At 64.8% G+C, this 55040-nt stretch carries 58 protein-coding genes and 2 pseudogenes (1 of these 60 running past the window's edge); 26 read left to right on the top strand and 34 right to left on the bottom strand.

Going from position 1 to position 55040, the window contains the following annotated elements:
• On the top strand, positions 1–728 hold the 3' portion of the coding sequence (locus EGH23_RS15195) for an AI-2E family transporter (RefSeq protein ID WP_220580839.1). 400 nt of this gene lie to the left of the window's left edge; 728 of the gene's 1128 nt are visible here — the last part of the coding sequence; its start codon lies off the left edge, out of view; the stop codon is at positions 726–728.
• Positions 729–960: 232 nt separating this feature from the next.
• Complete coding sequence (locus EGH23_RS15190; RefSeq protein WP_220580838.1) at positions 961–1512, top strand: hypothetical protein; 552 nt, start codon at positions 961–963, stop codon at positions 1510–1512.
• 67 nt (positions 1513–1579) lie between these two features.
• Here the strand turns inward: EGH23_RS15190 and EGH23_RS15185 are convergent, their stop codons facing one another.
• The 3 genes from EGH23_RS15185 to EGH23_RS15175 form a co-directional block, all read right to left on the bottom strand.
• A complete protein-coding gene (locus EGH23_RS15185) occupies positions 1580–2656 on the bottom strand; it encodes a DUF7972 family membrane protein (RefSeq protein WP_220580837.1) in 1077 nt (358 codons plus the stop codon).
• Positions 2653–2868, bottom strand: coding sequence for a Sp36 family protein (gene sp36 / locus EGH23_RS15180; protein ID WP_220580836.1), 216 nt, complete (start codon positions 2866–2868; stop codon positions 2653–2655). Before sp36 ends, EGH23_RS15185 begins: the two co-directional genes overlap by 4 nt.
• A 341-nt stretch (positions 2869–3209) precedes the next feature.
• Entirely contained in the window at positions 3210–3845 is a 636-nt protein-coding gene (locus EGH23_RS15175; protein WP_220580835.1) for a helix-turn-helix domain-containing protein, read from the bottom strand.
• Between the two features lie 378 nt (positions 3846–4223).
• Here EGH23_RS15175 and EGH23_RS15170 point away from each other — a divergent pair, with 378 nt between their 5' ends.
• The gene (locus EGH23_RS15170) at positions 4224–4424 is read left to right on the top strand and encodes a hypothetical protein (RefSeq protein WP_135305010.1); all 201 of its coding nucleotides are present in this window, start codon (positions 4224–4226) and stop codon (positions 4422–4424) included.
• Positions 4425–4476: 52 nt separating this feature from the next.
• On the opposite strand, the gene EGH23_RS15165 is transcribed toward EGH23_RS15170, so the two are convergent.
• From EGH23_RS15165 to gvpA, 3 genes are all read right to left on the bottom strand, one after another.
• Positions 4477–5139 carry a helix-turn-helix domain-containing protein gene (locus EGH23_RS15165; protein WP_220580834.1) on the bottom strand — a complete coding sequence of 221 codons (663 nt, stop codon included), beginning with the start codon at positions 5137–5139 and terminating at the stop codon, positions 4477–4479.
• Between the two features lie 117 nt (positions 5140–5256).
• Positions 5257–5880, bottom strand: coding sequence for a gas vesicle protein GvpO, halophile-type (gene gvpO / locus EGH23_RS27045; RefSeq protein WP_220580833.1), 624 nt, complete (start codon positions 5878–5880; stop codon positions 5257–5259).
• 23 nt (positions 5881–5903) lie between these two features.
• The gene (gene gvpA / locus EGH23_RS15155) at positions 5904–6185 is read right to left on the bottom strand and encodes a gas vesicle protein GvpA (protein WP_220580832.1); all 282 of its coding nucleotides are present in this window, start codon (positions 6183–6185) and stop codon (positions 5904–5906) included.
• 224 nt (positions 6186–6409) lie between these two features.
• Here gvpA and EGH23_RS15150 point away from each other — a divergent pair, with 224 nt between their 5' ends.
• The 8 genes from EGH23_RS15150 (at position 6410) to EGH23_RS15115 (ending at position 10784) form a co-directional block, all read left to right on the top strand.
• Positions 6410–7039 (top strand): GvpL/GvpF family gas vesicle protein, encoded by a 630-nt coding sequence (locus tag EGH23_RS15150; protein ID WP_220580831.1) that lies wholly within the window; start codon positions 6410–6412, stop codon positions 7037–7039.
• Between the two features lies 1 nt (position 7040).
• Positions 7041–7292, top strand: coding sequence for a gas vesicle protein GvpG (gene gvpG, locus EGH23_RS15145; RefSeq protein ID WP_135305015.1), 252 nt, complete (start codon positions 7041–7043; stop codon positions 7290–7292).
• 106 nt (positions 7293–7398) lie between these two features.
• A complete protein-coding gene (locus tag EGH23_RS15140) occupies positions 7399–8289 on the top strand; it encodes a hypothetical protein (RefSeq protein ID WP_220580830.1) in 891 nt (296 codons plus the stop codon).
• The gene (gene gvpJ / locus EGH23_RS27040; RefSeq protein ID WP_220580829.1) at positions 8282–8809 is read left to right on the top strand and encodes a gas vesicle protein GvpJ; all 528 of its coding nucleotides are present in this window, start codon (positions 8282–8284) and stop codon (positions 8807–8809) included. The genes EGH23_RS15140 and gvpJ overlap by 8 nt, the downstream gene beginning before the upstream one ends.
• A complete protein-coding gene (gene gvpK / locus EGH23_RS15130; RefSeq protein WP_220580828.1) occupies positions 8796–9158 on the top strand; it encodes a gas vesicle protein GvpK in 363 nt (120 codons plus the stop codon). Before gvpJ ends, gvpK begins: the two co-directional genes overlap by 14 nt.
• Positions 9155–10021 carry a gas vesicle protein GvpL gene (gvpL, locus tag EGH23_RS15125; RefSeq protein ID WP_220580827.1) on the top strand — a complete coding sequence of 289 codons (867 nt, stop codon included), beginning with the start codon at positions 9155–9157 and terminating at the stop codon, positions 10019–10021. Before gvpK ends, gvpL begins: the two co-directional genes overlap by 4 nt.
• A gap of 30 nt (positions 10022–10051) precedes the next feature.
• Positions 10052–10330: a gas vesicle protein GvpM gene (gene gvpM / locus EGH23_RS15120; RefSeq protein ID WP_220580826.1), complete on the top strand. Its 279-nt coding sequence runs from the start codon at positions 10052–10054 to the stop codon at positions 10328–10330.
• 130 nt (positions 10331–10460) lie between these two features.
• Positions 10461–10784, top strand: a complete 324-nt coding sequence (locus EGH23_RS15115) for a DUF7130 family rubredoxin-like protein (RefSeq protein WP_220580825.1) — start codon at positions 10461–10463, stop codon at positions 10782–10784.
• A 56-nt stretch (positions 10785–10840) separates the two neighbouring features.
• Here the strand turns inward: EGH23_RS15115 and EGH23_RS15110 are convergent, their stop codons facing one another.
• The gene (locus EGH23_RS15110; RefSeq protein WP_220580824.1) at positions 10841–11407 is read right to left on the bottom strand and encodes a metal-dependent hydrolase; all 567 of its coding nucleotides are present in this window, start codon (positions 11405–11407) and stop codon (positions 10841–10843) included.
• Between the two features lie 272 nt (positions 11408–11679).
• Between EGH23_RS15110 and EGH23_RS15105 the strand changes: the two genes are divergently transcribed.
• Positions 11680–12219, top strand: coding sequence for a hypothetical protein (locus EGH23_RS15105; protein ID WP_220580823.1), 540 nt, complete (start codon positions 11680–11682; stop codon positions 12217–12219).
• 92 nt (positions 12220–12311) lie between these two features.
• Here EGH23_RS15105 and EGH23_RS15100 read toward each other — a convergent pair whose 3' ends face one another.
• Positions 12312–12788 (bottom strand): hypothetical protein, encoded by a 477-nt coding sequence (locus EGH23_RS15100; RefSeq protein WP_220580822.1) that lies wholly within the window; start codon positions 12786–12788, stop codon positions 12312–12314.
• A gap of 189 nt (positions 12789–12977) precedes the next feature.
• Between EGH23_RS15100 and EGH23_RS15095 the strand changes: the two genes are divergently transcribed.
• Positions 12978–13757, top strand: a complete 780-nt coding sequence (locus EGH23_RS15095) for a GNAT family N-acetyltransferase (RefSeq protein WP_220580821.1) — start codon at positions 12978–12980, stop codon at positions 13755–13757.
• Positions 13758–13857: 100 nt separating this feature from the next.
• Positions 13858–14811, top strand: coding sequence for a TIGR03557 family F420-dependent LLM class oxidoreductase (locus EGH23_RS15090; protein ID WP_220580820.1), 954 nt, complete (start codon positions 13858–13860; stop codon positions 14809–14811).
• 39 nt (positions 14812–14850) lie between these two features.
• On the opposite strand, the gene EGH23_RS15085 is transcribed toward EGH23_RS15090, so the two are convergent.
• The 4 genes from EGH23_RS15085 to EGH23_RS15070 all read right to left on the bottom strand — a co-directional run bounded on the left by EGH23_RS15085 (position 14851) and on the right by EGH23_RS15070 (position 18742).
• Complete coding sequence (locus EGH23_RS15085) at positions 14851–15504, bottom strand: CehA/McbA family metallohydrolase (RefSeq protein WP_220580819.1); 654 nt, start codon at positions 15502–15504, stop codon at positions 14851–14853.
• An 11-nt stretch (positions 15505–15515) separates the two neighbouring features.
• Positions 15516–16457: a diacylglycerol/lipid kinase family protein gene (locus EGH23_RS15080; RefSeq protein WP_220580818.1), complete on the bottom strand. Its 942-nt coding sequence runs from the start codon at positions 16455–16457 to the stop codon at positions 15516–15518.
• A gap of 72 nt (positions 16458–16529) precedes the next feature.
• Entirely contained in the window at positions 16530–17666 is a 1137-nt protein-coding gene (locus EGH23_RS15075; RefSeq protein WP_220580817.1) for a CBS domain-containing protein, read from the bottom strand.
• Between the two features lie 251 nt (positions 17667–17917).
• Positions 17918–18742, bottom strand: a complete 825-nt coding sequence (locus EGH23_RS15070) for a YihY/virulence factor BrkB family protein (protein WP_220580816.1) — start codon at positions 18740–18742, stop codon at positions 17918–17920.
• A 211-nt stretch (positions 18743–18953) separates the two neighbouring features.
• On the opposite strand from EGH23_RS15070, the gene EGH23_RS15065 reads away from it, so the two are divergent.
• Positions 18954–19622 carry an AIM24 family protein gene (locus tag EGH23_RS15065; protein ID WP_220580815.1) on the top strand — a complete coding sequence of 223 codons (669 nt, stop codon included), beginning with the start codon at positions 18954–18956 and terminating at the stop codon, positions 19620–19622.
• A 140-nt stretch (positions 19623–19762) separates the two neighbouring features.
• Here EGH23_RS15065 and EGH23_RS15060 read toward each other — a convergent pair whose 3' ends face one another.
• Positions 19763–19906, bottom strand: coding sequence for a hypothetical protein (locus tag EGH23_RS15060; RefSeq protein ID WP_220580814.1), 144 nt, complete (start codon positions 19904–19906; stop codon positions 19763–19765).
• A 131-nt stretch (positions 19907–20037) separates the two neighbouring features.
• On the opposite strand from EGH23_RS15060, the gene EGH23_RS15055 reads away from it, so the two are divergent.
• The 3 genes from EGH23_RS15055 (at position 20038) to EGH23_RS15045 (ending at position 22163) form a co-directional block, all read left to right on the top strand.
• On the top strand, positions 20038–20352 hold the full coding sequence (locus EGH23_RS15055) for a hypothetical protein (protein ID WP_220580813.1): 315 nt from the start codon (positions 20038–20040) through the stop codon (positions 20350–20352).
• 95 nt (positions 20353–20447) lie between these two features.
• Positions 20448–21455, top strand: a complete 1008-nt coding sequence (locus EGH23_RS15050) for a DUF7544 domain-containing protein (protein ID WP_220580812.1) — start codon at positions 20448–20450, stop codon at positions 21453–21455.
• A gap of 90 nt (positions 21456–21545) precedes the next feature.
• Entirely contained in the window at positions 21546–22163 is a 618-nt protein-coding gene (locus tag EGH23_RS15045) for a class I SAM-dependent methyltransferase (protein ID WP_220580811.1), read from the top strand.
• A gap of 90 nt (positions 22164–22253) precedes the next feature.
• Here the strand turns inward: EGH23_RS15045 and EGH23_RS15040 are convergent, their stop codons facing one another.
• Positions 22254–22460 carry a hypothetical protein gene (locus EGH23_RS15040; protein WP_220580810.1) on the bottom strand — a complete coding sequence of 69 codons (207 nt, stop codon included), beginning with the start codon at positions 22458–22460 and terminating at the stop codon, positions 22254–22256.
• A gap of 156 nt (positions 22461–22616) precedes the next feature.
• Between EGH23_RS15040 and EGH23_RS15035 the strand changes: the two genes are divergently transcribed.
• Positions 22617–23027, top strand: coding sequence for a TRAM domain-containing protein (locus tag EGH23_RS15035; RefSeq protein WP_220580809.1), 411 nt, complete (start codon positions 22617–22619; stop codon positions 23025–23027).
• Positions 23028–23411: 384 nt separating this feature from the next.
• Here the strand turns inward: EGH23_RS15035 and rhcF are convergent, their stop codons facing one another.
• The 4 genes and pseudogenes from rhcF to EGH23_RS15020 all read right to left on the bottom strand — a co-directional run bounded on the left by rhcF (position 23412) and on the right by EGH23_RS15020 (position 26387).
• Positions 23412–24260, bottom strand: coding sequence for a 2,4-diketo-3-deoxy-L-rhamnonate hydrolase (rhcF, locus tag EGH23_RS15030; protein ID WP_220580808.1), 849 nt, complete (start codon positions 24258–24260; stop codon positions 23412–23414).
• Positions 24261–24311: 51 nt separating this feature from the next.
• Complete coding sequence (locus EGH23_RS15025; RefSeq protein WP_220580807.1) at positions 24312–25070, bottom strand: IclR family transcriptional regulator; 759 nt, start codon at positions 25068–25070, stop codon at positions 24312–24314.
• A 140-nt stretch (positions 25071–25210) separates the two neighbouring features.
• Positions 25211–25327: pseudogene (locus tag EGH23_RS27215) on the bottom strand (F420-dependent oxidoreductase); the annotation flags it as partial.
• 28 nt (positions 25328–25355) lie between these two features.
• A complete protein-coding gene (locus EGH23_RS15020; RefSeq protein ID WP_220580806.1) occupies positions 25356–26387 on the bottom strand; it encodes a zinc-dependent alcohol dehydrogenase in 1032 nt (343 codons plus the stop codon).
• Between the two features lie 209 nt (positions 26388–26596).
• On the opposite strand from EGH23_RS15020, the gene EGH23_RS15015 reads away from it, so the two are divergent.
• Entirely contained in the window at positions 26597–27118 is a 522-nt protein-coding gene (locus EGH23_RS15015) for an LUD domain-containing protein (RefSeq protein ID WP_220580805.1), read from the top strand.
• A 2-nt stretch (positions 27119–27120) separates the two neighbouring features.
• Positions 27121–29301: an LUD domain-containing protein gene (locus tag EGH23_RS15010; protein ID WP_220580804.1), complete on the top strand. Its 2181-nt coding sequence runs from the start codon at positions 27121–27123 to the stop codon at positions 29299–29301.
• Between the two features lie 24 nt (positions 29302–29325).
• On the opposite strand, the gene rhcC is transcribed toward EGH23_RS15010, so the two are convergent.
• Positions 29326–30195 (bottom strand): L-rhamnono-1,4-lactonase, encoded by an 870-nt coding sequence (gene rhcC / locus EGH23_RS15005; protein ID WP_220580803.1) that lies wholly within the window; start codon positions 30193–30195, stop codon positions 29326–29328.
• A 75-nt stretch (positions 30196–30270) separates the two neighbouring features.
• On the opposite strand from rhcC, the gene EGH23_RS15000 reads away from it, so the two are divergent.
• Positions 30271–30573: an L-rhamnose mutarotase gene (locus tag EGH23_RS15000; RefSeq protein ID WP_220580802.1), complete on the top strand. Its 303-nt coding sequence runs from the start codon at positions 30271–30273 to the stop codon at positions 30571–30573.
• 1 nt (position 30574) lies between these two features.
• Here the strand turns inward: EGH23_RS15000 and EGH23_RS14995 are convergent.
• The 5 genes and pseudogenes from EGH23_RS14995 to EGH23_RS14975 all read right to left on the bottom strand — a co-directional run bounded on the left by EGH23_RS14995 (position 30575) and on the right by EGH23_RS14975 (position 35981).
• Positions 30575–31139 (bottom strand): annotated as a pseudogene (locus EGH23_RS14995) (SDR family NAD(P)-dependent oxidoreductase).
• Positions 31140–32625: 1486 nt separating this feature from the next.
• On the bottom strand, positions 32626–33135 hold the full coding sequence (locus EGH23_RS14990; RefSeq protein ID WP_425433234.1) for an IclR family transcriptional regulator: 510 nt from the start codon (positions 33133–33135) through the stop codon (positions 32626–32628).
• 179 nt (positions 33136–33314) lie between these two features.
• A complete protein-coding gene (locus EGH23_RS14985; RefSeq protein ID WP_220580862.1) occupies positions 33315–33455 on the bottom strand; it encodes a hypothetical protein in 141 nt (46 codons plus the stop codon).
• A 38-nt stretch (positions 33456–33493) separates the two neighbouring features.
• The gene (locus tag EGH23_RS14980; protein ID WP_220580801.1) at positions 33494–34828 is read right to left on the bottom strand and encodes a glycerate kinase type-2 family protein; all 1335 of its coding nucleotides are present in this window, start codon (positions 34826–34828) and stop codon (positions 33494–33496) included.
• Positions 34829–34910: 82 nt separating this feature from the next.
• On the bottom strand, positions 34911–35981 hold the full coding sequence (locus EGH23_RS14975; protein ID WP_220580800.1) for a glycoside hydrolase family 88 protein: 1071 nt from the start codon (positions 35979–35981) through the stop codon (positions 34911–34913).
• A 1267-nt stretch (positions 35982–37248) separates the two neighbouring features.
• Between EGH23_RS14975 and EGH23_RS14970 the strand changes: the two genes are divergently transcribed.
• Positions 37249–40086, top strand: coding sequence for a S8 family serine peptidase (locus tag EGH23_RS14970; RefSeq protein ID WP_220580799.1), 2838 nt, complete (start codon positions 37249–37251; stop codon positions 40084–40086).
• Between the two features lie 298 nt (positions 40087–40384).
• On the opposite strand, the gene EGH23_RS14965 is transcribed toward EGH23_RS14970, so the two are convergent.
• On the bottom strand, positions 40385–40543 hold the full coding sequence (locus EGH23_RS14965; protein WP_220580798.1) for a hypothetical protein: 159 nt from the start codon (positions 40541–40543) through the stop codon (positions 40385–40387).
• Positions 40544–40853: 310 nt separating this feature from the next.
• Between EGH23_RS14965 and EGH23_RS14960 the strand changes: the two genes are divergently transcribed.
• Positions 40854–41678, top strand: coding sequence for a sugar phosphate isomerase/epimerase family protein (locus tag EGH23_RS14960; RefSeq protein WP_220580797.1), 825 nt, complete (start codon positions 40854–40856; stop codon positions 41676–41678).
• Positions 41679–41768: 90 nt separating this feature from the next.
• On the opposite strand, the gene EGH23_RS27035 is transcribed toward EGH23_RS14960, so the two are convergent.
• Positions 41769–42698 carry an EamA family transporter gene (locus EGH23_RS27035; protein ID WP_220580796.1) on the bottom strand — a complete coding sequence of 310 codons (930 nt, stop codon included), beginning with the start codon at positions 42696–42698 and terminating at the stop codon, positions 41769–41771.
• 251 nt (positions 42699–42949) lie between these two features.
• Between EGH23_RS27035 and EGH23_RS14950 the strand changes: the two genes are divergently transcribed.
• The gene (locus EGH23_RS14950) at positions 42950–44032 is read left to right on the top strand and encodes a Gfo/Idh/MocA family protein (RefSeq protein ID WP_220580795.1); all 1083 of its coding nucleotides are present in this window, start codon (positions 42950–42952) and stop codon (positions 44030–44032) included.
• A 74-nt stretch (positions 44033–44106) separates the two neighbouring features.
• Here EGH23_RS14950 and EGH23_RS14945 read toward each other — a convergent pair whose 3' ends face one another.
• From EGH23_RS14945 to EGH23_RS14920, 6 genes are all read right to left on the bottom strand, one after another.
• Positions 44107–45342, bottom strand: a complete 1236-nt coding sequence (locus EGH23_RS14945) for a mandelate racemase/muconate lactonizing enzyme family protein (protein ID WP_220580794.1) — start codon at positions 45340–45342, stop codon at positions 44107–44109.
• A gap of 263 nt (positions 45343–45605) precedes the next feature.
• A complete protein-coding gene (locus tag EGH23_RS14940; protein WP_220580793.1) occupies positions 45606–46406 on the bottom strand; it encodes a sugar phosphate isomerase/epimerase family protein in 801 nt (266 codons plus the stop codon).
• Positions 46407–46498: 92 nt separating this feature from the next.
• On the bottom strand, positions 46499–47650 hold the full coding sequence (locus tag EGH23_RS14935) for an ABC transporter ATP-binding protein (RefSeq protein WP_220580792.1): 1152 nt from the start codon (positions 47648–47650) through the stop codon (positions 46499–46501).
• Between the two features lie 82 nt (positions 47651–47732).
• Entirely contained in the window at positions 47733–48650 is a 918-nt protein-coding gene (locus tag EGH23_RS14930; RefSeq protein WP_220580791.1) for a carbohydrate ABC transporter permease, read from the bottom strand.
• The gene (locus EGH23_RS14925) at positions 48647–49597 is read right to left on the bottom strand and encodes a carbohydrate ABC transporter permease (RefSeq protein ID WP_220580790.1); all 951 of its coding nucleotides are present in this window, start codon (positions 49595–49597) and stop codon (positions 48647–48649) included. The genes EGH23_RS14930 and EGH23_RS14925 overlap by 4 nt, the downstream gene beginning before the upstream one ends.
• A 94-nt stretch (positions 49598–49691) precedes the next feature.
• The gene (locus EGH23_RS14920) at positions 49692–51116 is read right to left on the bottom strand and encodes an extracellular solute-binding protein (RefSeq protein ID WP_220580789.1); all 1425 of its coding nucleotides are present in this window, start codon (positions 51114–51116) and stop codon (positions 49692–49694) included.
• 281 nt (positions 51117–51397) lie between these two features.
• Between EGH23_RS14920 and EGH23_RS14915 the strand changes: the two genes are divergently transcribed.
• Entirely contained in the window at positions 51398–52189 is a 792-nt protein-coding gene (locus tag EGH23_RS14915) for an HpcH/HpaI aldolase family protein (protein ID WP_220580788.1), read from the top strand.
• A 63-nt stretch (positions 52190–52252) separates the two neighbouring features.
• On the opposite strand, the gene EGH23_RS14910 is transcribed toward EGH23_RS14915, so the two are convergent.
• A complete protein-coding gene (locus EGH23_RS14910) occupies positions 52253–53308 on the bottom strand; it encodes an alcohol dehydrogenase catalytic domain-containing protein (RefSeq protein WP_220580787.1) in 1056 nt (351 codons plus the stop codon).
• 165 nt (positions 53309–53473) lie between these two features.
• Complete coding sequence (locus EGH23_RS14905; protein WP_220580786.1) at positions 53474–54976, bottom strand: CoA-acylating methylmalonate-semialdehyde dehydrogenase; 1503 nt, start codon at positions 54974–54976, stop codon at positions 53474–53476.
• Positions 54977–55040 lie beyond the last annotated feature (64 nt).

Below are 55040 nucleotides of genomic sequence, written 5' to 3'. Positions count from 1 at the left end.
TCCAGCGTGGTGCGGGCATCCTCTCGACGCTCGCCGGAGGAACGATGCACCTATTCCTCGCCGTGACGGCCGCGTTCTACCTCCTGCGGGACGACGCCCGTCTCGCGTCGTGGTTCCGCTCGACGGTCGGCGGAAGCGGAACGACGGCCCACGCCTACGTGACCGCTGTCGACGACGACCTCGCCACCATCTACTTCGGAAACGTCCTCCTCGTCGGTATCGTCGCCGTCCTCGCCGCGGTGGTCTACAACGTCTACAACCTGCTTGCTCCCGCCGCGGTCTCGATGCCGGCACCGACGGCGCTGGCGTTGCTCACTGGACTGGCCAGTCTCGTTCCCGTCGTCGTCGGCAAACTCGTCTACGTCCCGCTCGTCGCCTTCCTCGGCGTTCGCGCCGCTCGGGGCGACCCGTCGCTGTTGATCTATCCTGCGGCGCTGTTCGTCGTCTCACTGGTCCTCTTGGATCTCCTCCCCATGACGTTCCTGCTGCCGAAAGTCGCCGGACAGGCGACGCATACGGGACTAGTCCTGTTCGCGTACATCCTCGGCCCGATGCTCTTCGGCTGGTACGGCCTGTTTCTGGGACCGTTCCTCCTCGTCGTCGGGATTCAGGCGGTCAGAATCGTCCTCGAAGAACTCCTGGAGGGCGATCCGGTGTCGCCGGCGGTCACGTCCGCCGAGTCGCTGGGGTCGGACCCGGAGGAAGCGGACTCGACCGAAGACGGCTAGACCGGTCCGCCTCGCGACTCGGTACCGGCGCTAGACAGATATTCCGCTTCGTGGGTCCCCTCGGAAACCGTTTGTGCTTGCAAATGCCGGCTGTGGGGGAACCAGACGTCACCCTCCGCACTTCGATCCGGTCCTCCCGTGGATATAGTTTACACGCCGCGAGACGCGGCCGAGAGTGGTTGCATTCGAAGGCCGCAGCGGTATCAGAGTAGCACGCCTTCGTCGTCCCGTAATGAGTGACTCTACCGGCGACGAACAGCTGGACCGCATCGAACAGGGGTTAGACGCGCTGTTCGCGACCGAGGTCGCGAAAGAGGTCATCGAAGCGGTCGATTTCGAGGCGATACTGGCCGACGAACCGGCACAGGACCCGGTCGACGTCGACCGCCTCGCACAGGCGATCGGCCGCCCCGTCGGTCGCATTCTCGCCTCCCGGGTCATCGGGGGAAGCGGGGCGTCGGGTCTCGCAAAGCAGACGCTCGGGGGCGAGGTCGGCAGCCGCGTCGCCTCGAAGACGTTCCGCGTCGCCGTCGAGAACGTCGACACGCAGCGGGTCACCGAGACGCTCGTCGAACTCGACGAGGAGACGCTGCCCGGGCCGACGCTGCAGGAGATGATCGGTCCGGCCATCGAGGACAGCGACGTCTTCGCCTTCGATCAGGAGGACCTGCCGGAAGACGTCGACGCGGGTTCGGACGCCAGCGGCGTCAACGACGCGGGCGGTGCCGACCACACGGGGCCGCTCGACGGCACCGACGTCGGCGACGGAACGCCCGAAGAGTAGGTCGTCGTCCTTCTCAACCCCGACGCGGGCCGCGAGGGGACCTCTTTCGCGCCGGTATTCCGCGCGGTCAGCGCTGTGAGTCCCGGAGGATGAGCGGGCCGATCGCGAGGGTCCGCTTCGCCACCGTCGCGACTCTGGCGATGTAGGAGACCAGTAGGAGGTGTGGCAGCAGCGTTATCGTGAACGCCGCAGTGACGACCAGCGTCATGTGGGCGAAGCCGAACGTGGACCCCGGGAACGACGACTCGCCGATGAACGCCAGCATCGCGCCGGCGATGATGAGCGCCGGAACCGAGATGTAGAGGATGAGTTGCGAGAGGTTGATGAGCGCCCACTCGAAGTAGAGCGTCTTGATGTGCTCTCGGCCCGGGCCAAACATCGCCAGCGTGCTCCGCAGATCCTCGAGCAGGCTTCTGTCGTCGTCGGTGAGGCTCTCCTCGTACTCGTACTCGATGCGCTCGACGTGGAATATCTTCCACCCGTAGTTGTAGTTGAGCGCGGCGAACAGGACGCCGAAGGAACCGAAGTTCGCGCCGTCGAGCTGCTTTCGGACCTGCTTCGCGTTCCCGATGATGCTGGTCGTGAACTCGTTGACCTCCGCTTTCAGCTCCTCGTCGTCCTTGCCGGCCACCGCCTCGCGAAGCTTGCGGGCGCGGGTCTCGGAGGCGTTGACGATGTGGCGGAGGAACGCGGACGGGTCGGCCGGAACCGGGCGGTCGACGAGTTCGCGCGTGTAGTCCCGGACGTTCATCGTACTGCTCATCCGCTCGTGCTGGTCGCCGAGCGGCCCGTTCTCCTGTGAGATGACGAGCTGGCTGATGGTCACCACGAGGGTCGTCCCGGTGATTATCGCGCCGATCATCGTCGAGAATATCGTCTCGATGGTGTCTTCCTGCTGCAGATCGGCGTGAAACGCCGGGTAGAACTCCGCCCCGACCAGCGTGACGGTGACGAACACGATGAGCGCCAACAGCCCGGTCACGACCAGACGGTTCGCGGCGAGCATTATCCAGATCTTGATGCGGCTCTCGTCCGCGCGCTGCCGCATCGTGTTGGCCGTTCCGATGTCCGCGTCGGCGTCGGGATCGAGTTCCGTCTCGAACTCGATGTCAGTCTCCTCGTCGGGGTCGACGGCCGAGTTCATTGCTCCGCGTCGTCGTCCGACTCCGCCGGACGCTTGAAGAGGAGAAACTTCGTGCCGCCGCCGCCGGTGTATGCGACGGTCCCCGCGAGTTCCCACCCCTCGCGCCCGAGCTCGTTGAGTTGGCTCTTCGGGTCGACTGATTCCTTCTGGGTCACGCCTTTGGGGACCTGTAGCGTCTCGTACTCCCAGCGGGTGCGTTCCCTATCGGTCATACGTCTCACGAACTGGGTCGGCGAGCCGCGCCGCTGTTAGCGTTCTTCCGTCTCGACAACGAGGGCCATCGGAGAGTCCAGAGCGTGAAAGCGTCGTCATAACCGAATCACGAGACAGTACGTGGTTGGCCCGTATGCACTGACCGCTTTCAGTTGCAGGCACGCGCTCTCGCGACGTACGGCGTCGCCTCGCGGCGATCGGCGGACGGGACCTGTCGCTCCCGGCCGATAGCCGACTCTACCTGTTCCGGAAGCGAGGTCCGGACCGGCGAAGGAGACGACGGGCGACGCGGCGAGCCCGGAGAACCGCCGAGAAAATCGAGTGATGAAGACCGGGCTGGTTACAGCGCCTCTTCGACGAGCGTGCCGGTGGCTCGACGGAGGCTCTCCGAGAGCGCCTGGTGTGAGATGCCGAGCTTCTCGGCGAGTTCGGCCTGCGTGATCTGCCGCGGGACATCGAAGTACCCCTCCGATTCGGCCATCGACAGCACCTCGTGCTGTGAGGTCGTCAGGCCGTAGCGCCCGGCCATCTCGCCCTCCATCTCTCTGACGCTCTCGACCTCGAAGTCGAGCCCGTGCTCGTCACAGAAGTCGTGGGCCTTCGAGACCATCGAGCGCTCGGGGTAGAGCATCCGGATGTTCCACTCCGTGCCCGCGCCCGTCACGTCCAGAATCGTCGCCTCCGAGTGAGTCAGCATGTCGATGACGAGCTTGACGTTGCCGTGCCAGTCCATCTGGAAGAGACATTCGTCTTCGAGCTCGCGCAGGTGCGTGACCGATTCGACCGTGGGATCCTCTCGGAAGGTCTCCGCGATGCCGTCGCGTTCGCTCCCGCGGACCCACAGCATCGGCATAAGCGACCCGTCACCTGAACAGACGATCTGCTCGACCGAGAAGGTCAGGTCCGGGTACGTTTGTAGCGTGTGATCGAGCACTAAGTCTTCCGAGGGGACGTTCCCCGATACGAGAGTCGACATATCCAACGGATTACGGGGGACGTAGATAAACGGGGTTCACACTCCTATGGATTCCGCGAATTTCAGCCCTTGTTAGACGGTTTTACCCGTGAAACAGTATCGGAACGGTTCGTTAAGCATCGTAAAAGATACCGCATCGTTCGAGGAACCGGGGTAACACGACCGAACTTCGACGGTACGTCGACGCTACTTTCCTGACCGGATAGCGGACAGTTTCAACCGTCGCGGCGCGGTCCGTTCGGCCTCTCCGAGAAAGGGGACGTTAGTGGTGCGACCGATCACGCGATACGAGAAGCGAACGGAACCGACGAACGGCCTGATAAACTGCAAGCAGGCTCAAGCGTGCCACTTTGGTGGGTGGAACGCTTCGAAACGGACATGCAGAACGCAAAGGCAGGCGGTTCGATGTGGAACAACCTCTCGATCATCTCGACGCTCATCGACGCCGCGCGTGCGTTCACCCGCGGCGACCGGTGGGCCGCGGCGTTCCTCGTCGGCGCGGCGGCGCTCTCGTCTCGCGTCCCCGGCGTCGGCACGCTCGCCTCGGTGCTGGTCCGCATCGTTCGATACCTCCGCTAACGGCGAGCGGCCGAGAAAGCGGACGATCGTCGACCCAGAAAGAGACTCGTTTTCACATCAGGTCGGGGTCGGACCCGACCAGAAGCGTATCTTCGATGAGCGATTCGGTCCCCCGGCGGAGCCGTTCGGAGAGGGCCTGATGGGAGATGTCGAGTTCGTTGGCAAGTTCTTCGAGCGTCTTCTCCTGCGGGACGTTGTAGTACCCCTCTTGGGCGGCGAGGACGAGCGCCTGATACTGGCCCTCGGTGAGTCCGAAGCGACCGGCGGGTTCGCCGTCCATGTCCCGGATCGACTCGACGTCGTAGGTGAGCCCGTGCTCGTTACAGAACTCGTAGGTCGCGGAGAACTTATCGCGGGTCGGGAACATCACGCGGAGCCGCCACTCCTCTCTCTTGCCGTAGGCGTCGAGGATCGTGGCCTCGGAGTTCGTGAGCATCCCCAGCAGGAGTTCGACCTGGTCGATCCAGTCCATCCGGTAGAGGTACTCGTCCTCGAAATCGGCGAGCAGCCGGACGTTGTCGACGCTCGGGTCCTCCTCGAACGCCGCGTCGAGCTCCTCCTTATCGACGTTTCGCGCCCACATCAGGGGCATGACGGCGTCCTCGCCGCTCTTGATGATGCGCTCGCACTCGAATTTCACGTCCGGGAGTACGTCGAGCGTGTGCTTCAGCGCGAACTCTTCCGCGGGCACTGAGCCGATGACGATCGTAGCCATAGTTTCATTTTGAACCTCAAAGGCAAAACAGGTACTCATTTTGTGCGTATCGTATCTACTAAGTGAGGGATTCGGTGGGCGGATCGCTCAGCGTTCTCACGCCCGGTCGGCGGACGGTCATTCGAGCCGCTCGCTCTGGTCGGTATCCATACGACGGTATCGGGAGAGCCGTCGGTAACCGGTCACCGTCTCCGAGTCCTCGAGCGTGATCTCGTAGTAGCCGATGATGTCCTGCGTGTCGGGAACCGCGCGGCGTTCGACTACTTCGACGGTCGCCAACCAGCCGCCGTCGCCGTCTCTGTTTATCTCGACGACGCCGTCGAGCGGATGCTCTATCAGTTGCGCCGTGACCGCCTCGACGGTGCGTCGAACCTCGATGAGCGACCCCGCGCCGCCGATAGAGACGGTGTCATCCTCGCTTCCGGCGTCGGCCGTCTCCTCGTCGCCGCCGGACGCGCCGCTCTCGGAGCCGTCGTCCGAGTCGGTAGCTGACGCATCACCGCCGTCGCTCGACGAGTCGCGCCCGGTGTCCTGTTCGGCCTCGCTCCCGGCGTCGGAGCCGTCACTGTCCGGCGATTCCCCGCTCTCGTCTCCGTCGGCCGACGATTCGCCGTCGACGGTCGAGTCGGACTCGTCGTGCTGGTGACAGAACCCGTCTTCGACCGCCGAGTTCTGACATCTGTTACCGTCGCCCGTGAGCGCACGGCACTGTTCGTTCGACTCAGCATCTGACTGTGACATGGTTGTGAGTTATGCCGCAGTCTCTACTGGGACGGGGCCTGCTGGTAGTTGTCCGGGCGAGCGGGCTTCTCGATGTTGAGCTCTTTCATCTCCTCTAGCTCACCGGACTGACTGGCCTGTTCTATCTTCGTTATGTTCTCCGCGTAGTGGAGGAACGTGTCGACGGACGCGGCCACGACACGGGCCTCCACGGTGAGGATCTCGATCCCGACGACTGAGACGCGCGCCCAGATGTCGACCACGAGCCCCTTGTCGAGGATGCGGTCGAGCACTGCTGCCAGGCTACTGGAATCCGGTTGTGCCATACTGTCGTTTGACGGGTTACCTACCTGTGCGTGGTGCTTGCAGTCGAAAGGTTTCTCGCGGACGCGTCCGTTCGTTCGCCGGACGGCGGGCGGTTTGGCGGTCCGCTTCTCGATACCGTGGCCCGCTTCTACCGTCGTCGAATCCCTCGGATTCGGCGGGCTTGCGTATGCTGGCAACAGGGCTTGGTCGGGTGACGGCGAACCGCCGTACACGAGCACAGGTAATGTCTGGTGATAAAATCTACGCGTACGGCGTCATCGAGGCCGACTCGATCGACGTCTCTACCGACGGCGTCGAGGGTGAGAGCGACATATACACTGTCTCACACCGCACACACGCCGCCGTCGTGAGCGACATCGACACGCTCGACCCCGAGGAGAGCGACGAGAACGCTCGGGCGCACGACGACGTGCTCCGAGCGGTGATGACGGAGGGCGACGGCCGAGCGGTCGTTCCGATGCGGTTCGGCATGGTCTTCGAGTCCGAGCGGGCGCTGAAGAACGTCCTCCGGAACAGTCGGGCCGAACTCACCGGATCGCTGCGCCGCGCCGCGGGTCACGAGGAGGTCGGTATCAAAGTCCTCCTCCCGGAGGACGGCGTCGAGGACGCCGACTCGGTTCGGGAGTCCATCGAGACCGAACTCGCCGACCACGCGGCCGACGTCGCCGACGGAGACCTGTTCAGCGACCGCCTGCTGTTGAACAACTCCTATCTCGTCGAGCGCGACGACCGCGAGTCGTTCGACGACGCGGTCGACGCCGTCCGCGAGGCCCACCCGGACCTGACCGTGCAGTACTCCGGTCCGTGGGCTCCGTACAGCTTCGTGGACTTCCACATCAAAGCGGAGGCCTGAGATGTTCCTCCTCGACGACCTGTTCCTCAAGCCGTTCGTCTCGCTGCTGACGATCATCCACGATATGGCGTTAGAGGAGCAGTACGACGTCGAGGCGATTCGGGACGAACTCAAGGAGAACCGCCTGCTGTACGAGGTCGGCGAACTGGACCAGACGGAGTACGAGCGACGGAAAGACGAACTCGAAGCGGAACTCGAAGTCGCACAGAAAGCCCGTGAGCGACTCAGCGGGAGAGTCGAGGTGAAGGGATGACGACGGACGGCACGACCCGATACGCTCTCTCGTCGCCCACGCCACCGATCACCTCGCAGACGGCGAGGTCTCGCGGCCGCGCGGTTGCCACCCGGAACGGAGTACCATGACAGACTCAAACGAAAGCGAACTGACCGTAGACGACCTCGTAACGGCCATCGACGAGCTCAGCGAGAAGGTCGACGACGCGTCCGAGCACGAATCGGCCGAGGAGGCCGCGGAGACGTTAGACGACATCCACGACGTGGCCGACGAAGTCGAGGACATGCTCGGGACGGTCGATCTGGCCGATCTCCTGAGCGAGATCGAGTGGGAGAACCTCCCCGAAGCCATCGAACTCGAGGACGTCCCCGAAGCCATCGAGGACCGCAACCCCGCCACCGCCGTCAAGTTGCGCAAACTCCTCTCGGTGGCGGACATGTCCGAGGTCTGGGACAACGTCAACGCCAGGGAGTTCTGGCGACAGTCCCGAGAACTCGACGACGAACTCGACGATCTCTCAGACGAAGAGGACGAGGAGGGGTTCTTCTCGGACGACGACGCCGACGAAGGACTCCTCGACGACTCGTCGTTTGACAGCCCCTTCAGCGACGACGATCCTGCGGATGCCAGCGACACGGCGGACGCGTCCTCGGAAGCGGGTCTCGGCGGACTGGAAGGACTCGGCACGGACGAGGAGGGGCTGAACCAGGAGTCGATGGAGAACGCGATCCAGTCGCGCATCAGCGACTCTGTCGGGGAGTTCCGACAGAGCATCCTCGCCGCGCGAGCGAGGCTGAAAAAGCTGCACGCGAAGAACCGCGAGCGCAGCGAGCGTCGCAACTCCACGTCTACGAACTCCCGGAACCCCACCGCCGTCTCGACCATGTCGCCAGGGGGCGCACGGCAGGGAACCGCCAAGTTCTCGACCGTCCCCGAGGAGACCCGCTACTCGACGGCACCGAACAGACGCCGCATCTACGGCTCGCGATTCGAGGAGGCGGAAGACGATGCCTAGTGCGGGACCGACGCGTTCCTCGGCCGACTTAGCCGACGTCGTCGAACTGCTGCTCGATAAGGGCCTGGTCATCAACGCCGACATCGCCGTCTCCGTCGGCGACACCGAACTGCTCGGCATTCAGATCCGGGCCGCGGTCGCCTCCTTCGAGACGGCCGCCCAGTACGGACTGGAGTTCCCCGAGGGAACCGACCAGGAGCGCATCGAGCAGGTGGCGAACCAGGGCCGACTGGGGCCGCCGTCTGACACTAGCGAGGACGATGACGACGCGGCCGAGCGGCCCGACGTCTCGCCTGGCAGCCATCCGAAACAGATTCGGGTCGCGCAGTCGGGCGGCGGTTCGCCCGGCGGCCCCGCCGAGGAGGCCGACGCGGCTGACGACGCCGACGAATCGGCGGACGCGGACGAGGAGTCCGCCGACGAGGGGGCCGACGAGATGGCGGCCGACGACGCGGACGGCGACGCGACCGCCGACCGGGCGACGGCGGAGGAGACGGAGGGCGAGAATGACGACGGTTGACATCGACGGCGAGGACGCGAGCGACGGCCTGCTCTCGCTGGTGGTCGCCGTCGTCGAGTTACTCGTCGAGGCGATGGAGCGGGAGGCGATCCGGCGGATGGAGTCCGGAAAGCTGAGCGACGAGCAGATAGAGCAGCTCGGCCGGCAGCTCCAGGCCATCGAGGCCGAGATCGACGACATCAAGGAGACCTCGGACATCGAGGACGACGTCGACAACGTCCGGTCGGAACTCGACGGGATCGTGGACGACGCGCTCCGGATGGTCGACACCGAGGCGGCGACCGCCGGCACCGGCCGCGGTACCGTCACGGACACGCCGACGGCGGCCGAGGAGGGGAGGCAACGATGACCGACGAGGGAACGACGGAGGAGACGACGACCGACGAGGGAGCGACAGCGAACGAGACGGCCGGCGACGAGGGCCGGTATCTCTACTGCGTAGTCGATGTCGCCGACGAGTCGGACGCCGAGACCGGAACGACGCTCGAAGCCGAGGGCGTCGACGGCGAGGAGCCGTATCTCGTCGTCGAGGACGGGCTGGCGGCGCTCGTCCAGCGGCGAGCGACGCCGTACGACTCCGACGACGAGACGACGGTCAAGCGGTGGCTGCTCCAACATCAGGGCGTCGTGGACGCGGCCCACGAGCGGTTCGGCACGCCGTTGCCGGTTCGGTTCGACACCATCCTACAGGGCGACGACGCCGGTGTCGCCGCGTGGCTCGACCGCCAGCGCGGGGACCTGCGACCGGCGCTCGACCGCTTCGCGGGCCGGAGCGAGTACCGCATCGAACTGACCTGTGACGCCGACGCGTTCGGCGCTGGCGTCACCGAGGGCGACGACCGCCTCGACGAGCTACAGGACGAGTCGGACGAGGCGGACTCGGGGACGGCCTTCCTCAAATCGAAACAGGCCGACCAGCGCGAGCGCTCGCTCGTCGCCGAGGAGTGGCACGAGACCACGGCCTCGCTCCGGGAGTCGCTCGACGACCACGCGGCCGAGACCCGGAACATCGACCGGAACGTGACGTCGCTCGACGAGGACGACCGCGACGACGCGGACTTCGAGACGACGTTCTCGGTCCTGGCCGACGAGGAGGCCGCCAACGCTATCGGGGATCGGCTCGACGAGATAGCGGCCAAGCCCGGCGTCGAAGTGCGCTACACCGGGCCGTGGCCGCCGTATACGTTCGCACCGACGCTCGGGGACGAATGATTCGACAGCCGATAACCCACGGGGTGACCGATGGAACCGACGCGTGACGGCGACGCCGTCGTCGACTTGCTCGACGTCATCCTCCGGGACGGCGTCATCCTGCAAGCGGACGTCATCGTCACCGTCGCGGACGTCCCGCTCGTCGGTATCAGCCTCCGCGCCGCGATCGCCGGGATGGCGACGATGACGGACTACGGCTACTTCGAGGCGTGGGACGACGAGGCCAGACGGCGCGTCATCCCCGACGAGGACGGGCGGACGGAGCGACCATCGGCGACCCCCGACGACGACCACCGCAGAGAGCGCTAAGGGAACGACAGTAGCGCCGAGAATCGCCCGACGACGCTCGGTAGCCCCGCCCAGTTTCACTTCGTGCGACCGTCTCTCACCGCGCATTTCCAAGCACCAGAGTAGGGACGGTCGGCCGCGAAGGCAGACCATGACGAGTGATCAAGGTGCGACCACCGAATCGGCGATAGTCGAAGCGAACGATACCGTCTACGACGAGGACGGAACCATCATCGGCGTCGTCACCGGGACGGCGGAGTCGGGATTCACGGTCGACACGTCCGAGAGCGTGACGGTCCAGGGCGATACGTTCGACGCCGAAGAGGAGCAACCCGGACAGGAGTTCGGCGAGGGCTACATCATGTGGCGCTGCGAGGAGTGCGGCGAGATGGGCGAGCTCGAGGACGGCCTCCCCGACTCGTGTCCGAGCTGCGACGCGCCGAAAGAAGCGCTCTCGAAGGTTCGAGAAGACTAACCGCAGACGGCCGCGTTCGCCGAAACCGAGCTCGGTTTTTCCGCTCGCCTATACGGTTACTCGGCGGTCTTCGCCGCCTCGATCCGGTAGCGATGATCGAAGGGGTCGAAGGCGTACCAGAGGCCGAGATGGAGCGCGAGCGCCGTCGCCAGCAGGACGGCGTTCGCCCAGATAGAGTTGTAATACAGGACGTTGACCGACCACGGCTTGGCGAAGAACGGCCAGAACGGATTGACGGGCGGTGCGATGTCGGGAGCCGAGAGCATATCGGCGAACAGGTGACTCGCCCCGCCGAGCGTGAACGCGCCGGCGACGAACAGGAACAGGCTCGTGCCGTCGAAGCGGTCCCCTCTGGTCAGACTGTCGACTCGCTTCCGTAATATCGGCGTGACGATGGCCGCTACGACGACGCTGACGGCGACCACGAACAGCAGGGTGTGGGTGACGCCGTGGTGACTGATCGTCTGTGGAAAGACGTTCGACAACACCAAGTCCACGTCTGGAAGCATCGCGGTCGTCGTGGTGAGCGCGATGAACACGACACTGACTCGGCCGCCCCAGACGAACCACGCGGGGACGGCGAACAACAACCCGAACGCGAAGTGTCCCATAACGTCTACCATCGTCGGAGCAATCTCGCGCTTTTCAGGTATGGGTGGGGCTTGTAAATGCAGGATCTCTCCGCGAAAGGCTCTACTCACGTCCGCTCGCTCGCGACTGGGAGTGCACCTCGAGTTCGTAAGGCAGTTATTGATATATTTCACACACGATAGGCGGGCGTGGAACCCGCGGATTTGGCGTCGCGAACCGGATCGGTCGGGTCGCGCGACCCGGCGGTGTTCGACGCGTTGGTTCGCGAGGAAGCGGGTGGTTGCTCGATGCCGTGGAGCCCGGGGTGTTCGATAGCGAGCTCGCGACCGCTGGACTGGAGCACGAGTGTTACGTCGTCGGCCGAACGGGCGCGCTCACGACCCTTCCCGACACCGCTGACGACCTACTCGGGTGTGAGAAGGAGGTGGGCCGTCATCGGCTGGAGTTCCAACTGAGCCCGCGACCGTTCACCGCCGCGGGCAGGAAAACCATCGAGTCGGAGATGCGTGCTCGGTTCGAGGCGGCGAGCGACGCGCTACTCGACTCCGACGAGCAACTGGTCAGCGACGGGATGTGGACGATTCCGCCCCGCGACCGGACGGCCGTCGAGTACTTCACCGCCAGCGACAGCGCGGGGGCCGCGCCTCTCCCGAAGCATATGGTCGACGCCGTCCGATACCACGTACAGGGGCTCGAAAGCGCCACCAGAATCGACGCGCCGCACGTCTCCTATCAGGGCGAGACGGCGCTGCCGACAGCCTCACGACGTCGGTACAGTCCCACTACGTCGTCGAGGCGGCGACGTTCGACTACGGGCGGTTCGCGTCGTGGTAGGCCCTCGTGAACGAAGAACGAGCGCACTACGCGTCCGAGCCGCGCGAATACGCGTTGAAAAATACGAAGTGGTCCTCTGGAACGGCGGAACGCGGAGCGACTCTAGAAGTCGTCCGCTTCGTCGTCGCCTTCCTCGGTCGTCGCTTCGGACTCGTCGCCGACGTCCGTCTCGTCGTCGGTCGACTGCCCGATCTCCTCGTCGACCGAACTCTCCACGTCGTCGTCCGCCGTCGACGTGTCGTCCGTTACCGACGGGCTGTCCACGTCGTCCTGTCCGTTCTTCCGCCGTCGGTTGGCCAGATACGCCGTCGAGGCGACGGCGGCGGCGACGGCGAGTAGTCGCTTCCCGGACCGGCCGGAGGACGACGAAGACGCGCTCTCCGTCTCGTCGTCTGTCACCGCTGACTGACCGTCGCTCTCGCTCTCGTGTTCCGCCAGCGCTTCGGCGACGCCCTCCTTGACGGCGGCCTTTATCTCCTCGGCGTCCAGGTTCGACCCGCTCCGGGACTGCAGCTCTTCCTCGACAACCGATGCGACGGGCCGTAGCACTTCCGAGATCTGTGAAGTCTTCTTAGACATCGTGGTTAGACGCTCGGCTGCGGGCCGGAAGGCCCCTGGCCCTGCAGCTGCAAGCGCGCCCTCTCTGACTCCACGGAGCCCCGATAGTGGCGGTAGACCGGCCACTACTCGTTCGAGAGGACACCTGTGCGGACGGCGGCTTCGTGTGCAAGGGTGACCGCTTTCTCTGTCGGGGAGAGAGAGGGATACATGAACGTTCGTCCCGCGACAGTCGACGATCGAGAGGGCATTCGAGAGACCGCCGAGCGGTCGTTTCGCGCCTCGTACGCGCTGAGTCCCCAGCACATAGAGACGATTATAGAGACCGATTTCGGCCCGGAAGAGCTCTCGGACCGGATAGACACGAACGGGGAACGCCTGCTCGTCGCCGAAGGGGGCGACGACGAAGCGGTAGAGACCTCCCCGGTCGGGTTCGCCGAACTCACTGACGCCGGGGAGCTTCGCTGGCTTCACGTCCATCCGGAGGCCCGCGGGCGCGGCATCGGTCACTCGCTTGTCGAGGGCTTACAGGACGAACTCGACGGCGACTCGGCTCGACTCACGGCCCGACTACTCGAAAGCGCCCGGGAGGGGAACCAGTTCCTCCAGCGGTTCGACCTCTATCAGACGGACACCGAAACCATCGAGATCGGGTCCGTGGAGTTCACCCTGCAGCGGTACACGCAACAGGAAGAAGAGCGGATACAGGAGGAAAAAGAGGACGAGGAGGCCGGCGACCCGGAGGTCGAGGTCCCGGACGAGGTCACGTTCGACGGACAGCAGCGGTCGGTCGACAGCGACTCGGAACTCTCGGGGACTCGGTCGCCGTTCTTCCCCGTCTACGACGACGCCGAGTCCGAACACCGAGCGGGGTACTTCTGCTCGCAGTGCGGCGGCACCGACGTGACCGGCGACGGCCTCGACCGCCTGAAGTGCAACGAGTGCGGCAACACCCACCGGCCGGACGACTGGGACCCGGCGTACCTCTAGGTTCCGGAGAGCGCCCCGAGAACCCGCCGACGCCCCCTTTCTCTCGCAAGGAGTAGATTCCCCACGACGGCGGCCGATGCGTCACTCGGTAGACGCTGCTATGACAGAGATCGGCTACACCCTATCGAGCGAAGAGCACGGACCGAACGACCTCGTTGACCACGCCCGGAAAGCGGAGGACGTCGGCTTCGACTTCCTCTCTATCTCCGACCACTACCACCCGTGGGTCGCCGAGCAGGGCGACGCGCCGTTCGTCTGGTCAACTCTCGGCGGCGTCGCCGAGGCGACGACCGACGTCGACGTCGGGATCGGCGTCTCCGCGCCCATCATGCGCATGCACCCGGCCCTCTACGCGCAGGCCAGCGCGACGGCGGCGACGATGTTCGAGGGCCGCGAGTTCTACGCCGGGGTCGGGACCGGCGAGAGCCTGAACGAGCACATCTACGGGGACCACTGGCCCGAACACGCGGTCCGACTGGAGATGTTAGAGGAGGCCATCGACGTTATCCGCTCGCTCTGGACCGGCGAAGAAGTCAGCCACCGCGGCGAGCACTACACCGTCGAGAACGCGCAGCTGTTCACGCTCCCCGAGGAGACGCCGCCCATCTGCGTCTCGGCGTACGGCCCGCGCGCCGCGCAGGCGGCGGCCGACGTCGGCGACGGCTTCTGGGCGGTCGGGCCTCAGGACACCGTCGAGACGTGGGAGGAGAACGGCGGCGAGGGGCCGCGGTTTTGCCAGCTCACGGCCTGCGTCGCCGACAGCGAGGATGAGGCCGTCTCCACCGCCCACGAGCAGTGGCCCAACTCCGGCCTCGCCGGCGAGATGACCGCTATCCTCCCGACGCCGAGCCACTTCGAGCAGGCCACCGAGATGGTCTCAGAGGAAGACATCGCCGAGAGTTCGATGCTCTGCGGGCCGGACGCCCAGCCGCACATCGACAGCATCCAGCAGGCGATCGACGCGGGCTACGACCACGTCTACGTCCACCAGGTCGGCGACGACCAGGACGCGCTGTTCGAGCTCTACGAGGAAGAAGTCCTCCCGTCGTTCTAGGTGACTGGCGTCTCGGCCACTCTCGGCACCGCTCCACCGCTATACGTGGCCCTTGTGCTCGTGTACTCGCTGGTAGACCTCGTGGAGCACGCGATTCGAGAGACGGTCGTCGACGCGCGGCCCCACGCGCCCGTCGCGGATCGCCTCGACGACGGCTTCGGGCGTCGGCTCCTCGGCGTCGACCATCGTGTGCGCCCGTCCCACCTCGAAGGGGTAGTGGGCGTCGCTGCCGCCGACCAGCGGTAGGTCGAGGCTCTCGGCCAGCTTCCTGACTCTGGACTGCCGCTGTGGGTGTTTGCCGTTTATCTCCACCGCGTCCAGCTCCGCATCGCCTTCGCTGACGGTGCTGTTCCGGTATGGATGGGCCATAATCGCCGCACAGCCCCGATCGTGGGCCATCTCGACCACCGCCTCGGGCGTCAGTTCCTCCGGTTCGGTGTCCGCCGGCGGGTCCGGCCCGACGACGAGAACGTGGCCCCGCGTGGTCGAGACTTCGATACCGGGAATCGTCGCCAGCGACGAGTCGTGATCGTAGGGCCGATAGTAGTCGTGGTTGGTCAGGGCGACGCCGTCTAAGTCCCGCCTCCGGGCGACGCCGCCGAGTAGCGACGCCCCGACCGGGTCGAAGCGCGTCGGTTCGCCCTCGTTCCAGTGAAAGAATCGCGTGTGCGCGTGTAGGTCGAGTTTGTACATTATCGCTCTGGTCACTCCTCGCCGCCGGGTATCGGTTCGTAGCGCTCGCCGACTGCGAAGGTGAGCGCTCGCGGCTCGTTTCGCACGGATAGTTCGTGGCGTTCGATTATCTCGCCGTCGAGGCTGAACGACACCGGGTCGGCCTCCTGCACTTCGATCTCGAGCCCGGAGACAGTGTATCGGGAGGTCTGGTCGCTCTCGCGGCCCAGCAGCCGTTCGACGGCCGCCGTCTCCATCAGGTCTACCGACCCGGTTCCGTGGACGAGCGTCACGTCGAACCGGCCGTCCTCCATGTTCGCCTGCGTGCTCCCGCTGGGGGGAAACCGCCGACCGTTGCCGATGAGGACGGCGATGGCGGTTCCCGACCAGACCGGGGCGTCGGCGTCCGCGTCGGAGAGCCTCGCCGTGAGCCGAATCCCGTCGAAGGAGGGGATCGCCCGGAGCGTCTCGACGACGTAGGCGAACGTCCCGAACTGGTCTTTCAGCGCCGGGCTCGTCTCGGCGCTGGACTCCGCCGTCAGCCCGCCGACACAGGAGTTGACGAACGGATCGCCGTCCGCGAACCCGAGGTCGATCCGTCTCCGCTCGCCCGCTTCGAGGACCTCGAACCCCTGTTCGATGCCCGTGACGCCGACGTTTGCGGCGAAGTCGTTCCCGGTGCCGCACGGGAGGACGCCAACGGTGACGTCGTCCAGCGCCTCTGCCTCGACGACGCCCCTCACGACGCCGTTCAGCGTGCCGTCGCCGCCAGCGGCGGCGATTTCCGTCGCGCCGTCGCCGATCGCGTCTCGCGTCAACTCGATGGCGTCGCCCTCTTCTTCGGTCTCCAAGACATCGTAGCCGTAGTCTTCGGCGTGTTCGCGCACCGTCTCGGGGTGGTCGCCGGCCCCGCTCACGGGGTTCAGGACGACGACGCGCTCGCCGGTCGTCTCGGTCGGTGATGTCGTAGCCATTGGTGGGGTTCGTCTGTCTCAGCGGTCGGTCCCGCTTCTCTCTCGTCGGTCAGCTCGCGTGTATCGGCTCGACTAGATGTCGTGTAGCTTCCGTAATACCGCTTCGCGCTCTTCGGTCTCCGATCGCTTGCCCTTGAGTTCGAGGACGTTCTGTTCGAGTTTCTCCAGCGCGATGGAGAAGGCGTCTTCCGCGCCGTAGCCCTCGCCGGTGCCGGCCAACTGGTCCTTGTCGGTGAACAGGCGGATCTGACAGCGCATCAGAGACTGCCCGCGGTGGCTCTCGTCGTGTTTCTGGAGCGTGACGTGGGCGTTGATAACGTCCAGTTCCTGGTACTTCTCGGTTATCTCCTCGATCTGCTCGGTGATCTCCGCTCGGTCGGTGCTGCGGAGGTACTCCGGGTTCGTCACCTGCAGGTCGAGTTCGGGCGTCTCGGTGTAAGTCAGCGCCCTGAGCACGTCGGTCTTCGTGAGGACGCCGACCGGGTCGTCCGTGCCGTCTTCGACGACGACGAGACCGTCGTAGTTCTTCTCGAACATCGTCTCGACGGCCGACTGGACGCTCTCGTCGGGCGTCGTCGTCTCCGCGGGGCGACTCATCACGTTCTCGACGGGGAGGTCGGTCAGGTGCGGCTTCTCGCCGCCGCCGCGGTCGCCGCGATCCGCCGTGTCGGTGCCGCGAACGACGAACTCCACGAGGTCGTCAGTCGTCGCCACGCCGACGAGTCCGTCCTCGTCGTCGACGACCGGCAGCCGCGAGATGCCGTTCTCGCGGAGCTCGTTGACGACTTCGCCCATCTTCGCCTTCCGCTCGACGGTCACCGGGTCCGCCGTGTAGACGTCGGCGACGTCGAGCGTCGAGAGGTCGGCACCGACGTCTTCGAGCAGACTGTCGCGGGTGACGACGCCGTGGAGCCCCTCCTCGTCGACGAGCGGTGCCACCGTGGTGTCGTTCTCGACGAGCACCCGAGCGATCTCGCGGACGCTCGTCTCGGGGTCGAGTTGCGGAACCGTCCCCATGACGGCCTGCGCCTGCGCGTCGTCGCTCAACCGGGACCGAAGGAGGTCCCGGGCCAGCACTGCACCGACCACCTCGTCGTCGACGACGAGGACTGCCTCCGTGGACGACTCCTCGAGCGTCGATCTGAGCTTTCCGGCGCGCGTCTCCGGTGTCGCCGTCTCGTAATCCTGCGTCAGAATCGCTCGATCCATCGGTGGACCTCGATGCGGCCGCTATCGAAATCAACTACCGGGCTGCATTAACAGCCCATCGACCTATTCGGGCCGCTAACGTCGCGAGAGTGACGCAGATGAGGTAGCGAGAGATCTCAACAACCGGGTTCGCCGGCCGGAGTGGCCGCGCGGATACGTTCTGCGGTCACGACGTTGGTACTGGGCTCGTCGAGCGCGAAAAGTGGGCTCGACGGATTTCTCGTCGATCCCGTCGGAGTCCGGGGTACTGTTCAGTTCACACTACTCGATTCGGATTCCCTAGAGGTGTCAACGCGATCGATATCGATCGCGTTGACGACGGCACCGAGTAGCAGGACGACGCCGCTGAAGTACAGCCACGTAACGAGTAAGAGAATGCTCGCGATGAGGTTGCCGTCGCTCCCGCTCAGGGAGACGTACACCTGAAACAGCACCTGTAAGATCATCCAACCGACGGCTCCGACGACCGTTCCCGGGAGGACGTCTCGCGGCTCGACGTCGATATCCGGGAACAGGTAGTACATCGGGAAGAAGGCGATACAGAGACCGAGAACGAGTATCAACGGCACTGCGAACTCGATGAACGGAACGAACGCGAAGAAGGCGACGACGCTCGTCGCACCGATCATCGCGACGATGCCGAGCGTGAGGGTGAGCAGCATCAGGATACTCTTCTTGATCTGGCCGACGAACGACTCACGGCCGGTCGTCTCGTAGATCTCCGAGAACGCGGTATCGAGTCCGCGGAACACCTTGATCGCACCCCAGACGAGCGTGAGTACCCCGATGATCGACGCGGTGATCGTCGAGCCGGTTCCGGCGCCGCTCTGTTGATCGATCATCACCTCGATGACGCCCCCGACCGACGGGGAGACGCTGTCGGTGGTGACCTCGACGATCCGCTGCTGCAGTTCGGGCGCGCCGAAGACCGAAACCGCGAGGAAGAAGAACATGAGCAGCGGCACGAGCGAGACGAACGCGCTGTAGGCGATACTGCCGGCGAGGAAGGTCACGTTCTTCTCGCTGAAGACGTCCTTGACCGCTTTCGCTTGCGAAGCGATCGACTGGGTGTCCATACCTCTCCTATCGCGTTCGAGCGGTTTTACTGCGGGGGCCGCTGGAGCCCGGCGTAGCGTTGCGTCCAGTCAGTACGCTTCCGCTCGCTGCACGTCCCATTTCGGTCTCGAGAGGCTCGCGACCGCCGCTGTCCGACCGTTTTTCGCCTGAAGGTTTTTGACCCCGCTCTCCGAAGCGCCGTCCGGGTTGCCTACAGCCCTGAATTGCCACATGGAACTCGAGAACTTCATCAACGAAAACGCGCCCGCGGAGAGTCAAGACACGTTCGAACTGGAGAACAAGAAGCTACTGGACATCGACGTGGACGGCACGGTACTGACGAAGGCCGGGTCGATGATCGCCTACGAGGGAGACCTCTCCTTCACCGGGAAGTCCTCCGCCGAGGGCGGCCTGACCGGCTTCATCAAGGGACAGATGTCGAGCGAGGGCACGCCCGTCATGGAGGTCGAGGGGACGGGCAACGTCTACGTCGCAGACCAGGGGAAGAAGATCCAGCCCCTCTCGCTGGACGAGGACGAGTCGATCACGGTCAACGGCAACGACGTGCTCGCCTTCGAGGACAGCGTCGACTACAAGATCGGGACCATCGGCTCGCTCAGCGGCGCGTCGGCCGCCGGCCTGACCAACGTCTTCCTCTCCGGGCCGGGGATGGTCGCCATCACGACCCACGGCGACCCGCTGGTGCTCGAACCGCCGGTGAAGACGGACCCCGACGCGACCGTCGCGTGGTCCAGCGACCTCTCGCCGAGCATCAACACCGACCGCAGTCTCGCGAACGCCATCGGGCAGTCCTCCGGCGAGACGTATCAGATGTCGTTCGACGGCTCGAGCGGCTTCGTCGTCGTTCAGCCCTTCGAGGAGACCGCACAGCGAGCCTGATAACCGACCCGGCTCGGCTCTCGCTCACCAGAGTCGCGGACCCCCGTCTTGCTCTCCGTTTCTCACGGCGAGTCTCTCGTACCGTGACCGAAACCTGGCCGGTTCGACGGCGGTTCGCGTTCGCTACGTCCGCTTCTCGGTTACACGACGGCCGTTACCCAGTCCGCCGTGACGAACTTGTGCCGGCAACTCTCACAGAGCGCGATCTCCATGGCCTCGCCCGTAGAGAGATGGACGTGATACCGTCGAGCGGCGATTTCTTGACCACAGTTAGCACACGTCATGGTACACGTAGAGACTACGGGTGACGCGGATATAGGTGTTACCAGGTTATCACAATGCGGCTCGTCGCCCCGGCGCGTCGGTCGGCGCGGGCGTCGACAGGGCTAACTACCGAGCGACGATATCGTGTCACATGGACCCGAGCGCGGTCTTCGAACGCGCCGACGTGACGCGGCGGCCGGGGGACCTCCTGCCCGGTGAGTCGGACGAGGAGGAGAAGTGGCTCGCGACCGACCCCGAGACGGACTGTCGCGGCGTCGGGCCGTTCGAGGAGGCGGCGCGGACCAATCTCGTGTACGCGGTCGAAGCCTATTACGAGGAATACGAGACGCGCGGAGAGACCGGCCCGTTCTTGAGCGCCGGGCGGGACCAGACGTTCGAGATGCGCTGGCTCGACGAGGCAGAGACGACTCTCGCCGACCGGCTTCAGGCGTTCCTACCGTTCTAGGCGCGACCTTCGCTCGGTGAAACACCGTGATCATCGTCTGAGAGCCGCTACGCCCTCGGTGTAGACTTATATGCGAAGGCGCACGATTCAGTGATATGACACTCTACGCGCTCGAAGACATCGACGACGCGCTCGACGCGACGCGGACGTTTCTCTTCCCCATCGACCGAACCCGGTGGATAAAACTCGCCGTGATCGTCTTCTTCGTCGGCGGTCCGGTCGCGAACTTCAACTTCTCGCAGTACAACGTCCCGGCGGAGCAGGGACCGGGCGGCGTACCGCCGATTCCGGAGATCGGGACGAACGTCGTACTCCTCGTCGCCGCCGTCGTACTGGTCGCGCTGCTCGTCGGACTCGCGCTCATGCTGGTCGGTTCGATCATGGAGTTCGTGCTCGTCGAGTCGCTGCGTCACGAGTCGGTCGCGATCCGCGCGTACTGGGACCGGCGGTGGCGACAGGGCGTTCGCCTGTTCGGCTTTCGACTCCTCGTGAACGGACTCGTCCTCGGGAGCTTCGTCGTCCTCTTCGCGCTGTTCGTGCTCCCCGCACTCTTCGATATCGGACCGAGCGCGGCTCCAGTCGGCGGGCTCTCGCTCGTCGGGTTCCTGCTGCTCCTGCCGGTCATCGTCGTGCTGGCGCTGGTCGTCGGCGTCGTCGATACCGTCACGACGACGTTCGTCGTCCCCGTCATGGTGCTCGAAGACCGGACCGTCTTGGGCGGCTGGCGGCGACTCTGGCCGACGATGACCGGCCAGCCCTGGCAGTACCTCGCCTACCTCGTCGCTAACTTCGTCCTCGCGATCGTTACCGGACTCCTCGTCGCTATCGCTACCGGGTTGGCGGCGCTGCTGCTACTGATTCCGTTCGGCCTCCTCGGCCTCCTCGGCCTCCTACTGTTCTTTCTCTTCGCACCGCTTGGCATTGGCGTCCTCGCGGTGGTCGGCGTCCTCTTCGTCCTCGCGCTCCTCACCGTCGCCGCCCTCGTTCAGGTCCCGGTCGTCACCTATCTGCGCTACTACGCGTTACTGGTCTTGGGCGATATTGCCCCCGAATTCGACCTGATCTCGGAGCGTCGCGCCGCCGTGCGCACCGACGAACTGTAGCGGCCGGGACCCGTTCTCTCACTGTTGTCCATCACGCCGAGACGCGGCCACTTCGGGGCACATTTACTCCTCGATTCCGTCGGTCGACGTATGGACCCCGACGACGTTCGCGAAGATTGGGCCGAGCGCTCCGGGAAGTACTCGCCCACGTACTACGCCGAGATCGGCCCGAACGAGGTGAGCGAGACGCTCGCCGACGTGCTCGGCCACTACGTCGCAGACGACGTATCGATTCTCGAGATCGGCTGTGGCTCCGGCCGGCATCTCGCGCACTTGCTTCGAAACGGCTACGAGAATCTCACCGGGATCGACATCAACGAGGACTCCTTCGACGTGATGGCCGAGAACTACCCGCGCCTCGCAGAGACGGGGACTTTCCACACTGGCGCGGTCGAGGACTTCGTCGGGGACGTCGAAGACGACGCGTTCGACGTGGTCTACACCGTCGAGACGCTCCAGCACATTCACCCCGACGACGCGTGGGTCTTCGACGAGATTTCTCGTATCACGGCCGACTTTCTCGTAACGGCCGAAAACGAGGGCAACAGCCCACAGCGCGGCCGCACCGAGACGGACGTCAGTTACGTGAACGACGACTTCCCGCTCTTTCACCGCAACTGGAAGGGAATCTTCTCGGAGCGCGGTTTCGCCCAGCTGATACGCGAACCCACGTCTCGGGATACGATCCGCGTGTTCCGGGCGCTCTGAGACCGGGTCGTCGAGATCGACTGCGATGAGTCTCGGTTACGCTCGGTCGCCGGTGAGTAACCGCTACTCGTGAAAGGCTCTGTTCGGAAGTTACCTATCACCGCGGAGCACGAGCACGAGCCCGAAGATGACGCCGACGACGATGAGTGCCACTCCGCTGATTCCGTAGAGTTCCCCCGGCGTGTAGGTGAAGCGGTCGCCGTACCTCATGATCGCCGCCGAGAGGAGGAGGGTCACTCCGGAACCGGTCAGGACGGTCGCCAGGTCGAAACCGGCGGGGTTGCCGATGTCGGGCATACGGAAGAAACGCGCGTCCCCATACGTAGGCGTGGTGCTTGCGACGAGAGCGAGAAGAGACAGGATGTCGGTCGCTGTCGGCACGGCGACCGTCCCTTTGGCAGTAGACTCAAATAGACCGCCCCCAATACACCAGAAAACACGGTGTCTGATTGAATGGAAATTCCCCCACAACTTCGGTGTTTATTCTCCGCCGAGATCGAGCGCTCCGGTGATTCACTGGTCGTCGAGGTCCCCGAGGAAGAGGTTCACACCGGCGGCGTATCGGCCGGCGAAACCTATCGAGTTGCGCTACTACCCGCAGCGACAGACGACGCCCCCAAGCAGACAGATTCGCGGACGGGTACGCCGCCGGCGGACGAGCCCCCGGTCGAAGAGGGCGAGACTCGGCGCGTCGAGATCGAGAGTATCGGCGACCAGGGCGACGGCGTGACACGCGTCGAACGCGGCTTCGTCGTCATCGTCCCCGACACCGAAGTCGGTGAACGCGTCGCCGTCGAGATTCAGGCGGTCACGGAGAACGTCGCCTTCGCCGAGGTCACCGAGCGACTCAGCTACTACGACTGAGCCCGCTGCGCGAAACTCGCCGAGGCCGTTCGATACCCGCTGCTCGCTGCTATGCCCCGAAACTGCCTTGGATGTCTTCGAACAGTAGTATAGCCATTTGGAATATCTATTTGGGTTAACTATACTCACCCTCTCCTCGGCATTTGTCCGATGTCGCGTTATCTCCTCGAAGAGTCCCGGAATCCGCGGAGATACCCATCTAGCTTCGGATATGCTGGTAGATTAGAGCTTACATCCGGATAGCAGCGAAAATCTAGCCAATTCGGGCTCGAAGATAGCTAAAATATCATATATATGCCTAAACACTCGTCTTTTAGATTTACTTAATGCCTTGAATCGCCTAATATGGAACTAATGACATCTAAACCGCCCGTCTGGAACTCGTTAGTCCCGTTCCGCCGTGACGGGATTGGTCAGCGTGCCGATGCCCTCGATCTCGACGTCGACGGTGTCGCCGGGTTCGAGCAGTTCGGGCGGGTCACGGAAGATGCCGACGCCGCCGGGGGTGCCCGTAGAGATGACGTCGCCGGGACGCAGCGTCGTGAAGCCGCTGATGTATTCGACGACCTCCTCGACGCCGAAGATGAACTCCTCGGTGTTCGAGGACTGCTTCGTCTCGCTGTTGACGCGACAGGCGACGTCCAGACTGGAGGGGTCGAGTCGGTCGTCGGGAACGAGCGTCGGTCCCATCGGCGCGAACGTATCGTAGCTCTTCCCGCGGAAGAACTGGCCGTCGTCGAACTGCGCGTCACGGCCGCTCACGTCGTTTATCGCCGTATAGCCGGCGACGTACTCCCGCGCCTCGTCGGCGGAGACGTCCTTCGCCGTCCGACCGATGACGACGCCCAGTTCGACCTCGTAGTCGACTTCGTCGAGGTCGGACGGGTGGACGATGGGGTCGCCGGGGTTGGTGACGGCCGTCCCGGCCTTCCCGAACAGGAGCGGCCGCTCGGGGACCTCTTCGTCCTGTTCTTCGGCGTGGTCGTGGTAGTTTAGCCCGACGCAGACGATCTTCCCCGGTCGCGGTACCGGCGCGAGGAGTCGCGCGTCCGCGACGGGAACGGCGTGGTCCTCGGCGGCGTCGACGGCGTCCTCGACGACCCGCAGGAAGCCCGGGTCGGTCAACTGCTGATACGTGATCTCTTCGCGGAGTCCGGTCAACGGAACGATTTCGTCGTCGCGGCGGACGCCCCACGCCGGAGTGTCGCCGGTGGTGTATCGAACGAATTGCATCGACGGGTACTGCCAGCGCGGAGAACCTAACTGTTGTGTTCGAGACCGACCCTACGAGTAGGTCAGGTTCACCTCGATGACGTTCGCGCTGCGGAGGATCTGGTCCGGGACCTCGTCGGTGAACCGCTCTTCCTGCATCCGACTCTTCGGTCCCGAGACGCTCACCGCGGCGATGGCGTAGCCGTCCTCGTCGACGATGGGGGCCGCGATACACCGCATCCCTTTCACTCGCTCCTCGTCGTCGTAGGCGTACCCCCGTTCTCGGACTTGATCGAGCGCGTCGAAGAGTTCCGCTCTGTCGGTTATCGTCTGCTCGGTCACCTTCGGAAGCCCGTGGCGGTCGAGAATCGCCTCGACCTCCGCTCGCGGCCGAAACGCCATGATGGTCTTTCCCAGCGCCGTCGTCTGTAGGGGAACGCGCATCCCCGCGTGCGTATCTAACTGGACGGCGTTCTGCCCGCGCGCCTTGTACAGGAAGACGCCGAGGCCGTGTTCCTCGATCATGAAGTTGGCGTGCTCGCCGGTCTTCTCGGCCAGCTCGTCTATCTCCGGGCGGGCGATCTCGAACACTTTCTGTCGCGACCGGGCCTGATTTCCCAACTGGAGGAAGCGGGTGCTGACGTAGTACTCGTTGCCCTCCTTGACCAGGTACTCCTCCTGTTCGAGCGTCCGGAGGTGGTCGTGGATAGTGCTCGTCGGCTTATCGAGGCGCTGAGCCACCTCGGAGACGCCGGCACCTTCGAGTTCGCGGAGCGTCTCGACGACTTCGAGGGAGATTTTCGCCGCCTTGACGGGCACGGGGTCGGTCATATCCGTACCAAGGATAGGTCTCGAAAAAAGCTTTTCCGTCATCACCGGAACGGCCGACCCGCTTCGACGAAGCGATCGCCGCGCTCCCGAACCCGATCTGTCTGTGAGCTTCGCTGTCGACGGTCGCCGGCTGCTCCGGATCACCGGAACTCCGGCATGACCTCGTCGGCGAACAGTTCCATCCCACCGGTGTCGGGGAAGTCGACGAACCAACACTGGAACTTCGTGACGCCGGCCTCGATGCGGCGGCTCTGTGCGGCCCGGTACGCGCGGTCGTCGCGTCGTTCACTCCGCGAATTGGAACACCGGTTTGCAGGTCTCCGAGTCGAGGAACGACTCGAAGGCGGCCGCCGGGTCGTCCGTGCTGAAAGAGGCGTCCAGTATCGCGTCGACGTCGATCTCCTCCCGTTCCATCAGGCGGAGCGCCTGCTCGAAGTTCGTCCACGTCGACCCGTAGGAGGTGTTGATGTCCACCTCGCCGCGGACCACGTCGGTCAGCGCGAACTCGCTGTCGTCGTTCGGGATGCCCACGACGACGACCTGCCCGCCCTTCCGGACGAAGTCGGCGGCGGTCCCGACGCCGGTGTGATGACCCGTCGAGTCGAACACGACGTCGAACCCGATGCCGTCGGTGAACGCCTCGGTGCGGTCTTCGAGGCTCTCGGACTGGGCGTCGATGGTCTCGATGCCGAGGTCCTCCAGCAGCGGCAGCCGATACACCGCGTCCCGTTCGAGCCCGGAGACGACGACGTTCGCGCCGAGCGAGTCGGCGACGGCCGCCACGAGGACGCCGATGGGACCGGGTCCTTCGACCAGGACGTTGTCGCCCGGTGTCGTCTCCGACTGGCTGAAGACCGCGCGAGTGGCGATGCTCGTCGGCTCCGTGATCGCCGCGTGCCGGAGCGGGACGTCCCCGGGGACCGCGTGGAGGTGTTCCGCCTCGACCGCGACGTACTCGGCGTAGGCCCCGTCTCTGTGCATTCCCGTGATAGAGAAGTTCTGGCAGACGTTGGGCTGGCCGTTCTTACACTGGAAACACTTCCCGCAGTCGTGGATCGGCTCCTCGATGACTTTCTGTCCCTCGCTGAAGTCCTCGACGTCGTCGCCGACGTCCACGACTTCGCCGGAGTACTCGTGGCCCATGACTCGCGGAATAGGAATCCACTCGTACCCGCCGTCGTACTTGTAGGCGTGCGCGTCGCTCCCGCACAGCCCCGCGGTGTGGACCTTGACGAGAACTTCGTCCGTGTCGATCGTCGGCATCTCCCGCTCCTGTGTCTCCACGGAACGGGGACCCGTCTGAACAATTGCTTTCATAGTTGCTGATATCGGTCGGTCTATTCGACTCACTCGGAACGTGCAGACACTGGCGTTAATACTTTTGGGTGTACAGGTACATACCCGACGAAATCAGCAGCTTCGAAACCTCTAGCCGTGACGTTCTGTGAATTCGGCTCTCGACTCTGTCACCGTGGGTCGCGCTAACCAAAGCTAAATGACCGTGTGGGTCGAGTCTAGTGGTATCGATGGCAACCACAGGCTCGTCTTTCGAGAACGCCCTTCGCGAACTGGGCGTCTCGGTTACCCACGCCGATAGCGATACGGTTCGAGAACAGATCGAGGAGACCGTCACAGCGCCGGCCGTCGGCGTCCCGCTGGAGGCGACGTTCGGCGACGCCGCGTTCTCGCTCGCGGAGACGTCCGTCGAGGTCGACCCGACGCCCGCGACGCTCCGCGACGCGACGACCGGCGTGACCGGCGCGCAGTTGGGGGTCGCGGACTACGGGACGCTCGTCCTCTCGCTGACGGAGCGGGCGAGCGAACTCGTGAGCCTGTTCGTCGAGAGACACGTCGCGGTCGTTCGAGCGGCCGACGTCGTCGAAGAGATGGAGACCGCGATCGAGGAACTGGACGAGGAGTTCTCCGAGACGCGAGGGAGCGCGATCCTGGCGACCGGTCCCAGCGCGACGGCCGACATGGGGGCGCTCGTGAAAGGCGCGCACGGCCCGAAGGAGGTCCACGTCGTTCTCGTGGAGGGGGGCGAGTGACAATGTCGAAAGCCGACGAACTCCGCGAGGTGATGCGCACCGAGGGAGCGGCCATCGCGGAGAACACGCAGGCGTTCAACGAGGGCCGGTACGACTCGGTCGCCGACTTAGAGGACTACGAGGAACTGAAGTCCGAGGCGCGCGCTATCAAGGAAGATGCGATCGAACGGCTCCCGGAGCTGCTCGACGAACTGACCGAGGCCGTCGAGGAAAACGGCGGAACCGTCTATCTCGCCGACGACGCCGCGGACGCGAACGACTACATCCGGAACGTGGTAGCCGACCGCGACGCGAACCGCGTCGTCAAGAGCAAGTCGATGACCAGCGAGGAGATCGAGGTCAACGAAGCCCTCGAAGCCGACGACGTGGACGTGGTCGAGACGGACTTAGGCGAGTGGGTCCTGCAGGTGGCCGACGAAGCGCCCTCGCACATCGTCGCACCGGCCATCCACAAATCTCGCGAGGCCATCGCCGAGTTGTTCAACGAGGTCTTCGAGCCCGAAGAACCCTTAGAGACCGCTCAGGAGTTGACGCATTTCGCCCGCGAGAAACTGGGCGAGCAGATCGTCGACGCCGAGGTCGGCATCACCGGCGCGAACTTCCTGGCGGCCGACACCGGAACGATGGCGCTGGTCACCAGCGAGGGCAACGCCCGCAAGACCGTCGCCGCGACGGACACCCAGATAACCGTCGCCGGCGTCGAGAAAATCGTGCCGAGCGTCGGCGACCTCGACCCCTTTATCGAACTCATCGGCCGCTCTGGGACCGGCCAGGACATCACCTCCTACGTCTCCCTGCTGACGCCGCCCGTCGACACGCCCGTCGTGGACTTCGAGGACGACGAGACGCCCCTCTCGGAGTTCGACAGCGACCGGGACTTCCACCTCGTGCTCATCGACAACGGCCGCATGGCGATGCGCGAGGACGACCAGTTGCGCGAGACGCTGTACTGCATCCGGTGTTCCGCCTGTTCGAACTCCTGTGCGAACTTCCAGAGCGTCGGCGGCCACGCCTTCGGGGGCGAGACCTACTCGGGCGGCATCGCAACCGGGTGGGAGACGGGTATCGAGGGACTGGACGTCGCAGAGGAGTTCAACGACCTCTGTACGGGCTGTACCCGATGCGTGAACGCCTGTCCGGTGGAGATCGACATCCCGTGGATAAACACGGTCGTCCGCGACCGCATCAACCGCGAGGGCGAGCACCCAGCCGACTGGCTCGTCGACGGCCTCGTGCCCGACGAGGAAGACGAGGGCGCTCCGCTGCAGAAGCGGTTCTTCGGCAACTTCGAGACGGTCGCGAAGCTCGGGAGCGCCACCGCGCCGCTCTCGAACTGGCTGGCCGACACCTCGACCTCTCGGTGGGCCATGTCGTCGGCGCTCGATATCGACCCCCGCCGGGACCTCCCGACGTTCGAACGCGAGACGCTGGTCGAGTGGGCCGGGAAGCGCGACTCGACGGTCTCCGACCCCGAGCGCCGGGCGGTCCTCTACCCGGACCTCTACACGAACCACGTCCAGGTCGACCGCGGTAAGGCGGCGGTGAGGGCGCTCGAAGCGCTCGGCGTCGACGTGGTCGTGCCCGAAGCGCCCTCCAGCGGTCGCGCGCCGCTCTCGCAGGGGATGGTCGCGACCGCACAGGACCACGCCGAACGGGTCACGGACACCCTCGCACCCCATATCGAGGACGGCCGCGACATCGTCGTCGTCGAACCGAGCGACCACGCGCTGTTCCAGCGGGAGTACGAGAAACTGCTCGACTCCGCCGCGTTCACCGACCTCGTCGAGAACAGTTACGAGGTGTTGGAGTACGTCTACGGCCTCCTCGACAACGGAGCCGACGGTTCGGCTCTGACGACGGCCGACGGCGACGAAATCGCCTATCACAGCCACTGTCAGCAGCGAACCCTCGGACTGGAGGCCCACACCGTCGCAGTGTTGGAAGAGCGCGGCTACGACGTCGTCACCTCGAACGTGGAGTGTTGCGGAATGGCCGGCAGTTTCGGCTACAAGGGGGACTACTACGAGGTCAGCATGGACGTCGGCGACCGCCTGCGGGAGCAGTTACAGGCCGAAGACGTTCGCGACCGCCCGGTCGTCGCCAGCGGCACCTCCTGTCTCGAACAGATAGACTCGCTCCTCGAACGGCAGCCTCGCCACCCCGTCGAACTGCTCGTCGACTGACTGGACGGGTCGTCTACTTCTCGCTTACGACAGGCCGACGTGTTCCCGGAACGCCCGGTCGGTGATCCACTCTCGATCTTTCTCGGACAGCGAGTCCACCTGTCGGAGCCAGTTGTACGCCTCGGGATAGCCGGCGACGTCGCTGACGTTCGGGTAATCTGACCCCCAGATCACGCGCTCGCGGCCGAACGTGTCGAGGAACCACCGGACGTGGTCGTGCATGTCCGTGTAGGGGAACGTCGTCTCGGACATGTGAGGTATCTCCGAGACCTTCACCGCGACGTTCTCGTACGACGCGAGGTCCGCGAACTGCGCGAACGTCCCCTCGTCTGTCGGCGTCTCCGGTCCCGCGTGCGCGAAGTGGTCGAAGAGGTACGTGAGGTCGGGGTAGGTCTCGACGAGGTCGAGCGCCTGGTCCAGTTGCCCGTGGTCACAGAGGATCTGGACGGCGGCGTCCGTCTCGACGGCGGCCTCCCAGAAATCGGTCTCCGCGATGGCGTCCCGCAGCCACGTCACGTCCGGGTCGAACGTCTCCCACATCCGGTCGTAGGGACAGGCCGCACCGAGGCGGAAGCCGAGGATACCGTCCGTCGCCATGCACTCGCGGAGCCGGTCGGCCGCGTCGTCGGCGAACGGGTCCAGCATCACGATACCGTGCAGGCGGTCGTATTCCGCCGCCACCTGCCGGGTGTACCAATTGTCCGTCCAGTCGCAGATGGGGTAGCCGACGACGACGGCCTCGTCGACGCCGTTCCGGTCCATGTCGGCGAGGAGGCGGTCGGCCGTGTAGACGGTGTGTACGTCGAACCCGTCGACGAGGTCCAGCAGCGGCCCGTTCACCCAGGGGTGTTCGTCGCTCGCCGCGCCCCAGGCGTGGGTGTGGGTATCGAGCATACGCAGAGTGTTACCGGGAACCGCCCTAAATCTTACCCGCACAGCTAAGGACGACGCCGTCGAAGAGAACGCCGTATGGAACGAATAGCGTTCCACCTCCGCATCGAGGAGGGGCAACGGGAGGCGTATCGAGAGGAACACCAGGACGTGCCCGAGGCGCTCGAATCGGCGTATCTCGACTCCGACGCCGGACTGGAGACCTACAGCGTCTTCGAGAACGACGGGCACGTCTTCGGCTATATGGAGGTCGAAGACCCCGAGGCGATCAGAGCGGTCATGGAAGAGAGCGACGCGCAGGCCGACTGGGCCGAGGTGATGGAACCCATCGTCGCCGACGAGGGGAGCCACTGGATGGACGAAGTCTACCGGATGATCTGAGTCAGCCTTTCAGATACCCGCCGTCGACGGCGATGGACTTGCCGGTTATCCACTCACCTTCGTCGGAGAGGAGCAACACGGCGACATGACCGATATCCTCCGGTTGAGCGCGGCGTCTCGACCGTCCCCGGTTTGATCGCGTTCGCCGTGATGCCGTGGTCGCTGAGTTCCTTGGCCAGCACCGTCGTCAGCGTGCGCACTGCGGCCTTCGACGCTCCGTACGCTCCCTGCCCGCGGAAGGGCCGTTCCGCGCCCACCGACGAGACGTTCACGATACTCCCCTCGACGCCGTCGGCGATCATCTGTTCGGCGACGCGCTTCGCGACGAGGAACGTCCCCCTGGCGTTGACGGCGAACTGTCGATCCCACTCCTCGGCGCTCGTCTCCAGCAGCGGAACCGACCGCTGGATGCCGGCGTTGTCGACCAACCCGTGAATCTCGCCCAGCTCCGCGGCCGCCGCCTCCACCCCGGCGATGACGGACGCTTCCTCGGAGACGTCGACGTCTCCGTCGCCTTCTCGGGTCGCGTATCGAAAATCGAGACGTTCGCGCCGGCGCGAGTACATCCGCTGAGCGATGCCACGCCCGATTCCCCGTGCGGCACCGGTGACGACGATGTGCCGGCCCGCGAGCCGCGAGTCGGCGTGATCCGATACGTTCGACTGCGTATCACCCTGCATAGCGCCCCCAAAGCAGACTGTCGAGGTAAGCATAGGGGGTCGTAGTGGATACGACGACGCTAGCCGTACATACGGTGATCTCGGAAACCGTTGCGGTAGCTCTGAACCTTCGAATATCCGCTGGCGTCGCGGGCCGCGTTCGGTACTGGAGTGACCCGGATCGAGCCGTCTGCCCGCGCTGTCGAAGAGACGTCTGAGATACCTCTCCTGAACGAGGACCTAATATACGCTCATATATCTCGAATACAAGTCTATTCCGACGATACCGGATAGTTCCGGTACTCGAAACGACGCGAGCTCGGCCCCCGAGAAAGCAAAGACGAGGAGGGACGGGTTCGACCCCCGACTGACCGGCTCGGACGGCCGATGACCGATCTGTCGTTCAGGAGTCCTTCAGACGCCGTTTCGGCTCTGGAGTCGCGCTCGAGTGTTCGAACGACGATAGCTACGGCATCTCAGATACGTTCTCACACTTCACTAGTTATCAGGGTGAACTCGGTCGCCGCGTCCCTCCTTCCGGTATGGCCGGACAGATTATGCTCCCCTCGCTCTCAGAATCGGATTCTGGCGCATCGCTCATCGGTTCGCGGGTCGGGCGTGGGCCACGACCGACGAATAACGAATGCACTCTAGTTATGAAACACGGGGGTGCCGGAGAAGATACCCATCACCGCGGATATTTCGGCCGTTCTCGAACGGGCGACTCGGTTCGCGTACCTCACGAGATCGTAGTGTTATAGTGACTACCCCGTCAGTTTCTCTCGACGCCGGTGTAGTGATAGCAGAGACGAGCATGGGAAACGGGCGGTGTCTGAACCCGCCATCGATGTCGCTCGGGACATCCAGCGGACGGCGGTGTTCGGAGCGATCGCTACGGAACTCGTCTGAGTGGAATCGAGTCCCGGTGCGTGTCGGCGGTCGAATCCATCGGTCAGAAGTGTGCGTCCGGCATCACCGGATATCCCTTCGATCTCTGTATAGTGGCCGTCGACACCTCTCACTGCTCACGCTTCGAAGCGCCGCGCGTCTCGTCTGCACTACTGGAATAACGAATGTACTTATATTATTTATGTGGTGGACTACCTCCTCTTTCCGATCGTCGCGCCCGAGACGGAGCGACGACACAGCGGAAGAATGGCCGCAGAGGGTAACAGCGTCCGGTTCCTCTCGATACGTGTGCAGGCTACAGCCATTCGCCGACAGTTATTCCAATACTTATCTAGTAATAATGAATTAGTATCGTCCAATACAGGACTCACATCAACAGATAGTGAATTAGGTCGAAATTCGGCGGGTGATTCAGTACTGTTACCCGACGTACTACCATTACTGAGACCTCGCTCAGATTTGCTAATTTCCGTAGCAGGGATACTCACGTGTAGGTTGTGTTCAGTTCGATCACGTTCGCGACGCTCTTGAGTTTGGCCGGTAGCTCCTCTCGGAATCGCTCGTCCTGAAACCGGCTCGTCGGACCGGAGACGCCGATCGCGCCCTCGACGGTGTCGTTATTGTTGACGATCGGGACCGCCACGCAGCGGAGTCCCTTGACGCGGGCCTCGTCGTCGAAGGCGACGCCCTCCTCGCGGACGCGTTCCAGATGCGAAAACAGTTCCTCCAGGTCGGTGATCGTGTTCTCCGTCGTCGCCGGCATGCCGTGTCGGTCGAGTATCTCCTCGATCCGCTCTCGGGGGAGGTGCGCGAGAATCGCGTTCCCGAGACCGGTGTTGTGGAGGTAGACGCGCTGTCCGATGTACGAGTCTGTCTTCACGGCGTCGACGCCGTGGGCGCAGTGGAAATAGACGCCTTTCCCGTGCTGTTCGACGAGCAGGTTCGCCAGTTCGCCGGTCTCTTCGGCCAGTTCGGTTACCTCCTCTCTGGCGATGTCGTAGAGTCCGAAATATCGACCGGACCGAGCGATACGTCAGCCGCGACGGCGCGCCGTGGCTCGAAGCCTGGACCCTTCCCGGCGGTCGGACACCTGTTTCTACGCGAGAAGTCGAACCGACGTGGTCACAGCGGTGTGAAGTCGGATACGATACGGTACGGCCGTAAAACGAGCGGTTACCAGGACGTGACCGGGATCTCGCGAAGCGGTTTCGCCAGCGGCACGTCGACCGTCGGCGGGTCGTCGCAGGCCTCGACGATGGTCTCCTCGGGAACGGAGAGCGCGTTCGCTGCTATCGCTTGGGCGTTCGCGTCCATACTCCTCGTATCAGTCTGTCCGCTCATAAGCGTGCCCCTCACTCGCCCGCGTCGGGAACGACCAGGGCGATCACGTCGTTGACGTTCGTCCCGGTCGGCCCGGTTTCGATGGTCGCCCCGGCTGCCGAGAGGTACGACCCCGCGTCGTTCGCGAGGAGCGCCTCACGGGCTCGCTCGCGCTCACTCACGGTCGTCACGTCGGCGATGGCACCGGCAACGTCGGAACTGCCGTCCTCGCCGTCCGTGTCGACGGCGGCGACGACCGCGCTCCCGTCGTGTTCGAGCGCGCCGGAGAGGACGAGCTCCTGATTGGGACCGCCCCGCCCGCCGTCCCCGGTAATCGTGACCGTCGTCTCGCCGCCGGCGAGGAGGACGGCCGGCGGGTCGACCGGCGTCCCCGTCGCCGCGGCCTCCTCGGCGACGGCGACGAGCGGCTTCGCCACCTCGCGGGCTTCCCCTCGCAGGCGCGAGGTCAGGACGAGCGGCTCGTAGCCGCTCTCCCGTGCCACCGCGGCGGCGGCGTCGAGAGCCGTCGCGTTGTCGCCGACGAGGTGGTTCGTGACGCGGTCGAAGACCGAGTCGTCGGGGACCGGCGTCTCGGCTATCTCCCCGGCGTCGCCGGCTTCGAGGTGTTCGCGAACGGCCGCCGGCGGGTCGATGCCGTGACGGTCGAGCACCGCGAGCGCGTCTCCGTAGGTCGTCTCGTCCGGAACCGACGGCCCGCTCCCGATAGTCGAGAGATCGTTGCCGACCACGTCGCTCAGGAGCAGGCCGGCGACCGTCGCGGGGGCCGCTCGCCGCGCGAGCTGTCCGCCCTTCACCGCCGAGAGGTGCTTGCGGACGGCGTTGATCTCGTCGATGGGGACGCCGCCCTCGAGCAAGCGGTCCGTCGTCGTCTGTAGATCTTCGAGCGTCAGATCCCCGGCCGGCGCGGACAGGAGCGCGCTCGCGCCGCCGGTCAGTGCGAACAGGACGAGCGTCTCCTCGTCGGCCTCGTCGACGATATCGAGCATCGCGGCCGTCGCTTCGACGTTCCGTTCCGACGGCAGCGGATGATCGCCGACGACGCTCCGGACGGTCGTCGTGTCCGCCGGCTGTTTGACGACGACCCGCCCACCGGAGAGGGACTCGCCGAGTACGGATTCGAGCGCGCGCGTCACGCCGCCCGTCGCTTTCCCGCCGCCGACGAGGACGACGTCGGTGTACTCGCCGAGGTCGTATGTCGTCTCCCCGATGGTGAGCGTCTGGCCGGAGAGGTCGACGGCCGCGCGCGTGGCCGTCTCCGGCGAGGCGGCGTCGATAGCGGCCTCGATGCAGTCGAGCGCGACCCCGTGGCCACGAGTGGCCGCGAGCGCGCTTCGGTCGTGAATCATACGCCTACTTCCGAGCCGGTCGGTAAAAATCTGGCCTCAGCGGCCCGCGTCTCGCATCCGCGGCCCGTGGTCGTTCGCCCGGTCAGCGAGCGCTGTCCGCCGCCATGAGGTACCAGCCCTGCCCGTACGGCGTCACCGTCAGCGGCGCTTCCGGCCCGCCCGGTGGGCCGGCGACGCGGCCGACTTCGCCGTCGTCGTCGACGACGCGCGTCACCGCGTCGAGCGCGTCGGCCGCCGCGTCACCGTGCCGCGCTTCGCCGAGCAGTCCGAGTTCGACGCCGCGGTTGAACGCGTAGGCGAACATCAACGTCCCCAACGATTCGAGCGGGGTGTTCGGGTCGTCGACGAGGTTGTGCCAGAAGCCGCTGCCGTCCTGCAGCGGGAGCAGCGACTCGCAGTGGTCGCTGAACTGCTCGGCGAGCGCGTCGCGCCGGTCGTGGTCCGCGGGCAACCGATCGAGGATTTCGACGGCCGCGGCGGCCGCCCAGCCGTTCCCTCGCGCCCAGAAGGTCCCCTGCGGATAGTGGTTGGGCTCCTCGACCCAGATGTGACGGAACAGCCCGGTCCGCGGGTCGCGGAGGTGCTCGGCGTGGACCAGATACTGCTCGACGGCCTCGTCGTGTGCCGTCGGTTCCTCGGCCGCCTCGGCGTACCTGCTGAAGAACGGACACATCATGTACACCGAGTCGATCCACAGAGATTTGATGCCGGCCACCTCCGGGTCGTGGTGGGGGATACCACCGGTCTCCGTCCGGTTGACGGACATGAGCCACTCGTACTCGTTTCTCGCCGCGTCGAGGTACTGCTCGTCTCCCGTCCGCTCGTAGAAGTCGAGCACGCCGTGGCCGATCGCGGTCGTGTTGTTCGCGTTCATGCACTTCTTCACCGTCAGTTCCCAACTGGCCTCGTACTCTCGGCCGTGGCTGAAGACCTCGATGGGATAGCTCGGCCCGTATCCCAGCTGTCCGTCGTCGTCCTGCGTCGCGACGGCTCTGTCGACGAGCTCTCTGGCGGTCTGTACCGACTCTTCGCTCCCTTCTGCCAACAGTCCGTTGATCGCGACGCCGGTGATCCACGACTGTCCGTCGAGGTCGAGGGTCCGTAGATGCGACGCTGCACGTACTGCTGGGGGTGTAGAATTCTCTGACGCCATCTATCCGGCACCTCACCCCGTACCGTTAAAAAAGTGCGTGTCGGAGGGAGACTCCACCCTCCCGGTCAGTTAGCGAAATCGGAAATATCGGAGCGGATATATTGACTACTCTGCCTTCAGTAATTACTAATTCTCGAATGCGAAGGTTCTGATTCGGGAAAAGATCATACAATGTGGAATATGTCGATAGATGGTCAAATATGAACTCGAACTTCGCCAATTTGGAGTGGGAGAAGCTATATTTGGGATTGATCTGGCTATATTTTGAGTACAACTTCGAATACAGAAGGAGACCACGGGATCGAAACGAGTCGGCGGAAGTTGAACGAACCTGGACGGTCTCGCGTCGACGTTCGCAGGTCACCTCGCTGAACCGTTCGACGGTGAGAACGTAACTACCGCGAAATGCAGTTCAGACGTGGACCAGCGTCTCGACTGGTCGTACTGCGTCGCTCACCACGAGATAGAGCCGTACACGAAGGGAGGCCCATGGGAGCAGCGACTCCCAGTGAGGGCACCGTCGCCCGTCTTTCGTATCGGGCGACGAACGGTCGACGCTACATGCAGGGACCGTGCCTGCACCTTGTCATTCGTTGTCACTTGATAAATGCTTTCTGGTGAGACGATCGCGAACTGGTGAGCATCCATCGCTGACCGCTGGTCGCTCGTCGTCCCCGTCTCAGGCACATACTGATACGGGTCCGGATACTGGCAGTCGATAGTAACGGCCAATAGAGTTTTGAGAGGCTCTCGTCTATCCGTGGATGCACGTGTTCGAGCGTGCATTCGGAGATATCGAGAACACGCGTTCGGTAGTGGGGTGCTGTCTGATCCCAACAAGATGAGACAGCGTGGCTCTCTCGTACGAAGGGAGGTGGTCGTGCCACTCCACCGTTGCAGTTCTGATATCGCGGGAGGAAGTCGCTCTCCTCTCGCCTTCGAGCGGAAGCGCTCGCGATGCCGGTCGGGTGTGATTAGTGTCGAGTGAACCGAGTTCGCTACAGAGTAGTCTGTCGAAAACGATCCCGAGACGGTCGCCCGATGATCCGTCGAACTCCTCTTCGGCACCAGCCGCTCACGAAGCGCCGTCGGTCGATACGGCTCGTGGGTATCGGGAAGTTTCGGTCGGAACGTGCGGTAAGCGGCGACTAGCCGAGCGGATTCGGGGTCGTTACCGCATCTCAGACGCTGTGACGACTCACTATCACGACTGGGCCGTTGCGCGTGTCACAACTGTTTCGCGTTTGTATTGCGTTTCTAACTATTTATGCCGAGACTGCGTCTCGACTATGTCCCGCTGTCAGACCGCCGTCGCTCGACGCCACGCAGGTACCACGTGGGGAAGCGTTCGATGATCGCTCGCCGGTGGGTCGCCGTCGTCCTCGGGGGGACACTCGTGGTGTCGCTCGTCGCCGTGACGGGATTCACCGGCGCGGCCGCGACAGACGACCCGAGCGCGGTGCCGGCCCCGCGACCGGACACCGGAGCGGAGCGAGTCTCGACCGGCGACTCGGCCGCCGCCGTCGACCCCGCGCTCCGGAACGCGACCGGTACCGTCGATATCTTCGTTCGATTGGACGCGGAAACCGACACCGACCGGCCGACGACAGTGGCGGCGCTGAAAGATCGGAGCGATCGGACGCAGGCATCGGTTCTGCAGTACGCGGCCGCCCGCGACGGGGTCAGCGTCGAAAACAGGTTCTGGCTCGTCGACGGCGTCCTCCTCCGGGCCGACCTCGACCGCGTGAACCTCGCTCGAATCGCGGCGCTCGACGGCGTCGCGTCGCTCGCGCGGCTCCCGGAGTCGTCGGGAACGGCCGGGAGTTCGGTGAATGCGTCGGAGCCGCCGACTCCGGCCCCGAACGGCTCCGAGTGGGCGGCGGTGTCACGGGCGGGCACGCAGCGCCGAGTAGCCGACCAGTCGGCGGGGCCGGCGTGGCAGGTCACCGCGACGAACGCCTCGGCGGTCTGGTCGGAGTACGACACCCGCGGGGACGGGACCCGAGTCGCCGTCCTCGACAGGGGCATAGCGCCCGCCCACCCGACGCTGTCGCTCTACACCGAGAACGAAAGCGACCCGACCTACCCCGGCGGCTGGGCCGAGTTCGACGCCGACGGCCGTCGCGTGTCCGACTCGCGCCCGCATCTCGAAAGCGCCCACGGTCAGTCGACCAGCGGGCTGGTCGCCGCCGACGGAACCGGTCAGTACCGAGCGATGGGCGTCGCGCCCGACACGCAGCTGCTGCACGGGCTCGTCGAGAGCCGCGCGTCGGCGATCGCGGGCATGGAGTGGGCGATAGAGAACGGCGCGGACGTCGTCAGCATCAGCCGGACTCAGAGCGGGCCGACCGCCCGCTACGACCCGCTGGTCCGGGCGGTCTGGCGCGCCCAGCGGCTCGGCACTGTGGTCGTCGCGTCGACGGGGAACGACGGGGCCGGCTACGTTTCGGCCCCCGGGAAAATCTACGAGACGGTCGGCGTCGGAGCCCACGATCCGGACGACCGCGTGACGACGTTCTCCGGATCGAGTCGGCGGGCTCTCTTCTCGGGTCCGTACAGCAGAGACCGCAGTAGAGTTGTCCGATACCCCCGAACCTGGCCGCTGACCTACGACAAACCGGACGTGGTCGCGCCCGGAACCGACCTCCCGGTGCCGTACGGGACGAACGGGACCGGCACCTTCCGGGGAACGAGCGGAGCCGCACCGGTAGCTGCCGGAACCCTCGCGCTCGCTGAGAGCGCCGCCGGTCGGGACGTCCACCCCGGAGTCTTGCAGACGGCGCTGCGCTGTTCGGCGCGCCCGCCTGCTAACGTCGCCGACCTCGACGCGAGCCGCTACGGTGGGGGCACCGTCGACGCCTACGCGACGACGGAGCGAGTCGTCGAGGGACAGGGCCTCCGCGGAACGGTGCGTAACGAGAACGGGGAGCGCATCGAACAGGCTCACGTCACCGTCAGCGACTGCGCGTACTACAGCTCGCATAGTGGTACCTACGGGCTCTCGACTGCTGCCGGCGAGCAGACGCTGACGGTCGACGCGCCCGGCTACCGCTCGAAAACCGTCGCTGTCGCCGTCCCCGACGGCGAGTACGTCGAGCGGGCGGTCCGCCTCGAACGGGCCGGCGTCGTCGAGCGCTGGAACGACACCTATCCCGAGGACTTCGAAGCCGACGACGTGGGGACCGTCCGCGCGGCGGTCGCGGACCTCCGTGCGGTCCGGCTCGCCGCCGGCGAGAACAACACCGTCGACCCCTCGCGCGTCTCCGTCGAGATCGAGTACGACGCCCACGAGACCGGCGGGCTGTACGCCCGATCGTCCGTGGAACTCGGGAGCCGCTATCAGCTATCGACGCCGCAGACGAACTACGTCCTGTTCCACGTCACCGTCGACGGCGAGTACGAGGGTCGACTCGACCTCGACGTGACCCTCTACGGCGACGGCGAGTCGGCGACGCGGGACGTGACCGCGACGTTCTCGGAACCGACGCCGACAGAGACGGCGACCCCGACCCAGACGGCGACCCCGACCCAGACAGCGACCCCTGCCCCGACGGAGACCGCGACGCCACGGTCAGTGGAGACGGCCACGACGACGGGCACACCGACTGCGACACCCACGCCGACCCGAACTTCGACTCGAACCGCTTCTTCCAGACCACTGTCTACGGAGATGCCGACACGAGCGGCACCGACGCCGACCGCGACGGCATCGGGCCAGTCGACAGCGTCGGATCCGTCTCAGTCGACCACTGAGGACGACCGCGGGTCGGTCCCGGAGAGCGAAGTAGCGACGGACGATCTACCGAGCCGAGCGACGGCTACGGCGACGCCGGTGCGGAGTACGGACCGGTCGACGGTGACGCCGACGACGGGCACGGCTGACGACGGTTCCCGGACTGCGTCCGCCACGACTGGCGACGATGCGTCAGAAACGGCCGTCGACGACGCGCCGAACTCCTCGCGATCGGTTAGCGAGGGGACGCCGACGCGGTCCGATAGTTCGGGACCGTCGAACGGGACCGCATCCGGAACCGAGACGGCGACGCTGTTGAGCGTCGCGGTCGTTCTCGGTGCGCTCCTCGTCGGCAGCCGAGTACTGTACTAGCCGCGTCCCGCCCCCGCCTCGGCGGCTTCGAGTACCGCCTCGAAGGTGCGTCGAGTTTCGTCGCGGTCCGTCTCCTCACCTATCGATTAACCGATATTTTCGTACCGATCTCAAATCGAGAACATATCAGACGATTCCGAAGATATAAGTCCCGACTTGGCTATAGATCTGCTCTTAAAGGTAGAATCTGTCTAAAAAATAATAGATAAGAATATAAATACGCCATATTTGGTATTATTAAGACCATTTTATAGATAAAATTCGAAATATAGATATACTTGGCGTGCAGATATGATGTTCAGTCGTTCTCGCGGGTCCGAATGGCGTCGAACCACTCCTCGGCGATGACGACGAACGCCGAGGGGCGGGCCGCCCCGCGGATCTGAGCCAGCCGGCGACGGCGGCGACAGCGCGGCCCACGGCGACACGAAACGACGAGGCGTAGCCATTCAGCCAACGACGCCGCTCACCGCCCGTTCGGCTCTTGCGAACCTGCCCCGAGCGGGCCGTAGCGTGCCGGGATAGAGCGGAACGACGTTTCGCTTCTTCTCCCACAGAGAGGGCGATAGCACAGTTACCAAGTGTCGCGGAACACGGACGGATATAACGCACGTACTTTTGTTATCGGACGCGCGACGTCGTTCGTCACTTACGAAAGGATAGCACAGGAGAGATTGGACGTCGGAGGTTCCGGACGAGCCGTCGCGAGCTCGGGACCTCGACGAAACGGCCGAAACTATTTGACCGTTGCCCGCGCGTGACCTGGTATGGGTCTCGGGTACACGACCATGATGTACGACAGTACGGAGATAGCAGCGGGTATCGGCGACGTCGCCGCCTGCCAGTACGACGGCGTCGAAATCGGCCTGGAAAAGGTTCGAGAGGCGGGTCCCGATAGAGTAGACGCGCTGGTCGAGGAGTACGACCTCGACCTCTACTGCGTGATGAGCGAGTGGTTGGAGACGGAAGCCGCGGTAGACAGGGTTGCGGCCGACCTCGATATGCTCTCGGACCTCGGTGTGAACCACATCGGACTCCTCCCGCCACAGCGTAACCGACAGGACGACGCGACCGTCGAAGAGTGGTTCACACGGCTTAGCGACGCGGCGACGGACGCGGGCGTGACGCCGCTCGTCCACCACCACGGGGCGACGCACGTCGAACAAAACGACGAGGTGCGCCGACTCCTCGACGCCGTGGACGGACTCGAACTCCTGTGGGACACGGCTCACTACTACCCCTACGGCGAGAACTTCCCCGAGGGCGACGTCACCGACGGCATCGAACGGTTCGCCGACGACATCGGCTACGTCCACCTGAAGGACGTGGCCCCGCCGACCGGATTCGGCGAGATGCGCGACAGCCTCTCGGCGGGCGACTTCCACCTCGACCACGTCATCAACTACTTCCGTTCCTTTACCGACCTCGGACGCGGCACCATCGACTTCGAGGCGGTCAGCGAGACGCTGGAGGATGTCGGTTACGATGGCGACATCACCATCGAAATCGAGAACCGGACGGAGAAACCGCTGGTCCACGCCAAGGAGAACTACGACTACTGGCGAGATATTCGGCCCAAGGAAGACCAGTAGAGTCGCTCTCGAACGTCGCGTTCGTTTCTGCCAAACACCACGTCAGAGAGACGTGTCCACCGAACCGGGCCGACGTTAGTCCACTGGTCTTCAGGCCAACTGCATGAGCGTTGCGCCGACGACGATGGCGGTTATCCCGCCGAGTATCCGCGGCGACCTCGGCACCCGTCGGATAGCGAGGTAGGAGATGGCGACGACGACGAGCGGATAGACGTTCGAGAGCGGCACGACGGTCACGACGGTACCGATCCGGAGCGCCGAGAACCACGCCAGCCAGTTCCCGGCGACGAAGACGCCGGCCAGCGTGAACGCGACCAGCGCCGTCCGGTCGCGGATACCGACCTGCCGCCGTGAGGTTCCCGACGCACCGAAGAGCGCGAGGAACGCGAGGAGCGCCGCCGTCTGTCCGATGGCGGTCCCGACCAGCGAGTCGTCGATACTGTTCAACCCCATCTTCACGAGGACGAACGAACAGCCGAGCATCGTCATCGCGACGAGCGGAACGAGGAGGTCCCGCAGGTCGACCTCGGCCAGTTCCTCGACGAGCAAGTCGTCGTGTGTGCCCTCGCCCGTCTCCGAGGTCTGTAGCACGACGCCGCCGGCGACGATACAGAGGAGTCCGCCGGCGGTGACGGCCGTGAACGATTCTTCGAACAGGGGAACGGCGAGTATGGCCGCGATAGCGGGGTTGGCGCTGACGATGGCCGCGGAGATGCGAGCGCCGATACGGTCGATGCTCTGAAAGTAGAGGAGCCGAAACGCCGCCGGATTGGCGAGCCCGGCGACCACGAACGGCGCGACCGCGCCGAGCGTCAGCGCGTCGAAGGAGACGCCTCGGACGAGCAGGAGCGCCCAGAACACGACGACGCTGACGACGATGCTGACGACGGCGGCCGCGAGCGCGGGTGACCGGTCGTCGGCGTACTCGCCGTTCTCCATCCCGTACTCCACCGAGACGGCCTGCAGCCCCGAGAACACCGAGGCGAGGAGCGCGAGCCCGGTGCTGAGTTCGAGTATCACGCGAACCGTTCCCTCGTCGGGACCGCGGTTCGCAGACGGCGGCGGTCTACTGGTGGCGCGCTGTCGGGAACTATACGGCTGTCGAAACGTACCGCGTTCGTGGATGGCGACATCTGTCGGTAACGGCCCTCGTGACGGCTAGAACAGTCGTCCCCTCGGGCATAAGTGTTTACGACGGCCTCGACGGCCGGGCGTTCGTCCAGTTGCGGACCACCAGAAGCTATAACAGGCACTGCAAGAAAGTTCGGGTGATGCGATTCGGAATCATCGGCTGTGGCCTCGTCGCACAAGTCATGCACATTCCCTACCTCGCGGAACTCCCCGAGGCGGAGCTACATGCCTTCGCTGACCCCGCGGAGGGACGTGCGGAGACACTCGCGGACCGATACAACGTTCCGCACGTCTACGCGGGACACGAGGACCTCCTCGCCGAGGTGGGCGACGACCTCGACGCCGTGGTCGTCCTCACGCCGTCGCACACGCACGCCGACGTCGCCGTCGACGCACTGGACGCCGGCGTCAACACGCTCGTCGAGAAACCGATCGCGACGAGCCTCGAAGACGCCGACCGGATGGTCGAAGCCGCCGAAGCCAGCGACGCGACGGCGATGGTCGCGTACATGAAGCGGTACGATCCGTCCTACGAGCGCGCACAGGAAGTCGTCGACGACCTCGAGGAGATCGACCTCGTCACCGCCTACGACGTGGACCCCGACCACTTCCGTATCGTCAAGGAGGTGTACGACCTCGTCGAGGGCATGCCGCCGGAGGATCTCATCGAAGAGAGCGTCACTAAACGGCGAAACGACATGGAAGCGGCCATCGGGACGGACGACGAGCTGCTCCTCGACGCCTACGACTTCCAGTTAGAACACGTCTGTCACGACGTGAACGCCCTCCGGGGGCTGTTCGGAGCGGTCGAGAGTATCGACCACGTCAATATCTTCGCCGAGGGACGATACGCGACGGCCCACCTCACCTACGAGGACGGCGTCGAGTGCATCCTCGAAACGGGCGACTCCGACCGCAAGTGGTTCGAGGAGTTCGTCCGCGTCGACTCGCCAGACGGGATGGTGAAAGTCGACTTCTCGAACCCGTTCATCAAGAACACGCCGACCGAACTGCAGGTCAAGCGGGGCATCGAAGGCCTGACCGACTCGGTGGAGACGCCGTCCTACGAGGAACCGTTCAAGCGCGAACTCTCGTACTTCGTCGACTGCGTCGAGGGAGAGAGCGACGTTCGGACGACGTTCGCCGAGGCGCGCGAGGACCTGCAGGTCATCGTCGACCTGTTTCGGACGTACCGCGGCGAGAACCCTCGCTCAGCGGACTGAATTTCCCCGGCCCGCCCTCTGAAACGTCGGCTCGCCGTTCACGGCCGTTCTGTACGGAAAAAGCGAGCGCGACGCTATTCTTTGCGGTGTTCTTCGACGACGTCCCAGTCGAGTTCGATACCCAGCCCCGGTGCGTCAGGAACCTGAATACGACCGTTCTGGATGAAGTCCTCCTCGCGGGCCAGCAGGTCCTCCCACCATGGCACCTCGCGGGCGTGGTACTCCAGGGCGACGAAGTTCGGCACCGTCGCGCCGACGTGGACCGTCGCGGCGGTGGCGACGGGACTGCCGATGTTGTGGGGAACGAGCGCCTGATAGTACGCTTCGGCCATCTCGGCGACTTTCTTGGTCTCGGCGATGCCGCCCGTCTTGGGCACGTCCGGAGCGAGGAAGTCCACCGCCTGATCCTCGATGAGGTCGCGGAAGCCGTGGCGGCCGTAGCGGTTCTCGCCGGTCAGGAGGGTCGCGTCGACGCGGCGCTTCAGCTCCCGCATCGCGTCGGTGTTCTCCGGCGGCAGGGGGTCCTCGATCCACGCGAGGTCGTACGGTTCGAGCGCGCGGCAGAGGCGCTCTGCGGTCTCGGGGCTGAAGTTCCAGTGGAGGTCGACGGCCACCTCGGCGTCGTGGCCTATCTCCTCGGTGACGGCCTCGACGACGCGCTTCTTGTGGTCGATCTCGGGCGGGTCGAAGTGCCGCGAGAGCGTATCGACCTCGCGGCCCGAGGGCACGTCGAGGTCGAACTTCACGATGTCGAAGCCGTCCTCGACGGCCGCTCTGGCTGCCTTCGCGTACGCTTCGGGTTCGTACGTCGAATCCTCCTGCCCTTCCTCGGCGGATTCGACCATCGCCTCGCCGGCGTGACAGTCCGCGTAGACGACCACTTCCTCGCGGGTCTTCCCGCCCAGCAGTTGATACACCGGTTGGTCCAGCAGTTTCCCGGCGGCGTCCCAGAGCGCCAGTTCGACGCCGCTGATGGCGATGGTGCCGACGCCCTCCTGCGAGCCGCGGCCGGAGAGGCTCCCGCGCATGAGGTTGTACAGCCGTTCGACGTCGGTCGGATTCTCGCCGACCAGTACGGGGCGGAGGTAGTCGGTGATGATCTCGTGGACGCCCGGCGACGGGTACGCCTCGCCGATGCCGGTGACGCCCTCGTCGGTCTCGACGGTGACGATAGTCCACGGGAAGTTCCCGTCGACGACTATCGTATTCAGGTCGGTTATCTCTGCCGCGGGGCCGTCCGCCCGGCGGGGCGTCTCGTCGAAGTCGGCCCACATCGTCGCTGCGAGTTTGGAAGCGAAGTCCTCGTACATGATTGGTGTCTCGTATTCAGTGGTACCGGACTCGGTCCCACGTCGGAAGTGGAACGCACCGGTGTACCGCGTTTCTCGGCAACTCGGCAAGAGAGGGGTAGCGATAGCGCGTATCGCCGTGACGACCCCAGTCCGTGCCGAATCGCATCGTCCGTCATATCCACGCTCGGCCAGTTATAAGTTCCGATGAATCGGGTGTTCTACGCCTTCGCTTGCAGTGGAATCGACGGTCGCGATTCCGGGGACCGCCGCCCGGTCGGGAGTCACTCCGTCACGCTTCGATGGTGGTCGACGTTCTGTTTCGCGTGGACGAGCGGGCGCTCTCGCCGGTTCTCGATCTCGATTGTCTGGTGGCCGTCGTAGCCCACGTCCGCGAGCGCCTCGTCGATGGCTTCGAAGTCGAGTTCGCCCTCGCCTAAGTCCCTGAACGCCCAGATGAAGTTGATGATGCTGTCGAAGTCGACCTTTCCCGCCGTGAGGTTCTCGACGTGCGTCTCGAAGCCGGCCGGCGAGGCGATGTCCTTGAGGTGGACGTACGCGATGTCGTCGGCGTACCGTTCGATACCCTCGACGACGTCGCCGTAGGGGTGGTAGTGAGCCGTATCGAACAGGAGTTCGACGCTGTCGGGCGTCCGGTCCAGCCACTCGCGTATCTCGTCCGGCTGTTCGATGTGCGCGCCGCCGTGGTGGTGGAGGACGACGGTGACGCCCGCGTCCTCGGCGGCCGCGGCGATGTCGTGGAGCCACGTCTCGAAGTCGTCGTCGGAGACCTGTCCGCGAGGCGGCGGCAGGATGCCGAGGAAATCCGCGCCGAGGTCGGCGGCGAGCGCCGCCCCGTCGATAGCGTCCTCCGCGTCGTCCTCCGTCAGCAACCAGCCGGCCATCACGCAGTAGAGGTCGAGGTCGTACTCGTCGAGGAGGTCGTCCACAGTCTCGGGCCCGGACTTCCGGAGCTTCCCGAGCCCGATTTCGAGACCGTCGTATCGGCAGGCGGCGACGTCGCCGATACCGGTCTCGACCACTTCCCTGGGATCGTACATGATAGTCGTGTAACCGAGTCCCATGACTACTAATAACGAGATTCGTCGGCATTAATCTTTCTGAACGTCGACAGTACTATTTTCAGAAGGAAGCGGAGCGGGAACGTGAGGTCGAGTTACTGCGACTGCGGTTCCGTCTCGGCGGAGGAGGTGGCGCGCTTCGTGCGTTCGATGGAGTCGGTCTCGGCGATGCGGTCCCCGGACTTCGGATCGAACCCGTGGGCGAGTTGCTCGTCGATACCGAGCCAGACGGTCTCCCCGCGCGAGGCTTCCACCGTGCTCGGCGCGACGATGGTCAGTTCGATGTCGTCGCCGACGTGGACGTCGATTATCTGCTCGTCGCCCTGCGGCTCGGTCACTTCGACTTCCGCTTCGATCGCGTTGTCGGTCGGTTCCGTGTGGACGTTGAAGTACTGCGGGCGGACGCCGAGCGTGAACTCGTCGTAGTCGCGGTATCGCTCCGCGACCGACGGCTGGAGTTCGACGTCGAACGCGTCGGGCGCGCGCTTCGCGCGGATGCGGTCCCCGTCGGTCTCGACTTCGACGAAGTTCATCGACGGGCTGCCGATGAAGCCGGCCACGAAGATGTTGGCCGGCTCGTGGTACACCTCGTCCGGCGAGCCGATCTGCTGGATGTTGCCGTCGTCCATCACGACGAGCTTGTCGCCAAGGGACATCGCCTCCTCCTGGTCGTGCGTGACGTACAGCGTCGTGATGTCCATCTCCCGCTGGAGGACTTTGATTCGACTGCGCATGCTCACCTTGAGCTTCGCGTCCAGGTTGGCGAGCGGCTCGTCCATCAGGAAGACGGCCGGCCGTCGGATGATGGCCCGCCCCAGCGCGACGCGCTGCTGTTGGCCGCCGCTGAGGTTCGCGATGTCGCGGTCCAGCAGCTCCGGGATTTCGAGCATCTCCGCGACCTCCTCGACGCGCCGTTCCTTGTCCTCCGTGTCCACGTCCGCGACCTTCAGCGGGTAGCCGATGTTCTCGCGGACGGTCATGTGCGGGTACAGCGCGAAGTTCTGGAACACCATCGCGATGTTCCGATTCTTCGGGTGGACGTCCGTCACGTCGTGATCGTCCAGCGTGATCGTCCCGGACGTGGGCTGGGTCAGTCCGGCCAGACACCGGAGCGTCGTGGTCTTGCCACACCCGCTCGGTCCGAGCAGGATCGTGAACTCGCCGTCGTCGACGTGTAGGTTCACGTCCTCGATCGCGATCGTATCGCCGTACTGTTTCCTGACTGAGTCGTATTCGACTGTAACCATAGTTAACGTGCCTCCGTAGCCGCGTCTCTCGCCGCCGGTCGGCCGACCGGGGAAGCGCTTCCTCTCTGGAACGGGAACTGCGTCATTTGCCGACCGCCCCCATGCTGAACCCGCGGACGAGCTGCTGGCGCGCGACGAACGCGAACAGCAACACCGGCACGAGGGCGATAGTGGCTCCGACGCTCATGTTGATCCACTGGACCGAGAACTTCGTCACGAACGACGCCAGCCCGACCGGGACGGTCATGGCGTTGCTGTTCAGCGCGAGGATGACGGCGAACAGCAGCTCGTTCCACGTGATGATGATCGTGAAGATCGCCGAGGCGATCAGTCCCGGCTTCACCAGCGGGACGACGATCTTGAAGAACGCGCCCAGGTGCGTGTGCCCGTCGATCATCGCCGACTCGATGAGGCTGTCGGGCACCTCCTCGAAGAACCCCTTCATCATCCAGACGGCGAATGGGATGTTGAACATCGTGTAGACGAGGATGAGTCCCGGGAGCGTGTTCACCAGTCCGAACCCGCGGAAGATGACGAACAGCGGGATGACGGTGACGATCGGCGGCATGAACCGCGTCGACAGGATGTAGAACGGCAGGTGGAAGTCGAGGTCGTAGGGGTAGTCGAACGTGACGAACGCGTAGGCCGCCATCGCGCCGATGGTCGTCGCGATGATAGTCGTCGTGATAGTGATGATGGTGCTGTTGATGATGAACTGGACGAAGTCCGGCCGCTGGGCGAACAGCTGCGCGTAGTTCTCGAAGTGGAGGTTCCACGGGATCCACATCGGCGGGAACGACAGCAGCGTCTGCCGGGTCTTCAGCGTCGCCGTCACGAGCCAGTATATCGGGAACAGCGTCCAGACGAGGAACACCCCCAAGAGCCCGTAGGTGACGGCTTTCGAGACGCCGTATTCGTCGAGCGTCTCCCGGAACTTCTCGAGTCCCGACGGCTGTTCGTAGGGCAGTACGTTCGTCTGAGTGTCTTGTTTCGTCGTCATGAGCCGAACTCCACGTTTGCGATCTTGACGAAGCTCATGGCGAGGATCAGCACGACCACGAGCAGCGAGACGGCCATCGCCGAGGCTTCGCCGAAGTTACTGAACCGGAACGCGGTCCGGTACATCTGCATGCTGATCACGTTCGTCGCGCTCCCGGGGCCGCCGCGGGTCAGGACGAACACCTTCGCGAACACCCGCAGCGCGTCCACGAGGCGGATGATCAGCACCAGCACGATGAGCGATTTGAGGTACGGCAGCGTGATGTGGAGGAACCGCTGCCAGCGCGAGGCCCCGTCCATGACGGCCGCCTCGCTGATGTTGTCCGGAACCGACTGCAGGCCGGCGAACAGCACGAGGACGACCAGCGGCGTCCACTGCCAGATGTCGGTCAGGATGACCGAGTACAGCGCCACGCTCGTCTCGCTGACCCAGCCGACGTTGGCCCCGCCGGTCAGCGGGGCGACGATGTAGTCGAGCAGGCCGTTGGGCGCGTACAGCAGTCGCCAGATGAGCCCGATGACCGTCGGCGAGAGGATCATCGGGATGAGGATGAGCGTCTGCCAGAGCCCGCGGAGCTTGATCTTCTTGTTCAACAGCAGGGCGATGCCGAAACCCAACAGGAACTCGACGCCCACGGCGATGCCGACGAACTGGGCGGTGACGACCAGCGAGTTGATGAACGCCTCGTTGCTCAGCAGGTCGACGTAGTTCTGGATACCGACGAACGTCGTTCCCGTCGGGAGGAACTGCATCGTCGACATCTGCAGCGCGCGCACCAGCGGGTAGAACGTCAGCGCGAACAGGATGAAGACGGCCGGCAGCGTCATCAACCACTTCAGGTGGTCGTCGACCCACAACAGGGTCTTCTCTCGCGTCGACTGCTCGGTTTCGAGGTGGCTGACGTCGGTCGTCGTGAATTCGCGGTCAGCCTCCGTCTCAGTGGCCATCGACGTTCTGCCTCCCTCTCGTAGCGTGAGTGCGGCTCGGTACCGGTGCCGCTGGTCGCCGTGATAGACGGGTGCTTCTTCGGTTCATATCGAGTTATTCGTAGTAGCCGGCGTTGCTGAGCGTCGATTCGATCTGATTCTGCGCTTTACTGGTCATCTCACTGGGCGAGAGGTCGCCTGCCAGGCAGGAGTTGAGCAGCTGGCCGTGGCTGACGCCGAACTCGGAGTAGAGCGGCGTCCGGGGCCGCCACTGCGCGTTCTGCAGGCTCTCGTACAGCGCCGGGAACCACGACTGCGCGTCCATGTGGTTCTCGAAGGTGTCGTGGCGGAACGGGACGCCGCCCAACTCGACGTACTTCGACTGGGCTTCCGCGGAGATCGACGATTGGATGACCTCGCCGGCCGCCTTCTTCTTCGAGTCGGAGACGAAGCTGTTGATCCCCATGATCCAGTTCCCCTGCGTCGGTGCCTGCCGCTTCGCGCCGGTGTGCCCTTTCGGAATGGGAATGAACTCCAGGTTGTTCGCCTCCTTGGACTGTTCGGGGTCGAGCAGCAGCGACGCGGCCGAGGGCCACGCCGGAGCCTGTGCGGCCGACCCGCTTCCGAGCCCGTTGAGCACGGCGTCGCTGTTGAACGAGGTGACGCCATCGGGACTGATCTCCCGGAGTTGCCTGGCCCAGAACTCGACTGCGGCCGTTCCCGACTCGCTGGCCCAGTTGTATCGCCAGTCCTTGTTGAACATCTCCCCGCCGATGGCGTTGCCCAGCGAGAAGAAGTTCGCCATCGCGGGGTTGCCGCGCTTCCCCCGGATGATGTACCCGTTCGCGCCGTCGACCTGCTCCGTTATCTTCTTGCCGGCGCTGAGGACGTCGTCCCACGTCTCCGGAGCGTCGGCACCGACCTGGTCGTAGTAGCCCTTGTTGTAGGCGTAGAGCTGCGTGTTGCCGACGATGACCTGCCCCTTGACGGTCGATTCCTTGCCTTCCGCCGACGGGACTTTCGGCGCGCCCGGCGTCGGCCATTTGGCGATCTCCTCGACCTGGTCGATGAGCGCGTCCGACGGGAGTTCGCCGGGGAGCCAGTCCAGCAGCGGGTCCATGTTGGCCGCGAACTGCGGGAACCACGGGTCGTCCATGAACATGATGTCGTACGCGTCGCTCTGGGCCGAGAGGATGCTGCTGGTCTTCTCGAAGAGGTTCGCGTACGGGAACAGCTGGACGCTGACGTCGATCCCGGTGTCGTCGCTCACGTACTCGTCCATGAGCCGCTTGAACAGCCGCCCGGACCCCTCGACCGCCGCCACCGAGAGCTCGCTCGCCGCTTGGTTCGTCCCGCTGCCGGTCGACCCGCCGCCCCCGTCGCCGCCATCGCCACCGTCGCCGCCGCCACCGCCGCAACCGGCGAGTGCGACCGCCGACGCCACGCCGGTACTGGCGATGAAACGACGCCGGCTCAGCGTCGACCGACTCTTTTCTCTGGCCGAATCACTATCTACACTTGGCTGGCTCTCAGACGCCATACGCCGACTGTTGGTTTCCTCTGTTATAAAATATGTGGTTAATTCGAATACGTGTCGTCGCTCGTCGGCACTCGGGACACTGATAGCACGCTATCGACGTCCATCCGGACGTACGAAGTCCGAACTCGACAACCGAATTACGAATGCAGCGTCGTACCAGAGCCGATTCGACCCGCATATTTTTATGGCTTCGAATGAATCGTTCGTGACATAGAGGCAGTCACTGCCAGTCTGCGCCCACGCGGGCGAATCGCTGGCGAGACTGCCCTCACGCGATAACTATGACACACATCAAGGACGCGATCGAGGGCCGCGACTACCCCTTCGGCACGTGGACCTCCATCGGACACCCGGCGGTCGCAGAAGGACTGGCACAGCTCGACCTCGACTTCCTCCTGGTCGACATGGAACACACGACGATGTCCCTCGAAACCGTCGAGAGCATGGCCCGCGCGATCGACGCCGCGGAGAGCGATACGAACGCGGTCGTGCGGGTCCCGTGGAACGATCCGGTTCGACTGAAGCGGGTCATCGACATCGGCATCGCCGGCGTCATGGTCCCGATGATCGACGACGCGGAGGAGGCCCGCGAACTCGTCCGGTCGCTGCGCTATCCGCCGGACGGCATCCGCGGTATCGCCGGGAGCCGCGCGACGGGGTACGGTCGGAACTTCCAGGAGTACGTCGACAACGCAAACGGCTCCATCCTGACCATCGCCCAGATCGAGACCGAGGCGGGCCTCGAGAACGCCGAGGAGATCGCTCGCGTCGACGGTATCGACGCGCTGTTCGTGGGCCCGGCCGACCTCTCGGCGGCCCTCGGGCTGTTCGCCGAGTGGGACACCGACGAGTTCGCCGACGCCGTCGAGTCGGTGATCGAAGCCGGGAACGACGCCGGGACGCCGGTGGGAACGCTGACCGTCGACACCAGTGTCATCGAATCGCGAATCGAGCAGGGCTTCGACTTCCTCATCGCGGGGAAGGACATCTCGCTGCTGATGGACAGCGTCGAGAGCGCGCGGTCGGACTACGAGGCCGCTCTCGAAGCGGCGATTCCCGCGTCCTCGGACTGACTCCTCTCTCTCCGTTCAGTCTCCGTCCGCGACTCTGTGAGGCCGCGTTTCGGACTGCAGTCGCTATTCGAAGGTGACGACCGTCTTCGTCGTCGTCTCGTCGTCGTCGAAGGCCGCTTCGGCCTCCTCGGGAGCGAAGACGCCGGTTATCAGGCCGTCGAGCGTCTCCGTATCCGTCTCGGCGAGCCACTCGCTCGCGGCCTCGAAGTGGCTCGCCCGGGAGTTCACGACGCCGAGGAGCGCCTTGTTCTCGACGACGAGGCCCGCGTGGAACTCGCCGAGGTCGATCTCCGCCTCCGCCGACCCGGGGATCCCCTGAAGCGTCGCGACGCCGTTCGAAGCCAGCGCCGAAACCACTTCCACGGCGTGGTTCGGATGGCCGGTCGCTTCGAAGGCGAAATCTATCGGCTCGTGCGTCTCGGGTATCGCCTCGGGCGGCGTCGCTCTCGAATCGACGTACGTCCCCCCGACGGACTCGACGAAGTCGACCGTCGGGTCCGGCCGGTCCCGCCGGCCGAGGCAGTACGTCCGCTCGAACTCAGGCCGGTCGGCGAGACGTGCGAGCGCCAACAGCCCCAGATTGCCGTTTCCGAGCACGAGCGCCGTCGAGGGAGACCACTCGAACGCCGACCGCGCCGCGAACGCCTGTTCGAGCGACTTCTCGACGAGACTGGCCGGCTCGACGAGAAAGCCGTAGTCGGCGACCGACTCGGGGACGACGACGAGGTGCTCCGGCCGACTCGCGAAGAACTCCGCCATGTAGCCGTGCGCGCCGAATATCCCGCGCTCGACGAACGTGTCGGGTTCTGCCATGTCGAGCTCGTCGGACGAGCCGCCGGCATCGTCGGTCGGTCGGCGCACCAGCGGGACGACGAAGTCACCGCGTTCGAGGTCCGTCCCGTTCGGGTCCTCGACGACGCCGACCGTCTCGTGGCCGAGGACGAGGTGGGCTTCGCCCTCGGGGAACTCGCCGATCTCGCCGTCGACGATTCGCCTGTCGGAGCCGTCGATACCGACCGAGAGCGTTCGAACCAGGACTTCGCCGGCTGCCGGTTCCGGTCGGGCCTTCTCGACGAGACGGAGCGCCCTGTCTTCGCGCATGAGTGCGACTGCTTGCATAGATACGGGCGTAGCGTCTCAACGGTAGCATATAGTTTCTCGGTAGCCGTCGGCTCGGCCGTGGGCGGCCTGCTGCTCGGAACGTGCCGTCGTTACACGAGTCCGCGAGCGAGGCGAAAAATTCGGACCGCACGTCGAAGGGGTAGCTGGGGCCGCGAGAGGGTTTCAGTTGCTGTACCAGCGCTGGATCTCGATCGTCTTGTCCGTGTAGAAGTTCACGGCGTCCTCGCCCTGCGCGTGGAGGTCGCCGAAGAACGAGCCCTTCCGGCCGCCGAAGTGGAAGAAGCCCATCGGCGCGCAGACGCCGACGTTGATGCCGATGTTGCCCGCGTCCACCTCGTAGCGGTACTTGCGCGCTTCCGCGCCGTTCTCTGTGTACAGCGAGGAGGCGTTGCCGTACTCCGTGCTGTTGACCATCTCGATGGCCTCGTCCAAATCGTCGGCCTTCGTCAGGGCCATCACCGGGCCGAAGATCTCGGTCTGAGTGATGTCCATGTCGACCGTGGTCCCCTCCAGTAGCGTCGGGCCGAGGAAGTTCCCGTCGGGGTAGTCCGGATGCTCGAAGTCACGGCCGTCGACGACGAGGTCCGCGCCTTCGTCGACCGCGTCCTCGATCATCTCGACGACCCGGTCGGCCGACTCGCCGGTGATGAGCGGACCGACGTCCGTGTCCTCGTCGAGGCCGTTGCCCACGGTGAGGTCGTCGATGTCGTCGAGGACCTCCTCGCGCAATTCGTCGTAGGCGTCGCCGATGCCGACGACGACGTCGTTGGCGAGACAGCGCTGGCCCGCGTTGCCGTAGACGGAGCCGATGATGTTCGGCACCGACTGTTCGAGTTCGGCGTCCTCGGAGACGACGGCGTAGTTCTTCGCGCCGCCCTGCGCCTGGACGCGCTTGCCGTGTTCGGCGGCCGTCTCGTAGATGTGCTGGGCGACGGGCGTCGAGCCGACGAAGGAGACGCCGGCGACGTCGTCGTGTTCCAGCAGCGCGTTGACCGTGTCGGCGCTCCCGTTGACGAGGTTGACGACGCCGTCGGGGAAGTCCACGGCGTCGACGGCCTCGAAGATGAGCTGGGAGCTCAGCGGGACTTTCTCGCTGGGTTTGAGGATGAACGTGTTGCCGGTGGCGACGGCGTAGGGCAGGAACCACAGCGGAATCATCGCCGGGAAGTTGAACGGCGTGATGGCCGTGAAGACGCCTAACGGCTGCCGAACGGCGTGTTCGTCCATGTTCGGACCGATCCCTTCGACGTTGCCGCTGCCCTCGCGGAGCATGTTCGGGATGCCCGCGGCGACTTCGACGTTCTCGATGCCGCGGCGGATCTCGCCGCGGCCCTCGGCCAGCGTCTTGCCGTGTTCGCGCGTGAGCGCCTGTGCGATGTCCTCCTGACGGTCTTCGAGTTCCCCCTTGAGATCGAAGAGGTACTGGACGCGGTCGACCGGCGAGGTCGCCCGCCAGTCTTCGAAGGCGTCGTCGGCCGTCTGTACCGCTTCGTCGACCGTCTCCGCGGTGGAGTACGGTACGTCCGCCAGCGTCTCGCCCGTCGCCGGGTTGACGAGCGGCTGGCCGTCGTCGCTCTCGACGGATCGCCACTCGCCGCCGACGTAGTTCTGCACGGTGTCGGGTACGGCAGTCGCCGCTGGCGACTGCTCTTGCTTGCTCGTCATACATGCAGACCGACTGTGTGAAGGTACATAGGTGTTACGCACGGACGACCCGTGTCAGCGCGGG

This window comes from Haloarcula nitratireducens (assembly GCF_019599505.1).
Note: the sequence above shows the minus strand (reverse complement) of the source record. Positions and strands in the feature narration are given on the sequence as shown.

Bases quoted from the DNA above. Each gene is read 5' to 3' on its own strand.
- EGH23_RS15075 (WP_220580817.1), bottom strand. From the start codon at position 17,666: ATGGATCGAGCGATTCTGACGCAGGATTACGAGACGGCGACACCGGAG.
- EGH23_RS15110 (WP_220580824.1), bottom strand. From the start codon at position 11,407: ATGGTAGACGTTATGGGACACTTCGCGTTCGGGTTGTTGTTCGCCGTC.
- EGH23_RS15190 (WP_220580838.1), top strand. From the start codon at position 961: ATGAGTGACTCTACCGGCGACGAACAGCTGGACCGCATCGAACAGGGG.
- EGH23_RS15085 (WP_220580819.1), bottom strand. From the start codon at position 15,504: ATGTACAAACTCGACCTACACGCGCACACGCGATTCTTTCACTGGAAC.
- gvpL (WP_220580827.1), top strand. From the start codon at position 9,155: ATGACCGACGAGGGAACGACGGAGGAGACGACGACCGACGAGGGAGCG.
- gvpO (WP_220580833.1), bottom strand. From the start codon at position 5,880: ATGTCACAGTCAGATGCTGAGTCGAACGAACAGTGCCGTGCGCTCACG.
- EGH23_RS14950 (WP_220580795.1), top strand. From the start codon at position 42,950: ATGCGATTCGGAATCATCGGCTGTGGCCTCGTCGCACAAGTCATGCAC.
- EGH23_RS14970 (WP_220580799.1), top strand. From the start codon at position 37,249: ATGCCGAGACTGCGTCTCGACTATGTCCCGCTGTCAGACCGCCGTCGC.
- gvpA (WP_220580832.1), bottom strand. From the start codon at position 6,185: ATGGCACAACCGGATTCCAGTAGCCTGGCAGCAGTGCTCGACCGCATC.
- EGH23_RS15060 (WP_220580814.1), bottom strand. From the start codon at position 19,906: ATGACGTGTGCTAACTGTGGTCAAGAAATCGCCGCTCGACGGTATCAC.
- EGH23_RS14930 (WP_220580791.1), bottom strand. From the start codon at position 48,650: ATGACGACGAAACAAGACACTCAGACGAACGTACTGCCCTACGAACAG.
- EGH23_RS15115 (WP_220580825.1), top strand. From the start codon at position 10,461: ATGACGAGTGATCAAGGTGCGACCACCGAATCGGCGATAGTCGAAGCG.
- EGH23_RS15020 (WP_220580806.1), bottom strand. From the start codon at position 26,387: ATGAAAGCAATTGTTCAGACGGGTCCCCGTTCCGTGGAGACACAGGAG.
- EGH23_RS15025 (WP_220580807.1), bottom strand. From the start codon at position 25,070: ATGACCGACCCCGTGCCCGTCAAGGCGGCGAAAATCTCCCTCGAAGTC.
- rhcC (WP_220580803.1), bottom strand. From the start codon at position 30,195: ATGCTCGATACCCACACCCACGCCTGGGGCGCGGCGAGCGACGAACAC.
- EGH23_RS14935 (WP_220580792.1), bottom strand. From the start codon at position 47,650: ATGGTTACAGTCGAATACGACTCAGTCAGGAAACAGTACGGCGATACG.
- EGH23_RS14980 (WP_220580801.1), bottom strand. From the start codon at position 34,828: ATGATTCACGACCGAAGCGCGCTCGCGGCCACTCGTGGCCACGGGGTC.
- EGH23_RS15090 (WP_220580820.1), top strand. From the start codon at position 13,858: ATGACAGAGATCGGCTACACCCTATCGAGCGAAGAGCACGGACCGAAC.
- EGH23_RS15035 (WP_220580809.1), top strand. From the start codon at position 22,617: ATGGAAATTCCCCCACAACTTCGGTGTTTATTCTCCGCCGAGATCGAG.
- EGH23_RS14905 (WP_220580786.1), bottom strand. From the start codon at position 54,976: ATGACGAGCAAGCAAGAGCAGTCGCCAGCGGCGACTGCCGTACCCGAC.
- EGH23_RS15095 (WP_220580821.1), top strand. From the start codon at position 12,978: ATGAACGTTCGTCCCGCGACAGTCGACGATCGAGAGGGCATTCGAGAG.
- EGH23_RS15080 (WP_220580818.1), bottom strand. From the start codon at position 16,457: ATGGCTACGACATCACCGACCGAGACGACCGGCGAGCGCGTCGTCGTC.
- sp36 (WP_220580836.1), bottom strand. From the start codon at position 2,868: ATGACCGATAGGGAACGCACCCGCTGGGAGTACGAGACGCTACAGGTC.
- EGH23_RS15185 (WP_220580837.1), bottom strand. From the start codon at position 2,656: ATGAACTCGGCCGTCGACCCCGACGAGGAGACTGACATCGAGTTCGAG.
- EGH23_RS14960 (WP_220580797.1), top strand. From the start codon at position 40,854: ATGGGTCTCGGGTACACGACCATGATGTACGACAGTACGGAGATAGCA.
- EGH23_RS15045 (WP_220580811.1), top strand. From the start codon at position 21,546: ATGGACCCCGACGACGTTCGCGAAGATTGGGCCGAGCGCTCCGGGAAG.
- EGH23_RS14985 (WP_220580862.1), bottom strand. From the start codon at position 33,455: ATGGACGCGAACGCCCAAGCGATAGCAGCGAACGCGCTCTCCGTTCCC.
- gvpM (WP_220580826.1), top strand. From the start codon at position 10,052: ATGGAACCGACGCGTGACGGCGACGCCGTCGTCGACTTGCTCGACGTC.
- EGH23_RS15050 (WP_220580812.1), top strand. From the start codon at position 20,448: ATGACACTCTACGCGCTCGAAGACATCGACGACGCGCTCGACGCGACG.
- rhcF (WP_220580808.1), bottom strand. From the start codon at position 24,260: ATGCAATTCGTTCGATACACCACCGGCGACACTCCGGCGTGGGGCGTC.
- EGH23_RS15065 (WP_220580815.1), top strand. From the start codon at position 18,954: ATGGAACTCGAGAACTTCATCAACGAAAACGCGCCCGCGGAGAGTCAA.
- gvpK (WP_220580828.1), top strand. From the start codon at position 8,796: ATGACGACGGTTGACATCGACGGCGAGGACGCGAGCGACGGCCTGCTC.
- EGH23_RS15170 (WP_135305010.1), top strand. From the start codon at position 4,224: ATGCAGAACGCAAAGGCAGGCGGTTCGATGTGGAACAACCTCTCGATC.
- EGH23_RS15010 (WP_220580804.1), top strand. From the start codon at position 27,121: ATGTCGAAAGCCGACGAACTCCGCGAGGTGATGCGCACCGAGGGAGCG.
- EGH23_RS14940 (WP_220580793.1), bottom strand. From the start codon at position 46,406: ATGGGACTCGGTTACACGACTATCATGTACGATCCCAGGGAAGTGGTC.
- EGH23_RS15015 (WP_220580805.1), top strand. From the start codon at position 26,597: ATGGCAACCACAGGCTCGTCTTTCGAGAACGCCCTTCGCGAACTGGGC.
- gvpG (WP_135305015.1), top strand. From the start codon at position 7,041: ATGTTCCTCCTCGACGACCTGTTCCTCAAGCCGTTCGTCTCGCTGCTG.
- EGH23_RS15070 (WP_220580816.1), bottom strand. From the start codon at position 18,742: ATGGACACCCAGTCGATCGCTTCGCAAGCGAAAGCGGTCAAGGACGTC.
- EGH23_RS14915 (WP_220580788.1), top strand. From the start codon at position 51,398: ATGACACACATCAAGGACGCGATCGAGGGCCGCGACTACCCCTTCGGC.
- EGH23_RS15150 (WP_220580831.1), top strand. From the start codon at position 6,410: ATGTCTGGTGATAAAATCTACGCGTACGGCGTCATCGAGGCCGACTCG.
- EGH23_RS15000 (WP_220580802.1), top strand. From the start codon at position 30,271: ATGGAACGAATAGCGTTCCACCTCCGCATCGAGGAGGGGCAACGGGAG.
- EGH23_RS15175 (WP_220580835.1), bottom strand. From the start codon at position 3,845: ATGTCGACTCTCGTATCGGGGAACGTCCCCTCGGAAGACTTAGTGCTC.
- EGH23_RS14925 (WP_220580790.1), bottom strand. From the start codon at position 49,597: ATGGCCACTGAGACGGAGGCTGACCGCGAATTCACGACGACCGACGTC.
- EGH23_RS15165 (WP_220580834.1), bottom strand. From the start codon at position 5,139: ATGGCTACGATCGTCATCGGCTCAGTGCCCGCGGAAGAGTTCGCGCTG.
- EGH23_RS14945 (WP_220580794.1), bottom strand. From the start codon at position 45,342: ATGTACGAGGACTTCGCTTCCAAACTCGCAGCGACGATGTGGGCCGAC.
- EGH23_RS14920 (WP_220580789.1), bottom strand. From the start codon at position 51,116: ATGGCGTCTGAGAGCCAGCCAAGTGTAGATAGTGATTCGGCCAGAGAA.
- EGH23_RS14910 (WP_220580787.1), bottom strand. From the start codon at position 53,308: ATGCAAGCAGTCGCACTCATGCGCGAAGACAGGGCGCTCCGTCTCGTC.
- EGH23_RS15055 (WP_220580813.1), top strand. From the start codon at position 20,038: ATGGACCCGAGCGCGGTCTTCGAACGCGCCGACGTGACGCGGCGGCCG.
- EGH23_RS15100 (WP_220580822.1), bottom strand. From the start codon at position 12,788: ATGTCTAAGAAGACTTCACAGATCTCGGAAGTGCTACGGCCCGTCGCA.
- EGH23_RS14975 (WP_220580800.1), bottom strand. From the start codon at position 35,981: ATGGCGTCAGAGAATTCTACACCCCCAGCAGTACGTGCAGCGTCGCAT.
- EGH23_RS15040 (WP_220580810.1), bottom strand. From the start codon at position 22,460: ATGCCCGACATCGGCAACCCCGCCGGTTTCGACCTGGCGACCGTCCTG.
- gvpJ (WP_220580829.1), top strand. From the start codon at position 8,282: ATGCCTAGTGCGGGACCGACGCGTTCCTCGGCCGACTTAGCCGACGTC.
- EGH23_RS15140 (WP_220580830.1), top strand. From the start codon at position 7,399: ATGACAGACTCAAACGAAAGCGAACTGACCGTAGACGACCTCGTAACG.